Here is a 48482-nt window from a genome sequence, read left to right on the forward strand (position 1 = left end):
TTCAGAATTATACCAAAATACAACGCTAGTATAAGTCACAATAAAAATGAAAAATACGTTTTTGATTTTAATGAAATTGAATATGAATACACAGATTTTAATGAATTACAAAGTTTTGATAGTAAATACGTAACCACCACAGTTAAACCTGCTTTAAGATTAAGATATGACTATAATTATTTTCGTTTTGAAGTGGAAGGAGCGTTTACAAATACCTACCGAAAATATACGGATCAACTTGTAAGCGAGCGAGATTTTAATGCAGATTTTGAATATATTACTTATGCAGCTAGACTGCGGTATCGAGATAAAAACGGCTATAAAAACCTAACGCTAAACTATAATCAGAGTGTAGATTTACCCACAGTAGCACAATTACAGCCTGTGGAAGATTTTGGTAATCAAACTAATATAAAAATAGGGAATCCGTTTTTAAAACCAGAAGTAAATCATAATATAAATTTCGAATATCAAAATAATTTAGCATTTTACAACATCAATATTACAGGAAATGCTAGAGCCCAATTTGTTAATGATAAAATTGTTAACTCAACAATAACCGATTCAGATTTAATTAGATTTACCACCTATGATAACATTAATGGCGACTATTCGTTAAGCGGAAATACTGCTATTTCAAAATCATATTTCAACAAAAAAACAAATTTTAATATTAATTTAAGGTTTTTTGCTTCTTACAATAATAACATCTCTTTACAGAACGCTGTTAAGTTTGTTTCAAGAAACACCACGTTAAGGCCATCTACATCCTTTAGGTATTCTTATGATAATAAATTAGATTTAAGTGCCACATATAGTTACTCTATAAATAACAACGTTTTTGATACTGACGTGTTTGTTGACAACAGTTTCTTTATTCAAAATTTAAATTTTGACGCCTCTATTTTCTTTTTAAAGAACGCTTTTTTTTCTAACAAATTAGCATACCGATACAACAGTAGAGTTGGTGATGACTTTGATGCTGATGCTGTTTTTTGGAATGCAGGATTAGGTATTCAATTATGGAAAAATAAGGGCACCTTAACGCTTGTAGGTTATGATATTTTAGGACAGAATAATGGCTTTAGAAGAATGGTTACAAATACTTATATTCAAGATTTGGACAATAATATTTTAGAGCAATATTTCATGGTCACTTTTGTTTTTAAATTTGGAAGAGTAGCAGGGCAAAATATGAACGAAATACCCAAGGGATTAGGAAGAGGTCTAAGGGGTGGCTATCGAAGACGATAATGTCATATAATTTTTTTAGTGAATATTATTAATTAAGGAAACGAAAAAAATGCTTAGATTTGCACGCAATTATAACAGTAATTGCAACATGACTGCACATCAAGATAAAATTTTAGGAGAAGGGTTAACTTACGATGACGTTCTTTTAGTTCCAGCCTTTTCTGAGGTTCTTCCACGAGAAGTAAATATTCAATCAAAATTCACAAGAAACATCACTATCAATGTTCCTATTATTTCGGCAGCTATGGATACCGTTACCGAAAGTAAAATGGCTATTGCTATGGCGCAAGAAGGCGGTATTGGGGTTTTACACAAAAACATGACTATTGAGGCCCAAGCTTTAAAAGTTCGTAGAGTTAAACGTGCAGAAAGTGGAATGATTATAGACCCTGTAACATTGCCTTTAACTGCCACAGTTTTAGATGCTAAACAAAACATGGCTGAACATGGTATTGGGGGTATTCCTATTATTGATGATTCTGGAACTTTAAAAGGTATTGTTACCAATAGAGATTTAAGGTTTGAGAGAGATAATAAACGCCTAATAACTGAAGTGATGACAAGCGAAAATTTGGTTACTGCTGCTGTAGGAACTTCATTAAAACAAGCTGAAATAATCTTACAACAACATAAAATTGAAAAGTTATTGATTGTTGATGATTATTATAAACTTTCTGGATTAATTACTTTTAGGGATATTACTAAATTAAATCAAAAGCCAATGGCTAACAAAGATGAGTATGGCCGTTTGAGAGTTGCTGCTGCTATTGGAGTTACAGCAGATGCTGTTGAAAGGGCTGAAGCTCTTGTTAATGCTGGTGTTGATGCGGTTGTTATTGACACTGCTCATGGGCACACAAAAGGTGTAGTTGGTGTATTAAAAGATATAAAATCAAAGTTTCCACAATTAGATGTTATTGTTGGTAATATTGCAACAGGTGCAGCTGCAAAATATTTAGTTGAAGCAGGAGCTGATGCTGTAAAAGTTGGTATTGGACCAGGATCAATTTGTACTACTCGAGTTGTTGCTGGTGTTGGGTTTCCTCAATTTTCTGCTGTTTTAGAAGTAGCGGCAGCAATAAAAGGAAGTGGTGTACCTGTAATTGCAGATGGTGGTATTCGTTATACTGGTGATATTCCAAAAGCTATCGCAGCTGGTGCAGATACAGTGATGTTAGGGTCTTTATTAGCAGGAACAAAAGAGTCTCCTGGAGAAACCATAATTTACGAAGGACGTAAGTTTAAATCATATAGAGGTATGGGTTCTGTTGAAGCTATGAAGGAAGGTAGTAAAGATCGTTATTTCCAAGATGTTGAAGATGATATTAAAAAACTTGTACCAGAAGGTATAGTAGGGAGAGTGCCATATAAAGGAGATTTATATGAAAGTATTCATCAGTTTATTGGAGGTTTACGTGCTGGTATGGGATACTGTGGTGCAAAAGATATTAAAACTTTAAAAGAAACTGGGAAGTTTGTGAAAATTACAGCTAGTGGCATTAATGAAAGTCATCCGCATGATGTAACTATTACTAAAGAATCTCCTAATTACTCGAGATAATTTTTTCACTTAAAATAGATATAATCAAAAGGCCAAAGTATTTTGCTTTGGCCTTTTGATTATATCTATTTATGTTTGTTATCTATTAAATAAAAACTAAAACTAAAGTTAATGCTATCCCAGCGATGGCAAAGAACATACCTTTTTTAAAAACGGGCATTTTTGGCGTGTACATCCAAAAAGCAGAAAGTACAAAAAACAATAAAGAGGCACCAAAAAAAATGTTTAAATAATATAAAGGACTATTAGTTGTTGCTTTATGTAAGCGCTCCATTTTTTCAAGTAAAAATGGAAGTTCCATTTTTTTTACGGTCGACATTCCGGTTTTTTGATTATAATTTCCATCTTTAAAATAAAGTATATAGCCCTCTGTTTTTTCAACTTTAACAGCCATCCGTAATTTAGGACTTAATTCTCCAACTGTTAGATTAGTTTCTAATTGAGTTTGTGATACAACTTCTTTTTTTAAAAAGTCAGTTTCTCTAAAAATCATTATAATACCACTTAGAGCATAAACAGCCATTATTCCTGCTAAAAAATATCCTAAATATCTGTGTATGATTCTAATTTGAAATGAAAAAGGTGTTTTTCGCTTAGCCATAATTTATTTTTTTATCTCTATTCAAATTACTTGTAGTTTAATCCAAATCCAAATTTAAAAAGTGGATTTTCACTATCATAAGGAACATCTGTTTTTTGATTTGCTACTGCTTTCATTGATGATGGTAATTCAAAAGGTAGTTTTCCTATCGGTTTTGTATTTCCAAAAAGGACTTCACAAACAGAGATGTCACTAGCTCCATAATCTGCAATTAATGCTACTGCATTAGCAGTTATTTCTGGTATAACGGCAGGTCTGTCTAAATAAAGGTCTACTATAGTTGGAACTGTTTTTAATAGTTTCAAAATATTATCTTTTTCTTCGCCTTTGAAGTCTAAATCACCATGATGAAAACTAAGCGCTAACGGTACTTTAGATTCTGCTGGATACCAAGGTGTATTTAATCTAACAATTGCAAAATCTGCATCCTCAGGCTTCGATACTACTCTCGCATAGTTTGATACTGTAGTAGAATCTATATTTTGAACGTATACTTTGTATTTGCGTTTGGTTAATGGTAATGTAGTATTATCATTTTTTAAAAGTGTCATAGAAATTTGTTGTGTTTTTTCACCAAATTTTCTTGATGATTCATTACCAACTATAGTATTTACTTTTGATTCATCAACAAATGGATTGTCGAATAATCCTAATTGGAATTTCTGGCGAAGTAATCTTTTTACTGAAATATCAATTCTCTTTTCTGTTAATTTTCCTTCTTTAACCAATTCTATTATAAACTCAGGAATCATTTCCCCACCAAATTGATCACAACCTGCATCTATAATTTTTTGAACACGATCTTTAGTATTTAAATCTTCAACACCCCAAGCCCTAGCTTTCCAAACTATTTCTGATCCCATAGGGGCATCAGAAATTAAACCCCAATCGGTACAAACCACACCATCATATTTGTATTTTTCTCTTAATAATGTTGTGATTATCATTTTGTTATAAGACATTCCTACATTTTCATCTGTTTGATCAGTAGGCACACCGTAGTAAGGCATGATTGCTGCTGTGTTAGCTTTAAAAGCAGCCTCAAAAGGTATCAAGTGATAATCAAAATTTTTACCTGGATAAATTTGTCCTTTTTGAAAAGCAAAATGTGGATCTAAACCTTCTTTTTGTGGTCCACCACCAGGAAAATGTTTTGTCATACAAGCAACACCATCAGTTAAGTTTTTATTTTGTAAGCCTTCAATATATGGCTTTACTAATCTAGCAGTTAATTCAGCATCTTCACTAAAGTTACCACTAATTCTAGCCCAACGTGGTTCTGTAGCTAAGTCGATTTGTGGGTGAAGTGCTTCTCTGATTCCAATAGCGAGGTACTCTTCCCTTACAATTTCAGCAAATTCTTTAACAATTGCTTCATCTCCAATTGCAGCAAAACCTGGCATCTCACAAAATTGACTAAAACCTGTAGATGTCATTGCTATCACATTTTTACCAAGATGATGCCTCGGATCAGAAGCTATAGTAACAGGAATACCTAATCGCTTTTTTTCTGCAATTTTTTGAGTATTATTATACCATTTGGCAAAAATATTTGGATCTTCAGGAATTGACCAAATATTAAAATGAGTCATTTTACGGATATTCATATTTTCCACAACATTAGGTAAACGTCCCGCAAAACCAGATAAACCTTCTTTGCCATCTGGAATTCCATCTTCACTTATGGGAGCTCCATGAATAAACATCATACCTGCTTTTTCTTCTAAAGTCATTTGACTTAATAAATCCGATATTCGTCTTTCTACAGGCTGAGTAATATCTTCATAGACATCAAGTTCATTATTATGATTTAAGTCTCTAAATTGAGTACTTTCCTTGGTTAATACGCTACTAGATTGATTAATTACTAGTTTTGGTAGTTTTACTTCTTTATTTGTTTCACAACAAATAAATAAAATAATAACAAATATTAGTTTAATTGTTAATTTCATGATTTATTATTTTATTATGTCTTTTTAACACAATAAAGATATGGATTAATTTTATTACTTTAACACAATAAAAAAATAATTGTAAATGGAAAGTAAAAATCTTACAGAAGATTTTATAAAACATATAAAAACCTATGTCCCTGGTGTTTCTCTTGACTGTGTTATTTTTGGTTATAGAAATGGTGTGTTGCATGTTTTACTGTTAAAGTATTTTGATATTAATGTATGGGCTTTACCAGGAGGATTTTTACCTAATGATATGGAGATGAAAGAAGCTGCTAATGATGTTTTATTTAATCGTACAGGTCTTCAAGAAATTTTTCTAACTCAATTTCAAACTTTTAGTAGTCTGAATAGAGGATGGGATAAAAATATTCAAAGTAGAGTAGCGAAGGAAAAATTGCAATTAATGTGGCCTAAAAAGCATCAAGAAGAATTTAAGTCTTGGTTTAATCAACGATTTATTTCAACTGCTTATTTAGCTTTAATACAAGTTGATAAAGCCTCTCTTACTGCGGATGATTTGAGTGAATGCTGCGAATGGAAACCAATCTCAGAATTGCCAGATTTAGTATTAGATCATAAGTTAATCATAGAAATGGCATTAAATTATCTAAAGGTTCAAATAAATTATCTCCCTATTGGAAAATCATTATTGCCATACAAATTTACTATGTTAGAATTACAAAAACTCTATGAATCTATATTACAAAAACGTTTAGATAGAGGAAATTTCCAAAGAAAAATGTTGAAATTAGGAATATTTGATAAACACGAAAAATTAATGACAGGAGCTTCAAATAAGGCTCCTTTTCTTTATAGTATTGATGAAGAATCTTATAATAATTTACTACTTGAAGGCATTGGTTTTCGTTAAATAATCATCAATATGATTCAAACAGGAATCATATTGATGATTTAATTAAATCTTATGAGACTTATTGTAATGTAACTGGGAAAGTTGCTTCAATATCCGTTTCACCCCCTGCGTTTGTAATGTCTCCTTCAAAAACACCAGAAGCAGCTTTATTTGGTTTATGGCGTAGTGTAACAGTTATGTTACCTGAACCAGCAGAAGAAGCAGTAATTAATGCAAATTCTAAACCAATTGGATTACTATTCCTATCGCTATCAGCATAAGTAAATGTTGCTATATTATTTGAAGATTGAAAGAAAAATTGATGTTCGTCATCTTCTTCTTCAATTTCTGAATTTATAAGTTCAGCTGGAGATTCTGTCTCATTTAACAAGGTTAAACTTCCGTTATAAGTTGTATTAATAACTAACGGACCTGAAACTGTTAAATCGGGTTCGTTTGGACCATCACCATCTAAATCTCTTATTTGAAGAGTAACTGTTGTGCCACCACTAATAGGAGTTAAAACAGCTGTTAATGTAGTTATAACTTCTTCTTCATTTACAGGAGTTGGATTGTCATCATCATTAGAGCAAGCTAAAAATCCAAGAGTTGATAAAAATAAAATTGATAATTTTTTGAATGTTTTCATTTTTGTTTTTTTTAAATATGTTAATAATTTAATTTTAATTGTAACATAAAATTTCTTCCTAGGTCATCGGCAAAATAACGTAGTCTGTTAAGATATTCTCTGTAAGAAACATTAAAAATATTAGTAATATTAAAACCTATATTTAGATTTGTTTTGTTTGATAAATTAAGTGTAATATCACTTTGGAAATGTAGAATATGATAGGCAGGTGGAGGAGAACTTACATCTACTAATACCATTTCTTGTGTTCTTGGTATAAACACTTCAAAGTTGTTATTTGGGAAATCGTTTTGTCTTAATACCAATTCACTTTGTAATTCCGAATTGAAATCTAACCATTTTTTATTTGAATATCCCAAGACATTAACTGTTTTGAATGATGGAATATCGATTAACGCTTGCTCTCTACTTATATCTCTACCTTTTATAAATGAAGATTTATTATTAAATGACCATTGCTCATTAATTTTATAATTAGCCGTAATATCAATTCCAAACAAAACGGCGTTAGTTTGATTATTACTCCAAACTGGAAAAGCGCCACGAATGGTTTGTTCTGTTCCTATAGGTTCAATAAAAAGATAGTCGCTAATATGATTATAAAAGGCTTCAAGATTTATTGAAAAAGATTTTTTATTATACTGATATGTCCCAGAAACTCTATTAGAAGTTTCTTTTTTAATGCGTAAATCTCCTAATTCAATTCTTGCTGCTGAGTGGTGTAATCCATCACTAAATAATTCAGAAGGATTTGGAGCTCTATTAGATAATCCATAATTAAAAATAAAAGTATTATATGCATCTGCTTTATATGACATTCCAGTAGAAGCAGATATATTATGATAGTTAAAAATAGGATTAGTAAGTAATTGTGAACCTAAATCTTCTATAACAATATTCCCAAAATCTTGGTCATATCCACGTTCTATCCAACGACTGGTTTGATAGAATTTTTTAGCATCAATACGATTAAAATCATAACGAAAGCCATAATCCAAACTAATTTTATCATTTAATCTCATCCCTGAAATAACAAAAACACCTAAATCATATTTATAATAATCTGGTATTATTCGTCTTACACCAGTATCAGGATTTGCAAAATTATTTTGATACGCAGCGCTAACTCCAAATTCATTGGTAGTATTACTTTTAGAATCTAATTTCAAACGTGTTCTAATAGAATGTGTTTTTAAAGTTAGGTCTATGGCTGCTTTGTCTCTGTCATTACCAACACGGATATCGTATTCAAAACGTTGATTATTTTGAAAATCATATTGTAATTCGACGCGTCCAAATTTTTTAAAACGTTTGTAAAAATCAGCCTTTATGATTTGATGGGTTACATCTTGGCGAGGTGAGTTGATATCGTAACTAAAACCTTCAACCACTAAAGGTTGTTGACTATTAATAGCGTTAACTAAATCTTCAATATTTCCAATATGAGAAGCTCTTAAAATGGCAATTTTATTATTTAAGTAACTATAAAATACATTAAAACCTTGTTCAAATTTTTTAAATCCTGTATTGATTGAAAAGCCTGAAGATTTTAAACCAGTATTGGTTAAATTATAATTTGGCGTTTCAAAATCACCAAAACGTTTTATAGATGCTTGTCCATTAATATACCAACCTTTTTGATAGGTTTTTGTTAATGAAGAATTTAAACTATAACCATTACTATTGCTTTGACCATTAATAATTGTATTTCCGTAAAGTGAATCAATTAAACTAATATTAGATGGTTTTAATACAATAACACCTCCAATAGCATCGCCTCCAAAAGCCAATGCATTAGCCCCTTTTATTACATTAATGCTTCCTGCAGTATTTAAGTCAATATTTGGAGCATGCTCAATGCCCCATTCTTGGTCTTGTAAACGAACCCCGTTGGTCATTACTATAATTCTACTACTATGCAAGCCATTAATTACAGGTTTAACAATAGAGTTTCCTGTATTTATAGAAGATACACCGCTAATTTGTTTTAAAGCGTCTCCAAGACTAAAAGCACTATAACGTTCAATATCTTCACTTTTAAGAAGTATTTCTTGAGATGTATTAGTTAATTTATTGTTTGAAGTTCCTTCAACTTTAACTTCACTCAGTTCCTCAAAATGATGTTCTAAATTAATTTCAAAAAACGTATCACCACTAATTAGAATGTTCAAACGTTTAGTTTCACATCCTAAATGTGAGACAACAATAGTTAATTTACCATCACATAGGTTATCAATTGAAAATTTCCCATTGATATCAGAGGTAGTATATTTATCAAGATTTTCAATATAAATAGCAGCAGCTACAATAGGTGTTCCATCGTGAAAATCATGAACTTCTCCAAAAAATTTTGAAGTGCAATTTTGACTGTTAGCTAGATTTAATATTGTACAAGCTAAAATCAATACATAGTATTTCATTTTATAGATTTTTAGTTTAAATAATAAATTATTTTAAACTAAAAATGGAGGTCCGCGAAGAGAAAACGATAATTGCCGATGATTATAAAAAAAATTATATGTTAAAAATGAAATTTTGTTATGTGAAATTTGCGGGTTATACTTTTTAAGATTGGTGGAAAAAAAATAGTGGTTATTAATTTGAAATTTATGAAAATCACAATCTAAATCAACTTTATGAATATGTGTTGTTGTACTACCTTTACATATTTCATGTTTCTGATGAGCATAAATATGATTGAGTTTAACAACACTTGGAACAATCAATATTGATACTAACAAAACTGTTAGTATTTTAAAACAAATATGTTCCTTCAATCGATTCATTAATCTAAAAAGCGTTTTAATCCCAACCTTATAAGCATCTTTTTTTCAAAATTCCAGAAAAATTTATATTGTCCAAACATCCAACCAAAAAAAACTAGCATAAACTGATACATAAAAAAAAGTAAAATTATGCGTATAATCCAATAACTTATTGTTCCAAAGTTTTCGGAGGTAATATTTAGGAAACTTAAAATAGGTTTACCTATTAAAGATGCAAAAGAACCAGTTAAAGAAAACACTAATAATATGACAATAATTTGCCAGTTATTTTCAATGCCCCAACGTTCTTTTAATTTTTCCAAAATTGCAATTTTATGCAAAAATAATGAAAAAGTATTTAAATTCTAGGCAACAGTTGAGTTAACCTTTCATTATATGTTAATTGAAAATAAATAAAGTAATTGTAAAGTTTGTAATTAACATCGTATCCATAATCGATACCCGTTTGATAATCAATTTGTAATTCATATAAAGTAGGGTCAAATTTTAGTGGTTGTAAAACCCTTTGATTCCATGCAACAACATATTGATAATTTCGCATTTCTAAAAATTGTTGAGAATAATATCCTTCTGGTCGTGCTGTACTCATTAACCAATAATTAAAGCCTGGTTCAATTATAATTATTTCGTATTCTAAATCATCATTTGCAATGGTAACCGTATCATTTTGTTTTATGTTTGCCAGCTTTTCATCTTCTTTGTTTGATGTGGTTTTTGATGTTTTGCAATTAAAAACTAGTACAGAAATTAGTAAGGTGTAAAAAATATTTTTCATAGTGTTTAAGTTTATTTATACTTCAAAAGTAGGACACATTCTGAGCTTAGAATAATTATAATGAGTGTATGCTACTTTTAAGTGAGTAAACTTTACTTATTAAAGTTACGAAAATCATTACTTAAAATTTTGGTTTTTAATTGATTTAACAAAAAAGAGCTAAGCTGTGGGCTTAACTCTTTGATATATTGAGAAAGTAAATAATTATTTTCCAAATAAACCGCCTAATAAACCACCAAGGCCACCTTTCTTTTTATTGCCTCCTAACACCATTCCTGCTACGTCATCAATTACACTTCCGTCTCCATCAGCATCTAAAATTGATTCTAAAAAGCTTTGCTCATTTTTGGCTGAACTGCCACCTAGAAGACCTCCAAGTAAACTTTCAATACCACCTGAGTTACTTACGTTTTGTTGTTTAGCTTGGTTACCTAAAATCCCCATTAAAATAGGAGCTGCTACTTTTAGTATTTGAGCAACAGAACCTGCATCCATTCCGGATTTTACACCTAGAGTATTTGCTACATTTTGTTGTTTGTTTCCTAAAACATGACCTAATATTTTTTCACCATCATTTAAAACATTTGAATCTACACCGCCACCAAATAAACCTCCTAAATTGTCAAGTATACTTCCATCATGTTTGCTGCTTAAAGCTCCTAACAATCCTTCTGCACCTTGAGGCGTAGATGCGTTACGTTTCATAGCTTGCATTAAAACGGGTAGAGCCATTGTTAAAACATCCTGTGTTTTATTTTGTGGTTGATTGGTTTGACCTGCAACGCCACTAATAATAGTTTTTCCAAGGTCACTGTTTAATAAATCTAAAATTCCAGACATGATTTTGTATTTTAATTTTTAAAATGATTAATAATTAGGATTTCAATGTACAAAAAAAGTCCTAACGTTTATAGTTAGGACTCAAATATTACATTTAGGTCACATTTATTATTAGGTTATCCTAAAATACTAATTATTTGTGATGCTAATTCAGTCCCAATTCTATCTTGAGCTTCATTAGTTGCAGCACCAGTATGTGGAGTTAATGAAAGGGCTGGATTCATTAATAAAGGCATTTCTGGTTTTGGTTCATTTTCAAAAACATCTAGTGCAGCTCCTGCTACTTTGCCTTTTTCAATAGCTTTTACTAGTGCCACTTCGTTAACTACTCCGCCACGAGCGGCATTAGCTATAATAACGCCATCTTTCATGATGTTAAATTCTGCTTCATCAATAACATATTCTTTTTGAGCGGGTACATGAAGTGTTATAAAGTCTGACTGTTTTAAAACGTCTTCTTTCGAAATCGTTTTAATTTCAAAATTAACTTTTTGTCCATCAAAAAAGTCTAACTCTAAATTAACTTTTTCTAAAAACGGATCGAATGCTATTACTTTCATCCCGGCTCCTAAAGCTACTTTAGCTGTAGCTTGACCTATTCGACCAAAACCTAAAACTCCTAAAGTTTTACCTTTCAATTCAATACCTTTTGAGTACGCTTTCTTTAATTTACCAAAATTAGTATCTCCTTCTAAAGGCATATCTCTGTTAGAATTATGTAAAAAACGAGCTAGTCCATAAAAATGACCAAAAACTAATTCTGCAACTGAATGTGATGAAGAAGCTGGCGTGTTTATTACATGTAAACCTTTTTCACGAGCATATTCCACATCAATATTATCCATGCCAACACCACCACGGCCTATGATTTTCAGGCCTGGGCAAGCATCAATTAAATCCTTACGCACCGTGGTTGCACTTCTTACTAATAAAACTACTATGTTTTTTTCGTTTATATAATTGATTAATTGTTCTTGAGCTACCGTTGTAGTTATTACTTCATATCCGCCTTTTTCAAGTGCTTCAATACCGCTTTTTGAAATTCCGTCGTTTGCTAATACTTTCATTTTTTTATTTAAAAGTTAAAAGTTAAAAGTTAAAAGTTAAAAGTTATTTGAATACTTAAAAGTTCAACTTGTAATTAATTTTTTTATTTTTAAAAATTTTAGTAAGTATTTTAAAATGAAACTACTTACTAAAAACTATTTTATGCTTTACTTTCTAATTCACTCATAACTTCAACTAATACTTTTACACTATCAATTGGTAAAGCATTATACATTGAGGCTCTATATCCACCAACACTTCTATGACCATTCACGCCGCTAATACCAGCCTCTTTTAACATAGTCTCAAAAGTATCTTTTAAATTATCATTTACTAAGTTAAAAGTAGCATTCATGTGAGAACGATCTTCTTTCATAGCGAAACCTTTAAATAATGGGTTTAAATCAATTTCAGAATACATTAATCTCGCTTTTTTTTCGTTTTCTTTTTCAATTCCAGCTATCCCTCCAACGCTTTTTAACCATTCTAATGTTAACATAGACGTATAAACTGCAAAAACAGGAGGTGTATTGTACATGCTTCCTTGTTTAATGTGTGACTTATAATCCATTATAGAAGGTATTTTTCTAGATACTTTACCTAAAATATCTTCTTTAACAACTACTAAGGTAGTTCCTGCAGGTCCCATATTTTTTTGTGCTCCAGCATATATTAAATCAAATTTTGAGAAGTCTAAAACTCTAGAAAAAATATCACTACTCATATCACAAACCATAGGAATAGGTGAGTTTGGAAAAGATTTAATTTGAGTTCCAAAAATTGTATTGTTAGAAGTACAGTGAAAATAATCGTAATTTTCTGGTATATCAAAACCTTTTGGAATGTAATTAAAATTAGCTTCTTCTGAAGATGCTACTTCATAAATGTCATCTAAAAGTTTAGCTTCACTAATAGCTTTTTGACTCCATGCTCCTGTATTTAAATAGCCTGCTCTTTTTTCGAGAAGATTCATTGCAACCATTAAAAACTGTGCGCTAGCTCCGCCTTGTAAAAACAAAGCTTTATAGCCTTTGCCTTCTAAACCTAAAAGTTCTAAGGCTAGTGCTCGAGCTTTTTCCATAACATCAACAAAAGGTTTGCTTCTGTGTGAAATTTCAATTAATGATAACCCACTGTTATCAAAATCTATAATAGCTTCTGAAGCTTTAAGTAAAACTTCTTGTGGTAAAATACTTGGTCCTGCACTAAAGTTGTGTTTCTTCATTTTATGATGTGAAATTTAAAGATGTAAAGTTCCTAATTAATTGGTTATTTCATATTGAAAATTCAATAATTTTTTCATCAAATTGCTAACAAAAATTCAACAGAATCGACACTATCCGCATAATCCCAAAGTTTCGGTTTTTGGGTAGAGCCAAATGTAATTTCGTTTTCTAAGAATCCTTTAGAGACAATACACTGAATTTGTTCTTTTTCAGTTTTTAATTTTTCTTTTAACTGGTTTTTATCTTCATAATATTCATAAAACAAAGTGGCTATGGGAGAGGCATAGCTTTTATCTTCTTTAATCATAAAAAAACCATTTTCAAGCATATCAAATTCGCTCATTAAGTAAACAGCTTTGTTGTAATCGTAATTATTGGCATATTTAGCTTTATTAATTATTGGATGCCAGTGGTACATAGCCTCAAAAAAAGTATCAAATTTGTAATCTTTGGGAACAAATATTTTTGAAACGTTTCTGCAACCTAGTCCGTAATATCTAAAAATATCTTCTGAGAGTGTTTTTAATTCTTCGTGAGTTTCGTCGCCATTTAAAACAGCTACAGAGTTTCTGTTATTTCTAATAATGGAAGGTTTATCTTTAAAATAATACTCAAAATAACGAGCGGTATTGTTGCTGCCAGTTGCAATAATAGCATCAAAATTTTCTAATTTATTTTCTGTAAAAGTTATAATTCTTTTAAAAGTAGGCTCAACAAATTCTAAATATTTAGCTAAATAAGGAAGTAAATGTTTATCATTTGAAGATTGCTTTACAATAACGTGGTGACCAGTAATCAACACAGTTAAAAAATCATGAAAGCCAACTAAAGGAATGTTCCCAGCCATTATAATAGCTACTTTTTTAGGGCTTATTGCATTAATATTATAAGATTGAAGCCATGAGATTAAATTTTCTTTTTTTAAAGAATCACTCCATCCTTTTAAAGCAAAGGTTATGTTTTCTTTAGTAAACCAACCATTATGTTCTTCAGCAAGTTTTATTTGGTGTTTAAAGCCGTCATAGAAAGTGTCGTTGTGTTCAATATTATTATTTTTCTGATAGACTTCGTTAGAAAATTGCTCTAAAAACTCTCCTAATTTTATAAAAGCGTTAATTCTTTGTTCTAATTGCATTCTAATTTGGTTATGAATGGTTTTGGCTTTATTTTTGCAATTGCAAAGTTAGAAAGAAAAAAATGCTATGGCAATTATAATAACAGACGAATGTATAAATTGTGGTGCTTGTGAACCTGAGTGCCCAAATACAGCAATATACGAAGGTGCCGATGATTGGCGCTATAAAGATGGTACTAGTTTAAATGGTACTGTAGTTTTAACAAATGGTACTGAAGTTGATGCAGATGAGGCACAAACACCAATAAGTGATGAGGTTTATTACATTGTGCCAGATAAATGTACGGAGTGTAAAGGTTTTCATGACGAGCCACAATGTGCTGCAGTTTGTCCTGTAGATTGTTGTGTGCCAGATGATAGTCATGTTGAAACCGAAGAGGAACTATTAGCTAAACAGCGTTTTATGCACCCTGATTGATAGTCGATAATCGACAGTAAAATATATGTAAACCCTGAGCGTAAGCTTGGGTTTTTTTTGGATAAGATTTTAATTCAATTCACTATCTGCAAAATAATCAACAGTTTTAAAAGCATATATTATTATGAAACTTAAACCGTATTTCGCCTTTTATTCATTATTATGTTTTGGTTTTATTTTTTTACAATCAAACCTATCTGCCAAAAATCCTAAGCCTCTATTGAAGATAAACTTTGATGATAATACTAATTCAAAAGAATTTAATGCTATTATTAATCTTAAAAACATTGAAATTGCTGAAGGAAAAGGTATTAATGGGTCAACTGGTATTAAAGCGAGCTATGTTGGTTTTGATAAAGGAAGTGAGCGCATGGTAAATAATATCCGGCTACCAGAATCATATAATGAGGCAACACTTAATTATGCTGTTGCTTTTGACGAAGATTTTCAATTTCCAAGAGGCGGAAAATTACATGGTCTCGCACCAGAAAAAAGAATTACAGGAGGAAAACCAATGCAAAAAGATGGATGGAGCGCACGTATTTGTTTCAAAAAAAATGGTGTTGTTACTTCCTATGTTTACCACCAAGATTTAAAAGGAAAATATGGGGAGGGTAAGCCATCTCCAAACTTTTATTTTAAAAAAGGACAGTATTATCAAATGGCTATTTACGTTAAAATTAATACGCCGGCTTTTGCTTCTAATGGTGAAGTCATTATTTACGCCAATGGAAAGGAAATATCCTCTTACAAAGGGTTGCAATTAAGAGCTGTCGAAGGGAAGGATACTGAAATTAACAATTTTCTTTTTTCAACCTTTCATGGAGGTAATTCCCCAGATTTTGCACCAAAAGACAATAATGGTAATTATACTACTGTTTACGCTTGGTTTGATAATTTTGAAGTTTATGAAGGCTTGTATGTTGTTTCGCGTGAAACTTAATTTTTAACAAAGTTTTCCAAATCTTTTTGATTTGGCTTTGTAAAAAAAAAGATAAAACAAAAAAGTTTTGCTAAGTACATAATCGGAATTCATTGCAATTCATTAACCTTCAGCTACTACCATACACAAAATCAATAAGCGTAACGCCAAAATCAATCATCACTTTTAAACGTTTTTATTTCCTGTAAAGGCTCTAAAGTTTCTTCGTTTTCCCAAATGGTATTTTGGTATTGACTTAATATGTTAATAGTAACTTTTTCCGCTTTCTGTAAATAAATAGAAAATGTGTGTTATTTTATCTTTTATTTTTACGAGTTCAAGAGAGTTAAAATCACCTTTATAGGTTTCGCTTTTTTAAATTTATTTCTTGATCTGTAGGTGTTAATTCTAAATCAAATTTTCTCAAAAACATATCATTTCCTTGACCAAATTTGCCTTCAGAGTATAATAGGTAATAACCATTTTCATCCTTCCCAACTATATCCAAAGGAATTTCTCTTTTTTCATTTTTAAAAACAGATCCAAAATCTACTTTAATATCATTTTGAGAAAAGCTAAAATTAAAAGATATGGTTATAAGAATAACAATAAAAAACTTGCTCATACAGATTGAAAATTTAAGATAAATCAAGAGATAAATATAAGATATCTATCAATTCAATAATTATATTTTAAGAATTTTTAATTCTCAATTTTAAGAGTCTTAGCTTTTTACTTGGCTTTAAAGTGTTTTTTTTTAATTTGATGGTTTCATGAGGTGTAATTAAGTTAAAAGCTAATTTAGTTAAGTATTAAATGATTAATTTTTTCATTAATTAATCTCATTATAAAACTTTAGGAGAGGTTATAAATTAAGATGGATACATAGTTAAGACAATTAAAATATGTTTCTTTATTGATGGTTTGAGTAAACTAAACTATTAAAGCTTTGAAATGTTACAAAAAATAATAAAGGAATTAATTACATTTGCACTCGCAAAAATAAAAGTAAATCATGAAAGCAGGCATCGTAGGATTACCAAACGTAGGAAAATCAACTTTATTTAATTGTTTGTCAAACGCTAAGGCGCAAAGCGCCAACTTTCCGTTTTGTACCATAGAGCCAAATATTGGTGTTGTAAACGTTCCAGATCCACGTTTAGAAAAGTTAGAATCGTTAGTTAATCCAGAGCGCGTTGTACCTGCAACGGTTGAAATAGTTGATATAGCTGGACTAGTAAAAGGAGCTAGTAAGGGTGAAGGTTTAGGTAACCAGTTTTTAGCAAATATTAGAGAAACTGATGCTATTTTACATGTATTGCGTTGTTTTGATAACGATAATATTGTGCATGTTGATGGTAATGTTAATCCTATTAGAGATAAAGAAACTATCGATATGGAATTACAACTTAAAGATCTTGAAACGGTTGATAAAAAACTTGATAAAGTAAAACGTGCAGCTAAAACAGGAAATAAAGAGGCTCAAAAAGAAGAGGCTATTTTGTTAAAAATTAAGTCGAGTTTAGAAGCAGGAATATCAATAAGAGCTCTTGATTTTACTGAAGAGGATTATATTGATTTTGTAAAACCCTCTCAATTTATAACAGAAAAACCTGTTATGTATGTTTGTAATGTTGATGAGGGATCAGCAGTTTCTGGTAATGCTTATGTAGAGCAAGTAAAAGATGCCGTTAAAGATGAAAATGCTGAGGTTTTAGTTTTAGCTGTAGGTACAGAGGCTGATATTAATGAGTTAGATGATTACGAAGAGCGTCAAATGTTTTTACAAGATATAGGATTAGATGAAGCTGGATCTGCAAAGTTAATTCGTGGCGCCTACAAATTATTAAATCAACAAACCTATTTCACAGCTGGTATTAAGGAAGTTAGAGCTTGGACAATTGATATTGGCGCTACTGCGCCACAAGCAGCTGGTGTAATTCATACGGATTTTGAAAAAGGTTTTATACGTGGTGAAGTTATCGCTTATGAAGATTATGTTACATACGGTAGCGAAGCTAAAGTTAAAGAAGCTGGTAAAATGCGAGTAGAAGGTAAAAATTATATTGTTAAAGATGGTGATGTGATGCACTTCTTGTTCAATGTATAATTACAGAAACCTATTTTAAACTTTTATTAACTTAGATCTAAAAACTTGTTTTGATTAAGCAATAAATATAGATTTTATCAAAATTCTTTAAAACATTCCAATGAAAAGTTTGTAGAAGCCAAAATTTCGGTTTAATCGAGTTAAATGAATAGTTGATTGTTAGGGTATTCACTTTGGTAATAAAGAGCAATTAACTTCAAAAATTACAGGATTTAAAAATCCAAATTATTTTGCATATGAAATAGTTTCCGGAGCTTTCAAATGTTTTAGTCATTAACATCATTTTCGTGAAAGCGAAAAGAAAACAATATTGAAAGATGTTTTTTACTTCTAATCTCCTTTTGGGGTTATAGGTAAATTAACTAATTGGTTATTCATAAAAACTTATATGATTAAGCTTTTGAAAACTAGAAACTCATTTTTGAAAAACCAAGCAGAGTCTTTAGTTTTAAAGAAAAAGGTATGAGGTTTAATTTCAAACCCATGTTCTCAACAAAATTGGATTTTATTGTTAATTACTTTACCATATTAAGGTTTTATTTTTTATAACGAAATGTTATATTAGCATCCATCTTAATTTCTCACAATTTTTATGTCTGAAGAAACCAAATATACTGAAGATAATATTCGTTCATTGGACTGGAAAGAGCATATCCGTATGCGACCAGGAATGTATATTGGTAAATTAGGAGATGGGTCTTCACCAGATGATGGTATTTATATACTTTTAAAAGAGGTTTTAGATAACTCAATAGATGAATTTGTTATGGGTGCTGGAAAAACCATTGAGATTTCCATTCAAGGCACTAAAGTAACGGTTAGAGATTATGGTCGTGGGATCCCTTTAGGTAAGGTTGTTGATGTAGTATCTAAAATGAATACTGGAGGGAAGTACGATTCTAAAGCTTTTAAAAAATCAGTTGGATTAAATGGTGTCGGTACCAAAGCGGTTAATGCTTTATCATCTTTTTTTAGAGTAGAATCTACTCGTGATAATAAAAGTGCTTCAGCAGAATTTGAACAAGGAAATTTAATTAATCAAGATTTACTTGATGATACTTCAAGAAGAAAAGGGACTAAGGTTTCTTTTATCCCCGATGAATTAATTTTTAAAAACTATAAATTTAGAAATGAGTATATAGTTAAAATGTTAAAAAACTATGTCTATTTAAACCCCGGTTTAACCATAGTTTTTAATGGAGAAAAATATTTCAGCGAAAATGGATTAAAGGATTTGTTAAGTGAAAACATTAATGAATCTGATAGGTTATACCCCATTATTCATTTGAGAGGAGATGATATCGAAATTGCATTAACGCATAGTAAATCTCAGTATAGTGAAGAGTACCATTCTTTTGTAAATGGACAAAATACAACACAGGGAGGTACGCATTTAAATGCATTTAGAGAGTCTTTTGTTAAAACAATACGAGAGTTTTATGGTAAGAATTACGATGCTTCCGATATTAGAAAATCTGTTGTAAGTGCTATAGCTATCAAAGTTATGGAGCCTGTATTTGAGAGTCAGACAAAAACCAAGCTAGGGTCAACTGATATGGGTGGTGATTATCCTACAGTTAGAACTTATATAAACGATTTTATTAAAACTTATCTAGATAATTATTTACATAAAAATCCAGAAACTGCAGAGAAAATTCAGAGAAAAATTATGCAAGCAGAACGCGAGCGTAAAGAATTATCAGGCATCAGAAAACTAGCAAAAGATAGGGCTAAAAAAGCGAGTTTACACAATAAAAAACTCCGGGATTGTCGAGTGCATTTTGGTGATACTAAAAATGAAAGAAATTTAGAGTCTACTTTGTTTATTACAGAGGGTGATTCTGCTTCAGGAAGTATCACAAAATCTCGCGATGTAAATACCCAAGCTGTTTTTAGTTTAAAAGGAAAGCCCTTAAATTGCTATGGATTAAGTAAAAAAATTGTTTACGAAAACGAAGAATTTAACCTTTTGCAAGCAGCCTTAAATATTGAAGAATCCATGGAGGATTTGCGTTATAACAATGTTGTTATAGCAACCGACGCCGATGTGGATGGGATGCATATTCGTTTATTATTAATAACCTTTTTTCTTCAATTTTTTCCAGAAGTTATAAAAGAAGGTCATTTATATATTTTACAAACACCACTTTTTAGAGTAAGAAATAAAAAAGAAACTATTTATTGTTATTCTGATGAAGAAAGACGAAATGCCATTGAAAAATTAAAACCAAAACCAGAAATAACAAGATTTAAAGGTCTTGGAGAGATTTCGCCCAATGAATTCAAACATTTTATTGGAGATAACATTCGATTAGATCCAGTTATGTTAGATGATGGTATGTCTATAGAAGATTTATTATCATTCTACATGGGTAAAAATACACCAACGCGTCAAGAATTTATTATTGATAATTTAAAAGTAGAATTAGATTTAATAAATGATAACTAAACTAAATCATATTAAACTAGAATGTTGTACAATAAAACAAATAAAGACCAAAAAAGGTCGTACGATCATTTGCATAGAAAAGCATTGAAAAAAAAAGTAAATAAACTTAAAAAAGAAAAAACATACCTTAACGGTAAGCCTAAAAATTAGAAGTTTTTAATGATAGAAGAAGAAAACGACGAATTAGCAAACGAACAAGATAATCCACAAGAAACTATTACTCGTGTAACGGGTATGTATAAAGATTGGTTTTTAGATTATGCGTCCTATGTGATTTTAGAGCGTGCCGTTCCAGCTATTGAAGATGGTTTTAAACCTGTTCAACGTCGTATTATGCATTCTATGAAAGATTTAGATGATGGTCGATACAATAAAGTGGCTAACATCGTAGGGCATACTATGCAATATCATCCCCATGGTGATGCGAGTATTGCAGATGCTATGGTTCAAATCGGGCAAAAAGATTTATTAATTGATACCCAAGGTAACTGGGGAAATATACTTACCGGGGATAGTGCAGCAGCATCACGTTATATCGAAGCACGTTTATCAAAATTTGCTTTGGATGTTGTTTACAATCCTAAAATTACAGAGTGGCAATCCAGTTATGATGGTCGCCGTAAAGAGCCTGTAAACCTTCCTGTGATGTTCCCTTTACTTTTAGCACAAGGAGGTGAAGGAATTGCAGTGGGGCTTTCTACAAAAATATTACCACATAATTTTATTGAACTTATTGATGCTTCAATCAAGCATTTACAAGGAAAGAGATTTACTATTTTACCAGATTTTCCTACTGGAGGAGAAGCAGATTTTTCAAACTATAATGACGGCTTACGCGGCGGAAGAGTTAGAGTTCGTGCTAAAATCTCGCAACTAGATAAAAACACACTTGTAATTACAGAGCTTCCTTTTGGAACCACAACATCATCTATTATAGATTCGATTTTGAAGGTTAACGAAAAGGGGAAAATTAAAATCAAGAAAATTGAAGATAATACAGCTGCTGAGGTAGAAATATTGATTCATTTACCATCTGGTTTATCACCTGATAAAACCATTGATGCCCTTTATGCTTTTACTAGTTGTGAGTCTTCCATATCTCCTTTAGGTTGTGTTATTGAGGATAATAAACCGCTTTTTGTTGGGGTGACCGAAATGTTACGTCGTTCAACTGATAATACGGTTCAACTTTTAAAACAAGAATTAGAAATAAGACTTGGTGAGTTTGAAGAACAATGGCATTTTGCTTCTTTAGAGCGTATTTTTATTGAAAACAGAATTTACCGCGATATTGAAGAAGAAGAAACTTGGGAAGGTGTAATTAGTGCTATTGATAAAGGTTTACAGCCTCATATCAAACATTTAAAACGCGCTATTACTGAAGAGGATATTGTTCGTTTAACAGAAATTAGAATCAAGCGTATTTCTAAATTTGATATTGATAAAGCACAACAAAAAATTGATGCTTTAGAAGATCAAATTGCAGAAGTAAAACATCATTTGGAGCATTTAATTGATTATGCAATAGCTTATTTTACAAGATTAAAAAAAGAATATGGTGTTGGTAGAGAGCGTAAAACTGAAATCAAAACCTTTGATGATGTAGATGCTACCAAAGTAGTAATTAGAAATACTAAGTTATACGTAAATAGAGAAGAGGGTTTTGTTGGAACTTCTCTTAAACGTGATGAATATGTTTGTGATTGTAGTGATATTGATGATATTATTGTATTTACAGCAGATGGAAAAATGATTATTACAAAAGTAGATGCTAAAACCTTTATTGGGAAAGATATTATTAATGTTGAAGTTTTTGATAAAAAAGATAATCGTACTATTTATAACATGATTTACCGTGATGGTAAAAGTGGCCCTTCATACATTAAGCGTTTTGCTGTTACAAGTATAACTCGTGATAAAGAATACGATTTAACTAACGGTAATAAAAATTCATCGATTTTGTATTTTTCAGCTAATCCAAATGGAGAAGCAGAAGTTGTTTCTGTTTTATTACGACAAGTTGGTAGTATAAAAAAACTAAAATGGGATATTGATTTTGCAGATATTCTTATAAAAGGGCGTGTATCAAAAGGTAACTTAGTTACTAAATATTCTATTAAACGTATAGAACTTAAAGAGAAGGGGGTTTCTACATTGAAACCCAGAAAAATCTGGTTTGATGATACTGTACAGCGTTTAAATGTTGATGGTAGAGGTGAATTAGTAGGTGAATTTAGAGGTGAAGATAAGTTGTTAATAATAAATCAGTCAGGAATTATTAAAACGGTAACACCTGAAGTTACTATGCATTTTGATGATGATATGATTGTTTTAGAAAAGTGGATTCCTAAAAAACCAATTTCTGCTATTTATTATCATGGTGAAAAAGATCTTTATTATGTAAAACGATTTTTAATAGAGCAAGAAGGAAAGGAAGAATCTTTTATTTCTGAACACCCAAGTTCGCAGTTAGAAATTGTTTCTACCGATTGGAAACCTATGGCAGAAATTGTTTTTGCAAAAGAGAGAGGTAAAGAGAGAAAAGATAATTTTGAAATTAACTTAGAAGAATTTATAACTATAAAAGGTATTTCTGCATTAGGAAATCAACTCACTAAAGAGAAGGTGAATCAAATTAATTTGTTAGATCCATTGCCGTATGAAGCACCTGAAGAAGTACATGCAGACGAGTTAGAAGTTACTGATGAAGAAGATTTATCAAAAATAGTAACTAATGATATTGATTTAAATACTACTGATGACAATGAATCAGATCCTGGTATAGATGGTGAAGGACAAATTAAATTGTTTTAAAGGTTATATTACTTTATTCTAAGTAACCAAACCCTTTCAAATCCTTTTTCTTTTTGTTTTGCTTTGGTTCGTTTTGAAGCAATGTCTTTATCATCATACCTGTCTACATAAACATAATTAAAGGCATCGTTTATATCTTTTTTGCCATATCTAGCATAAGAACCATTTTCTCTTAATCGCTTTATTTCTTGTTCAGCATTTTTGATTTGTTTGTAGCTTCCAAGAATAATATAATAACCAGGTTTTAAACGATTGTTAACAATATCAGTTGGTGCATCTTCTGTCATTACTGGAAATTTAATCAGCTCTTCTTGTACAGTATCTACTACTGCATTTGATATTTCATTATTTTCTGTATTAATGTCTTCAATAATAATCTCTGGTTCTTCTATAGCAATTATAGGCTCTTGTTTAATTTTTCTAATGCTATTAATTTTCTCGCTATTTCTTTTTACATTGGCTAACCATTCAGGTATTTCATTTTCTTTTGGTGATAAATCGACAGAAACTCCAACGGAATGGATATTATTAAAATTCTGAATTCCAATAGCATTTTCAAATGAATAACTTACTCTTATAAACTTTAAAAACCTGCCACTTAAAGCAGCGTTTATTGAATAATCATTTTTATATGAAAGCGCTAATTCATAATTTCCTTTATAATTTAAGCTCGTAACTCCCTCAAAAAAAGTTAAATCTGAATAGGCGTTATATCTAGCAATGGGGGTTAATCTGAAATTATCAGAAATTCTGAGTTTGTATGAAAGGTATGCCGTATAGCCTTGAGATGTTGTTAAAGGCGCTAAAGAAGCATTTAAAAGGTTGTTTTGTAAAGGATAATTATTTATAAAACCTCCAATTGTTAGATTAAAATTAGTGTAATGGAATCCTAATTTAAAAACACTATTTATGTCATTTTCTCTGGATGATCTATCTTCATTTAATCTATCAATACCTATGGAAGTACCTACGTTTAAATAATGAAATTCGTTTCCAAAATTAAATTTAACTCGGCTGCTAAAAAACATTTGAGAATAGCGAAATACTTGATAACTATGTCTGGAATAATCTACACCAAATGCAACATTATCAAAAGGTGATAATTGAGCTAATATATATTGTGAGGTGTTAGAAATATCAGTATCTGAAGCTTGAATGATACCAGTCATATTATATTCTCCATTTAATGAAAGGTATGAGGGGTCTTCCAAAAATCGATTGATTTGGTTTTGGCCATAGTAAACTAATCGCTGACTTAATATTGTTAATGTGTAAAATAAAAATATTACAACTAAAATAGTTTTTTTCATTGAATATGATTTTTTTATGAGTATCTCAATTATAATTTATATAATTTTTTTGATAAAAAAACTATTCTGAAATTTCAAGTTAATTTAAAATAGCTAACAAATCCAAGAAAAAACAATATTAATTATAATTAAAACACAAAAACCTAATTCAAATAGAAATTAAATTAGGTTTTATTAAGTTGTTTTTGAATTTTTTTAATAGCAGTTTCAATTGATTTTTCTGGTTCGATAATGTTATAAGCTCCCCAGAAAGTTGGGTCTGAAAAACCAGATGCTTTATCAGTCAATATAGTGTTAGGTCGTAATAATTCATTTTTAACATGAATTATCCTGCTGTCATTAATTTCCCAATCTGTGATAGCCATTTCACTATTCAGCGTGTAAGTGTTGTTAAATAGTTTCCCTTTCCAGTTAACCTTTAAACTTAGTGCAATATTGCTATATGCATAATGCCATTGTCCATTTTTAATTCTGTAATTAACTCGATATGTAGCTTCGGTTGGATAAACATCAACCTTTCTTGGTTTTTTTTTAACAAACATCTTACTAGTTAATTCTTTATTTGATACATTCAAGCTGTAAGTAGCATTTGTTAAAGCTAAAGTTTCTGAATCTATGTATAGTTTACCAAAATATAATGGTGTTATAACATTTTCTTTTTGTTCAAAATTTATAACATAAATTAACTTGTCATTAATTCGTGTAGATTTATCAAAACTAAATTTATATGCAGATATGTCTTCATTATTAAAAATATATTCTGGGTACTTAATTATGTCTGTGTATAAATTACTAAATGGACCACCCTGTAGTTTTAATGCTAGGGTATCTAATTTAGAATAATCTGTATTTTTTCTTGCTTTTATTAGTTCAATATTATCTTTTTTAAGACTATTATAAGATTGTTTATGAATTTTAACTATAGCCTCAGAGAGAGATGCATTTTTTTTTCTTTTTTTTATAGATTCTCTATAAAAAGCAGTCATTAAAGTGTTATTCTTGTTGTAAATTTCAGCTTTTTTTCTAAGCATTTCAACTATAAGCGCTTCTGCATCTTTATTTATGGTAGTAATACTAATTACATCTAATTCAGTTATTGCAGGTTCCAATTTTAAGATTTCATTATTTTTAAATTCTGAGATTTTTATCTCTTTTTTATGATAACCTAAATGCGATATCATGATGATACTTTCAAAAAAAAATTCCGGAATTTTTAATAGAAATTCACCTTCAGTATTTGTTACGGTACTAATATTAGAGCCCTTAATAACAATATCAGCAAATATTAAAGGGTTGTTAGTGTTAGAATCTATAACCTTACCTTCAAGTTCTTTAAATAAACCTTCAGTTTGAGATTCTACCTTAAATGATAGTAATAGTATATAGGAAAAAATTAATAATGTTTGTGTTATTTTTTTCATAACTTTTTTCTAGTTAAAATACTAAAAACTAGTCAAATAATCAAGCATATTTTAATTATAAAAGTTTTTTAACTTCTTTATAACATTTAGGTTTTAATGAAAATTAATATTAATTCTTTTTTTGAATTCTTAAATTTAAAAATTCAACAAATAACTTAATGCAATTAAATTTAGATCTTAATATTAATTTAAAAGAATTGAATATATCCAATAATGTTATAACAGCTATAGATATTGCTTCATTAAATAATTTAGAAATACTAGATTGCTCATCAAATCAATTGACTGATTTTGATGCTACATTAAATCCTAATTTACTGGAATTATATTGTCAATCCAATCTTTTTGTAAGCGATCAATTGAACATTCAAAATGGCAATAATCAAAATCTTAAAATATTCAATGCTTCCAATAATCCGATGTTGAGTTGTATTTTGGTGGATGATCCATTTACCGTAATTACAAATAATGGTGGGGTTTATGACGGTTGGTTTAAAGATGTTGCTGCAAATTATCAAACGATCTGTGAAGATGCGGATAATGATGGCGTTGCAAATGCAGATGATCAATGCCCAGGAACACCTTTTGGTGATAAAGTAGATTTGTTTGGGTGTACTATTTTGAATCTTCCTAATAATAACTTTACGGTATTAATTACCAGTGAAACATGTTTAAATAATAACGATGGGAAAATAAATATTAAAACGCTGGAGTATTATAACTATACTGCAACTATAACTAAAGAAGGTTTTAGTAAGGAATACCGTTTTACTAATGAAATTGATATTTTGAATTTGTTAGCAGGTACCTACAAAATGTGCATTACTATTGAAGAATGGCCAGATTATATCAATTGTTACGATGTAGTAATTAACCAACCAGAACCATTGGGTGTTTTAACCAATAAAAATCAAAGCGGTAAAGTTGTTTCTTTAAACATGACTGGCGGCTCGAATTATAATATTGAATTCAACGGACTTAAGTTTAACACATCAAAAAGTGAAATCACTTTAACCTTACAAGAAGGGAAAAATAGTTTAAAAGTTACTACCGATATAGAATGTCAAGGTACTTATGAAAAAGCCATTTTGATGTCTGATAAAATGTTTGTTTATCCAAACCCATTTCAAGAGAAAGTAAACTTGTATTTAGGTGATACAAGTTCAGAAAGCATTACAATAAATATGTATTCTTATTTGGGTCAACTTGTTTTTTCAAATACTTTAATAAATCAAAAAAATTATGAAGTGGAAATTGAGACAAGTTCATTAACTGAAGGAATTTATACCGTATCAGTTCAAACAGCTAATTCTTTTTCAACATTTAAAATCATAAAAAAATGAAACAGTTTTTAAATAGTCTTTGTTTGGCTTTTTTAGTTTTTGGATGCAGTAATTCTCCTGTAGATGTAATTCCTGGTGCAGAAAACCCTGATAATATAGAAATTGAAGGAACAGAAGGTGGTGTTAATTTATTTTTTCCCCAAGAAAATGCTCTATGTAATTTGGGTACAGATGTTACTCCAACTGAAAGTAATGTTTACTTTGAGTGGGAATCAAATGGCTCAAATACTTATAAAATTACAATTGAAAATTTATTTACTGGAAATATTATTCAACAAGAAACAGCAAATGATATTATTCCAGTTAGAATAGATAGAGCTACACCGTTTAAATGGTATGTAGAGTCAGTTAAAGGCTCAAAAAGCGATAGAAGTCCGACTTGGCAATTTTATAATGCGGGTCCTGGTGTTCAAAGTTATGCGCCTTTTCCAGCTGTAATTGTAGCTCCAAATATGGCTGAAACTTTATCAACAAGAAATTCAGTGACTTTACAATGGACAGGTAGTGATGTTGATAATGATATTGTTGGTTATGATGTTTATTTTGGTACACAACCAATACCAAATATTTTTGCTTCGGGTATTATCAATAACCAAGCTTCTGTTTCAGTAGCTTCAGGAAATATTTATTATTGGAGAATAATCACAAAAGATGTCTTAGGAAATACTTCAGAATCCGGTACTTTTCAATTTAAAGTGCAATAAAAAAACTCTTAACTTAATTTTTAGATTTCAAAAAATAGAATAGCTGTATATTTACATGATTTTTAATTAGAACATGCAGCAAAACTATATACCTTTCAATAAAACTGGTTATTTCTCATCTTTAATTGATGATTATTTATCTCAAAAATCGGAATTAAAACCATTTTATAACCGTTTTCCAAGTATTGAAAATTTTAAATTACAAATTGAAGAAAAAAGTGTTTCACATAGCGCGCAATCAAGAATAATTTTAACTAAGGTTCTAAAAAATCAATACAACACTATTGCAACGTCAGAATTAACTCTTCAAAATATTGAAAGTCTATCTTCTAGTAATACATTTACAATTACCACAGGGCATCAGCTAAATTTATTTACTGGTCCGTTATACTTTCTTTATAAAATAGTTTCAACAATAAATCTCTCAAAAGAATTAAAGACTGTTTATCCAGAATACAATTTCGTACCTGTTTATTGGATGGCGACAGAAGATCATGATTTTGATGAAATTAATTATTTCAATTTTAAAGGAAAAAAAGTGCATTGGAATAAAGTTTCCAATGGTGCAGTTGGAGAATTGTCTACAGAAGGTTTAGAGGCTGTTTTTAATTTGTTTTCTCAAGATTTAGGAGTTACTAAACATGCTGATTATTTAAAAAATCTTTTTAAAAATGCTTATTTACAACATCATAAATTAGCCGATGCAACTCGTTATTTAGCTAACGAATTATTTAAGGATTTTGGATTGGTAATAATTGATGCTAATAACACTGAACTAAAAAAACTATTTATTCCGTTTATAGAAAATGAATTAATAAATCAAACCTCTTTTGGGACCGTTTCAAAAACTAATAATCATCTAAATAATTTATCAACTACTTATAAAATTCAAGTTAATCCAAGAGAAATTAATTTATTCTATTTAAATCAAAATTTAAGGGAACGTATTGTTTATGAAGATGATGTTTATAAAGTTGTAAACACAAATATTACTTGGAAAAAGGAGGAAATCTTAAGTGAAGTTTCAAACTTTCCAAAACGGTTTTCACCAAACGTTATTATGCGGCCATTGTATCAAGAAGTTATTTTGCCCAATCTATGTTATATAGGTGGTGGCGGAGAATTGGCTTATTGGTTTCAATTAAAAGATTTTTTTGATAAAGTAGCAATACCTTTTCCAGTTTTATTATTGCGTAGTTCCGTATTAATTAAAACAGAAAGTCAGCATAAAAAACTTCAAAATTTAAAGATATCAACTGAAGATATTTTTTTAAAAAGAGATGCTCTTATTAATAAAAAAGTTAGAGAGATATCTAATATTGATATTGATTTTTATGAACAAAAAGAAACTTTAAAAAACCAGTTTGAATACTTGTATAAACTTGCAGAACAAACTGATAAATCCTTTCTTGGCGCTGTTAAAGCACAAGAAATTAAACAGATTAAGGGACTTGAAAATCTTGAAAAACGTTTACTAAAAGCACAAAAAAGTAAACTAGCAGACGAGGTTTTAATGATGACAGATATTCAAAATGAATTATTCCCTAACAATAGCTTACAAGAAAGAAATACCAATTTTTCTGAATTTTATTTAGAATATGGAGAACAATTGATTCCTAAGCTTATTGAAAATTTAAATCCTTTAGAAGGAGAATTTTCAATATTAACTTTATAAAATTTATGCACAAAATAGATATTGATTTAGTTGAGATGACTATGGATGTGATGAAATATGCCATCAATAGAATTTCTGAAACTAATCCTAAAATTGGTAAGCCTCTTAAAGAAGAAGACTTAAAAGCTTTAGTAGGCGAAACTATTACTACAGAAGGAATTGGAGGAGAAGTAGCTTTCAATTTATGGAAAGATCACTTGATGAAAGCTAATGTGTCTATAGACCATCCCAGACATTTAGCATTTGTTCCAGCATCACCAACAAGAGCAGCTATTATGTTTGATTTGGTAACATCAGCATCAAGTATTCATGGCGCTTATTGGATGGAAGGTGCTGGAGGTATTTTTTGCGAAAATGAAGCTATGCGTTGGATAGTTTCTTTAACAGGATTACCAGATGGGGCATTTGGGGTTTTTACAAGTGGTGGAACAGCTGCAAATCTTTCAGCTATTGTTACTGCTAGAGAATATTGGAGAAGTTTAAACAACCAAAATAAATTTGAAAAAGGTATAATAATAACTTCTGTTGGGTCACATTCATCTATAAAAGCGATGGCAAAAGTAGCCGATATAGATGTTTTATTAGTTGATATAGAAGATAGACTAGAAGCAACAATCTTAAAAGAATCTATTGATTTATTACCAGAAACCCAAAGAAAAAGGGTTTTTGCTGTTGTAGCAACTGCAGGTACAACTAATGCTGGAATAGTTGATGATTTAAAAGGTATATCTGAAATTTGTAAAAAAGAGCATTTGTGATTTCATGTTGATGCTGCTTATGGAGGTGGAGCTTTAGTAGCCGATTCTGTTCGCCATTTATTTAATGGCATTGAAAAAGCTGATAGTATCACTATAGATCCACATAAATGGATGTTTTCTCCATATGATTGTGGTGCTATTATTTATAAGAACCCAGAACTAGCTAAAAACGCACATTCTCAAGAAGGATCTTATTTAGATATTTTTAAAGATGAAGGCGCTCATGGTTTTAATCCTTCAGATTATCAAATTCAATTAACACGTCGAGTTAGAGGCTTACCTTTATGGTTTTCATTGGCTACACATGGAACAAATCGCTACAAAATAGCAGTAGAACGTGGTATAGAGTTGGCCAAGCTTGCAGGTGAAATGATAAATGAAATGCCTCATGTCGAATTAGTAAGAGAACCAAGTTTATCTTGTGTTTTATACAGGAGGATAGGATGGAAACCCAAAGATTATACCCATTGGACTTATGAGAATCATACCAAAGGTGTTGCTTTAGTAACACCTACAAAGTGGAAAACTGGTGATAATTTCGAAACTGTATCTCGTTTTTGTTTTATAAATCCAGACACTACAGAAGATGATATAAGATTGATTTTAAATTCTATGAATTAAAAATTTAAAAAAAACAGGACTCCTAATTCCTCATTATAAAATCAATTCCTATTTTTGCGCATGCAACACGACAAGGTATTAATTTTAGACTTCGGATCGCAATACACACAACTTATTGCGCGCAGAGTAAGAGAACTCAATATATACTCCGAAATACATCCATTTAATAAAATTCCCAATAATATTGAAGACTACAAAGCTGTAATCCTTTCAGGAAGTCCAAATTCAGTTAGAGGTGAAGATGCATTGCATCCTGATTTATCTCAAATCAGATATAAAAAACCCATGTTAGCAGTTTGTTATGGCGCACAATATTTAGCGCATTTCTCTGGTGGAGAGGTTGCTCCATCTAGTACACGAGAATATGGGCGTGCTAATTTATCATTTATAAAATCTAACGAAACGTTCTTTTTTAATATGAATAAAGGAAGTCAGGTTTGGATGAGTCATAGTGATACAATTAAACATTTACCAAAAAACGGTGTTTTATTAGCTAGTACTCATGATGTTGAAAATGCTGCTTTTAAGATTGAAGGCGAACAAACTTATGCTATTCAATTCCATCCAGAAGTATATCACTCAACCGATGGGAAACAACTTCTAAAAAACTTTTTAGTTGATATTGCTAGTTTAAATCAAGATTGGACACCGGATTCTTTTGTTGAAGAAACTGTTGATGCGATTAAAGCTAAAGTAGGTGATGATAAGGTCGTACTAGGTTTATCTGGTGGTGTTGATTCTACTGTTGCAGCGGTACTTTTAAACAAAGCAATCGGTAAAAATTTATATTGCATTTTTGTAAACAATGGTTTACTTCGTAAAAATGAATTTCAGAATGTATTAAGTCAATATGAAGGTATGGGGCTTAATGTAAAAGGGGTTGATGCATCAAGACGTTTTTTGGATGCTTTGGCAGGTATTGAAGATCCTGAGAAAAAACGAAAAGCCATAGGTAATGCATTTATTGAGGTTTTTGATGATGAAGCACATCAATTAACTGATGTTAAATGGTTAGCTCAAGGCACCATATATCCAGATGTTATTGAGAGTGTTTCTGCTACTGGCGGACCATCAGCAACTATTAAAAGTCATCATAATGTAGGTGGATTACCAGATTTTATGAAACTTAAAATTGTAGAACCGCTTCGTGCTATTTTTAAAGATGAAGTGAGACGTGTTGGTGCTACTTTAGGTATTGATCCTGAATTATTAGGACGTCATCCTTTTCCAGGTCCTGGTTTGGGTATTCGTATTTTAGGCGATATCACTGCTGAAAAAGTACGTATTCTTCAAGAAGTTGATGCTATTTTTATAAACGGTTTAAAGGAATGGGGTCTTTATGATAAAGTATGGCAAGCAGGTGCGATGCTACTTCCAGTAAACAGTGTTGGTGTTATGGGAGATGAGCGTACTTATGAAAAATGTGTTGCTTTAAGAGCTGTTGAAAGTACTGATGGTATGACAGCAGATTGGGTAAATTTACCTTATGAGTTTCTTCAAAAAACATCAAACGATATAATAAATAGAGTAAAAGGCGTTAATAGAGTAGTTTATGATATTAGTTCTAAACCACCTGCAACTATTGAATGGGAATAGTTGTGTCTTTTTAGAAAAGTAGGTGTCTAATATTTGATTGATATTTTTGGCATATTATATGCATTAAATAGAATATGGCGATTTTATTGTTATAAATTTAACAATGTATCATCTGCATAGTAATTATATGTCGTATATAAACTAATTAATATTGGTTTAGTTCAAAAAAAAGTAACGCATGAATAGATTTTTATTAGCATTAATTTTTGTATTAGCTATTGGTTTTTTTTCAGTACAAGCACAAAATTTCAGTACACATCAAGTTAAAAAAGGTGAAACAATTGAAGAAATTTCTAAACGTTATTATGTAACACTAGCAGATATTTATTCTTTAAATCCAGATGCGAAAAATGAGTTAAAACCAAATACTATTTTAATAATTCCTATTTCAAAATCTAAAAAACCAACAGTTACCATAAATAAAGAGTTAGTAGGTTTTGCAGAGCACGAAACAAAACGAAAAGAGACCTTATATAGCATTGCTAAAGCATATGGTGTTTCTGAGGATGATATAAAAAAACACAACACATTCTTATACGCAAATATTTTAAAAAAAGGAGATAATCTTAAAATACCAAAATTTAAAATTACTGAAGTTGTTGAAGAAAATAAATTAACAAAAGACTATACAGTTTTGCCAAAAGAAGGAAAATGGCGAGTTGCCTACAAATTTGGTATTACTGTAACTGAGTTAGATGCTCTAAACCCAGAAATAGAATCTGTTTTAAAAGAAGGACAAATTATTAAAGTACCTAATTTAGAAGCAGGATTAGAAAGAGAGGTTGATGAAAAGTATAGCTATTATAAAGTATTACCAAAAGAAGGATTTTATCGTTTAAAACTTAAACTAGGACTAGAGCAATCTGAGTTAGAAGCTTTGAATCCTGAATTAAAAGTAGACGGATTAAAAGACGATATGATTTTGAAAATCCCTTATGTTAATTTTGCAAACGATGTTTTTGTGCCAGAAACGGATAAAATTAATTTAATTGATAGTATCGCTAATTTTAGTAAAAAACATATAGCGGTTATGTTGCCTTTTAGGTTGAATAGAGTTGATTTTGATTCGATAACTGATACAAAAAATAGTATAAAAAAAGACCCCTATTTAAATGCATCTTTGGATTTTTATTCTGGCATTTTAATTGCAGTTGATTCACTAAAAAATCTGGGGATATCTTTAAAAGTTGATGTTTACGATACAAAATATCAAGTGAGCGAGGTGTCAAAAATAATAGATGACAATAATTTTGAAAAATTAGATGCTGTCATTGGACCATTAACTTCAGATGCTTTTGATAAGGTTTCATCAGATTTACGAGCTTTTAATGTGCCTGTGATTTCTCCGATTGGCACTAATTTAAAATTATATGACAATGTTTTTCAATCAAGACCATCTGATGATTTATTGAAAGATAAGATTATAGAATTTGTTAAAAAAGATAGTCTGAAAAGTAATATTGTAATTATTGCTGACAGTAAGACTATAGATGTAAGTAATGAACTTAAACTCCAGTTTAATTATGCTAAGCAAATTCATTCAAGAAAAAATAAAGAAGGGAAAGATGAATTTTTTCTAACCAAAGAAGATATTCAAGAGGTTTTAAAACCAGGAAAAAATATTGTTTTTTTAGAAACAAAGAATGAAGGTTTTGCTTCTAACGTAACAAGTGTTTTAGCTTCTTTATTACAAAAAGAAAATATCCAATTGGAGAAAGAATCTATAGAAATCACATTGGTGACAACCAATATAAATGCTGCTTTTGAAGGCGACCAAATAAATAACACGCATTTATCAAAACTTAATTTCCATTTTGCTTCAACAACAAAAGATTATAGCGAAAATGAAAGTAATTCATTTGTAGAAAAATATAAACAAACTTATAATATTACTCCAAATAAAAGAGCTGTAAAAGGTTTTGATTTAACTATGGATGTGTTATTACGTATAGTATCGTCCGAGAATTTATACACTTCAGTAAAAAATGCACCTTTAACAGAGTATGTTGAAAACAAATTTGAGTATCAAAAAAAACTTTTTGGAGGTTATTATAATAACGCTGTTTATTTAGTTAAGTACGATAATTTAACAATTGTTGAAGTAAAACAGTAAGCTTTGAATCAGTAGCGTAATGTTTCATTAGTTTATTTGTGATTATTATTTCATATTTTTAAGTATTTTATAAAACTAAACGAAATGTAAGACTTTAGTTGAAATCGAATTGAAAAATTATCTCAATATAAATTGGTATACTAAAACTCATGCTTCCAGATAAAAGATTTCTAATAGATTTAGCACATACTAAAATGCCTTTTGGGAAATATAAAGATAGATATTTAATTGATTTACCTGAGTATTATGTGGTTTGGTATCATAATAAAGGTTTTCCTAAAGGAAAATTAGGTGATATGCTTAAACAGATTTATGAACTAAAATTAAATGGGCTGGAGGATTTAATTAGAAATATTAGAAAGCAATATCCCAATAATAGTTTTTAATTTTTTAGAATTTATTTCGATAAATTTTCTCACAAAGTTTAAGATTTAAATCAAAATGATAAAATTAGATGTACCTTTACGCATTAATTAGAAGGAGATTGAAAACATAAAGGTTTATAATCTCAAAAAGCCCCTAAGGGTCTTCATAAATACTTTATATGTCATTTCAATCTTTAGGCTTATCTGAAGCCTTGCTAAAAGCGATTAGCAAAAAAGGATACACAAACCCATCTCCAATTCAACAAAAAGCCATAACACCCATTTTACAAGGTAAAGATGTGCTGGCTTCTGCACAAACAGGCACTGGGAAAACAGCTGGTTTTACTTTGCCACTTTTACATATTTTATCTGAAAATCCAAAAGAAAAATACCGACCAATTCGTGCTTTAATTTTAACGCCTACTAGAGAACTTGCAGCACAAGTATATGCGAATGTTAAAGAGTATAGCGAATTTTTAAATTTACGTTCGGCTGTTATTTTTGGAGGTGTTAATCAAAAACCACAAGCTGCTACTATAAAACAAGGTATTGATGTTTTGGTTGCTACACCAGGTAGATTATTAGATTTGCAAAATCAAGGTTTGTTGTCCCTTAAACGCGTAGAGATTTTTGTTTTAGATGAGGCTGATAGAATGCTTGATATGGGTTTTTTGAGAGATATTGAACGGATTATAAAATCGATGCCTGAAAAGCGCCAAAATTTAATGTTTTCGGCAACTTTTTCAAAAGACATAAAAAAACTCGCTCATGGTATTTTAAATCAACCCGTACAAGTTGAGGCAACACCAGAAAACACAACAGTTGACGCTATCAGTCAAAAAGTTTATAGAGTTGCAAAAGGTTTAAAAACAGATTTAATTATCAAATTGATTTCTGATGGTAATTGGAAACAAGTATTAGTTTTTACTCGAACCAAGCATGGGGCGAATAAGCTTTGTGAAAAAATGAGTAAATCTGGGATTTCCTCAGCAGCTATACATGGTAATAAAAGTCAAGGTGCTAGAACAAAAGCTTTAGATGGCTTTAAAAACGGACGTGTACGTGTTTTAGTAGCCACCGATATAGCCGCGAGAGGTTTAGATATTCCATTATTACCTCATGTTATTAATTTTGAATTACCCAATATACCCGAAGATTATGTTCATAGAATTGGGAGAACTGGGAGAGCTGGTGCTGTTGGTGAAGCATTATCTTTAGTAAGTGCAGACGAAACAACATTTTTAAAAGATATTGAAAAGTTGATAGAAATGAAACTTCCTGTTGATATTATAGAAGGTTTTGAACCCGATCCAAATGCATCTACAGACCCAGTAAAACCAGGTCAGGGACGACAAAATAGAACTCCACGAAAAGCATCTAATAATTCTGGAAATTCAACACGAAATAACAAATCAAGAAGACCAAAACGCAATTAATAAATTTGTTAATGTATTCTCAACCAAACAACCTGTTACATGGTGTTAAGCTTGAACAAATCATAACTGATTTGGAAGTATATTACGGTTGGGGATATATGGGAACCATTGTAAAAATTAAATGTTTTACTGATAATCCATCTTTAAAATCTAGTTTGAAGTTTTTGCGTCGGACGCCTTGGGCTAGGACTAAAGTAGAAAACATGTATTTAAACATGCTTAAAAATAGAAAATAGTATTTTTGAAGTGTTCTTTTAATATTATTAAATAGGTTTTTTGCGTGTTTTAAGAGTTTAATTTCAAATACAAGCCAAATAGAAATATGCAAGGATTTTTGTAAGTAAGCTTGCAATAACAATTAATTTTAAGTGGTATTTTGAATAATTTTCTTTTCAGAATGTCATTGATAGATTTAATCCAAATTCTCTTCCATTATAAAAAGGCATTACAATTCCATTTGTATTTTCTTTATTTTTAAATATCGTTCTTTTTATCAAAGGATGAATCTTATATGCAATTTTTGTACTTAAAATTCCAATTCCAGCACCTGCTGCAACATCAGTTAGCCAATGTCTATTATTATACATTCGGAACATTCCTGTGCCTGTTGCCATCAAGTAACCTGCAACTCCGAACCAAATTGAAACATCTTTATATTCTTGATATAAAAATTCAGCTCCCATAAACGCTGTTGCAGTATGTCCAGATGGAAAAGAGTTTTTACTGGTAGCATCAGGTCTTTCAACATTTCCAGTTCCTTTTAAAATATTCACAGTTCCACCCATTATTATATAAGCAGTTCCTAAAATTATTGTTATATCCTTGAAATTGTTTTGTCCTTTAATTCCGATTGCATTTAATCCATATACGGAGAGAAAAGGAACATATTGAGAGAAATCATCTATTGTAAGTTTAGAATCGATATGCTCTGCTAATTCATTTTGAGTACTTTTATTTAATAATTTGATTGTATGATTTTCAAGACCAAAAACCCCATATCCGATTAAAACTGTTGGAATTATTAATGATTTGTATCTCAATCGAATATTGTTCTTGTTTATTAACGAGTCACTTGAAGTGTTTTGACCGTTAATTTTAAAAATATATAAAAATAAAAAAAGTAAGATTATTATTTTTCTCATTCGGTTTATTAATAATAACGCTTAACTACTTTATTAGAAATCGTCATAATTTTTTATGTTAAATGTTAAACGAATTTATATTTTTTTTCCGAAAAATTCAAGTTTTGAAATTTGTTAAAAAATAAAAACCACTTTGTTTTTACAAAGTGGTTTTTAAGTAAATAAATACTTTATTTAGTTTTAAGACTTAGCAGCCTTAACAATTATTTTTAATTCAATATCATCATTTATAAATTTATCTCCTAAATTATCAAAAAATGATTTAGAACCATATTTTACATTCCACTTAGAGCGATTAATTGTAAAAGTTTCACTTGTTAAAGTCACACTATCTCCTTCATTTGAAATAGATACTGGAAATGTAATATTATTTGTTGCATCTTTTAAGGTTAAGTTTCCAGATAACATCATGTTGCCATCAACCTCTTCAATACCAGTAATTTCAAAATTAGCAGTAGGATAAGCTTCTACGTCAAAAAAATCAGGACTCATTAAATGTCCAGCTAAATTGGCATTTCCTTCATCTTCAACAGGAATATCTATTACTTTTAAAGAAGCCATGTCTATAGCGAAGGTACCCCCAGAAATCATACCATCTGTAGTATTTAAAATTCCACTTTTAATATTAATTACGCCGTTGTGAGAACCAGTAGGTTTAAAACCTTTCCATTCAATAGTAGATACCTCTAAATCAGCATTAAAAGTAGCTTCTGAAATTGATGTTGTTACTTCTTCTGCTTCTGTAGTTGCTGCCTCTTGGGCTTTATCTTTGCAAGATAATACTGTTAGAGATAAGACTGAAATAAATAAAATACTTAAAAAATTACGTTTTATTATTAAAGATGTTTTTAGTTTTTTGTGTAAAAATAATTATTTTGTTTAATAAAAAGAAAAAAAATATAAACAAATTAATTATTCAAATATTTTAAATGACATTATGGCATTTTAATAATATTGGCAGTACTTTTGCCAATTGATTTTAGTATTGCAAAAATTTGATTTAGCGATGAGTAAAAAGGAAAAAAAAGAAGATATAGAAAACGAAGAAGTTGTGACTTCGCAAACTGAAACTACCGAGGTAGAAGAACAAACTGTTGAAGAAAAATTACAAAGCCAATTACAACAAGAAAAGGATAAGTTTTTAAGACTTTTTGCTGAGTTTGAAAATTATAAAAAACGTACTTCCAGAGAGCGTATTGAATTATTTTCGACTGCTAGTGAGGATGTAATGAAAACCTTATTACCTGTACTTGATGATTTTGAGCGAGCACTTAGTCATATAGACGAAGATAAAGAGGCAGAAGAATTAAGAAAAGGAGTTTTATTAATTTACCAAAAAATGGTAAATACTCTAGAGCTAAAAGGATTAAAATCAATCAAAACAGAAAAAGGTGATGTCTTTAATGCTGATGATCATGAGGCCATAACGCAAATACCAGCGCCAACTGAAGACATGAAAGGAAAAATTATTGATATTATCGAAAAGGGTTATAAATTAGGTGATAAAGTTATCCGATTCCCTAAAGTTGTTATCGGACAATAAATTCAAAGCATGGCAAAAAGAGATTATTACGAAATTTTAGGAATAAATAAGGGTGCGTCGGCTGCCGAAATAAAAAAAGCATATCGAAAAAAAGCAATAGAATTTCATCCTGATAAAAATCCTGACGATAAAACCGCTGAAGGTAAATTTAAAGAAGCTGCCGAGGCTTATGAGGTTTTGAGTGACGACAATAAAAAAGCACGTTACGATCAATTTGGTCATCAAGCTTTTGAGAATGGCGGCGGCGGATTTAATGGCGGTGGCATGAATATGGATGACATATTTAGTCAGTTTGGTGATATTTTTGGAGGTGGGGGCTTTGGTGGTGGTTTTTCAGGTTTTGGTGGTGGCGGTGGTCAGCGTCGTGTTAAGGGAAGCAACCTGCGTATTCGTGTAAAACTTACTTTAGAAGAAATTGCCAATGGTGTTGATAAAAAAGTAAAAGTAAAACGAAAAGTACAGGCAGCAGGTACAACCTACAAGACATGTTCTACCTGTAATGGTAGTGGACAAGTTACCCGAATTGCAAATACTATTTTAGGCCGTATGCAAACTTCATCACCATGTAATGTGTGTGGTGGTGCTGGACAAACGATTGATAAAAAATCTAATGACGCTGATGCGCAAGGTTTAATAATCTCAGAAGAAACGGTATCTATAAAAATACCTGCAGGTGTTGTTGATGGTATGCAGTTAAAAGTTTCTAGTAAAGGAAATGAAGCACCAGGTAATGGGATTTCAGGTGATTTAATAGTGGTGATTGAAGAAGAACAACACGAAAAATTACAACGCGAAGGAGATAACTTACATTATGATTTGTATGTAAGTTTTCCTGATGCTGTTTTAGGAACCTCTCAAGAAATTGATACTGTTACGGGTAAAGTTCGCATAAAAGTAGAAGCAGGTGTTCAATCTGGTAAAATATTACGCTTACGCGGTAAAGGAATTCCAAGTATCAATGGCTACGGAAAAGGTGATTTATTAGTACATGTGAATGTTTGGACTCCAAAAACCTTAAATAAAGAACAAAAAGAGTTTTTTGAAAACATGAAAGATGATGAGCATTTTTCTCCAAAACCTGAAAGTACAGACAAATCTTTCTTCGAAAAAGTCAAGGATATGTTTTCTTAATTAAAAATAATTTAAACATTTTTAGAAATTCCGTTAGATTACGGAATTTTTTTATTTATGGGGTAACTTATTTAATAGTTTTACTTTTATTATTAAAAAAAAAACTATATTTGACTATCACTATTTATTTAGTGATAATTTTTCTTTTTCATAGCAATTTTTTTCCCATCCTTAATTTATTAAGGGTGGGTTTTGTTTTTAAGACACTTCCTAATTAAAACCCCACAATAAACATAGTTAGTTTAACTATAATTTATAACAAATCTATTAAGCATCTCGCTTAACATTTAATATATTTACAAATAATAAGCTAATAAAAACACGAATGAGTAACTTACTTGAAGTTAATAGAGTTTCAAAAAATTTTGGCGATTTTAAAGCCCTAAATAATGTTTCTATTTCGGTTCCAAAAGGAAGTATATTTGGATTATTAGGTCCAAATGGCGCAGGAAAAACAACCCTAATTAGGGTTATTAATCAAATTACTATGCCAGATAGTGGAAGTGTTTTTTTGGACGGGGTTATATTAAACTCTAATCATATAAAAGATATTGGGTATTTGCCAGAAGAACGTGGTTTATATAAGTCTATGAAGGTTGGTGAACAAGCATTATATTTAGCGCAATTAAAAGGGTTGAGTAAAGCTGAAGCTAAAACGCGTTTAAAATATTGGTTTGAACGTTTAGAAATTGGTGATTGGTGGAATAAGAAAATACAGGAGCTTTCTAAAGGAATGGCTCAAAAAATACAGTTTGTTGTAACGGTTTTACATCAACCTAAATTATTAATTTTTGATGAGCCTTTTTCGGGCTTTGATCCAATTAATGCGAACCTTATTAAAGACGAAATTTTACGCTTGCGCGAAGATGGAGCAACCGTTATTTTTTCAACACATCGAATGGAGTCTGTTGAAGAATTATGTGATGACATCGCATTAATCCACAAATCAAATAAAATACTAGATGGCCGATTAATAGATGTGAAACGTCAATATAAAATTAACACATTTGAGGTTGGTATTCGTGCTAATGATAAACTGGCACTTCAAAAGGAATTGTCAGATAAATTTGAAGTTTCAGTTGCTAATTTTAAAACTTTGGAGGACGAGTTAAAGCTTAATATTAAGCTAAACAATAATAATCCAAACGATTTATTAAATTATTTAACCAATAAAGGTATGGTATCTCATTTTGTAGAATTGATACCAAGTGTTAACGATATATTTATTCAAACTGTAAAGAATAATTAATTTATGAATCATTTACCTCTTATTATAAAACGCGAATATTTAACGAAGGTTAAAAATAAATCATTCATAGTCATGACTATTTTAAGTCCTATGATTATGATTGTTTTAATATCCGTAGTGGCATATTTATCTCAATTAAATAATGATAAAGTTAGGACTATTACAGTTTTAGACGAATCTGAACTTGTAGAAAATACTTTTAAAAACTCAGAAAACACGAAGTATACTATCTTGCGAGATATATCTTTAGAAGATGCTAAAAAAATTGTAAAAGAAACGGCATCTTATGGCTTATTACACATTAATAAATCTAAAGATATTGAGGCCATTTCAAATGATATAAAATTTTTTTCGGAAGAATCGCCTTCTATTACACTGATATCAGATTTAGAAAGTCAGTTAGAAAAAAAACTTACCAATATTAAATTACAACAACAAGGTGTTGATGTAGCTATGATTAATGCTTCTAAAATAAGTATTGATATAGCTCAAGAAAGTTTTGATGGTGAAAAAACATCAAAAATTGATAGTGTTGTTAAACTCATTTTTGGTGGGATTGCAGGTTATTTGTTATTTATGTTTATCATTATTTATGGTAACATGATTATGAGAAGCGTGATTGAAGAAAAAACTAGTAGAATCATAGAGGTTATCATTTCATCCGTAAAGCCCATGCAACTGATGCTTGGTAAAATTATTGGTACCTCATTGGCGGGTATTACACAATTTGTAATTTGGATTATTTTAGGTGGTGTTTTAATGACGATTATTTCTTTAGTTTTTGGAATTGATGTGGCAGAAATGCAAACCCCACAACAAGAAGTTATGCAGCAAGCCATGGCAAATCCTGATGTAAATACAAAGGTTGAAAATTTAATTACAGCATTTTACAATTTGCCAATTACTAATTTAATTATAGCCTTTCTTTTATTCTTTATTAGTGGTTATTTATTGTATAGTTCGCTTTATGCAGCTATTGGTGCTGCGGTTGATAATGAGACCGATACTCAGCAATTTTTATTACCAATCATGTTACCTTTAATTTTAGCAGTTTATATTGGGTTATTTACAGTAATTGAGGATCCACATGGAACAGTTTCAACGGTTTTCTCATTTATTCCATTTACCTCACCTGTTGTTATGTTAATGCGAATTCCCTTTGGCGTTCCAATTTGGCAACAATTGGTATCATTATTATTATTAATAGGCACTTTTATATTTACAGTTTGGATAGCTGCCAAAATATATAGAGTCGGTATTTTAATGTATGGAAAAAAACCAACTTACAAAGAGCTAATTAAATGGATTAAATATTAAAATGAATCAAAAATTAGAAAAAATAGAAGAAGCTGTTTCAAAAAGTAACTTTTTGGAAAAAATTAAACATTTTCTTAATCTTCATATCGATTTTACAAATAAAATAAGTATTTCTTTACTTGATCTTATAGTTATTGCTACAGTAATTTTTGTTACAACAATTGTTTTGAGATTAATTTTAAGAATTATTACCAGAAATCTTCCAATAGATGATAAAAACAAGTTTAATGTAGTTTATGGGTATTTTAGATGGCTTATTTATTTAATTATACTGTTAATTACTTTGCACTCTGTAGGTGTTAATGTTACAGCAGTTTTTGCAGCATCCGCAGCCCTATTAATTGGTATTGGTTTAGCACTACAAACCTTGTTTCAAGATATATTTTCGGGGGTTTTTATTTTGATTGATCAATCAGTACATGTTGGTGATATTATCGAAATTGATGGTAAAGTTGGTAGAGTCGAGGAAATTAAATTAAGAACTACTAGAGCTGTTACTATTGATAATAAAGTTTTGGTAATTCCCAATCATTTATATTTAGAAAACAGTTTATATAACTGGACTCAAAACGGGACAACCACCAGAGAGTCTGTTGAAGTTGGAGTTGCTTATGGTAGTGATGTACAATTAGTTAAAAAATTATTATTACAAGCCGCTAGTTCGCATCCTGACGTATTTAGCGAGCCAGAACCATCAGTAATTTTTACAGAGTTTGGTGATAGTTCTTTAAATTTTAAACTTGTTTTTACTATTGATGACAGTTTTAAAGCGCAATTTCCTAAAAGTGATATTCGTTTTGAAATTGATAAATTGTTTAGAGAGAACAATGTTACAATTCCTTTCCCTCAAAGAGATATTCATATCATTCAAAAATAAAATATAAAGATGTCAAAAATATTAGTCATAGAAGACGAAGCAGCCATCAGGAGAGTACTAGTTAAAATTCTGTCAGAAGAAAATGAAGCGTATCAAGTTGAAGAAGCTGAAGATGGATTGGTGGGAATCGAAAAAATAAAAAATGACGACTATGATCTTATACTTTGTGATATTAAAATGCCAAAAATGGATGGTGTTGAGGTATTGGAAGCCGTTAAAAAGATAAAACCAGAAATCCCTATTGTTATGATTTCTGGCCATGGAGATTTAGATACAGCAGTAAATACCATGCGTTTAGGAGCTTTTGATTATATATCCAAACCACCAGATTTAAATCGATTATTAAACACGGTACGTAATGCTTTGGATAGAAAAGAATTGGTTGTTGAGAACAAAATTCTGAAGAAAAAAGTCAGCAAGAAGTACGAAATGATTGGGCATAGTCCTGCTATTTCCCAAATAAAAGATATTATTGATAAAGTTGCTCCAACTGATGCTAGAGTATTAATTACGGGACCTAACGGGACAGGCAAAGAGTTGGTTGCCCATTGGTTACATGAAAAAAGTGAACGAGCTAAAGGTCCAATGGTAGAGGTTAACTGTGCAGCAATTCCCTCAGAGTTAATAGAAAGCGAATTATTTGGTCATGTTAAAGGTGCTTTTACTAGTGCCGCTAAAGATAGAGCTGGTAAATTTGAAGCAGCCAACAGCGGTACTATTTTCCTTGATGAAATTGGCGATATGAGTTTGCCTGCACAAGCAAAAGTACTTAGAGCTTTGCAAGAAAGTAGAATACAACGCGTTGGTAGTGATAAGGATATAAAAGTAGATGTTAGAATTGTAGCAGCAACAAATAAAAATCTTCAAAAGGAAATTGAAGATGGTAAGTTTCGAGAAGATTTATATCACAGGCTTGCAGTAATTTTAATAAAAGTGCCTTCTTTAAATGAAAGAAGAGATGATATTCCTCTTTTAATAAATCATTTTTCTGAAAAAATTTCAGAAGAACAGGGTACTACAAAAAAAACTTTTTCAGATAAGGCTGTAAAATTGCTTCAAGAATATGATTGGACTGGAAATATTCGAGAACTCCGAAATGTTATTGAACGTTTAATTATTTTAGGAGGCAATGAAGTAAGTGAGCAAGATGTTAAATTGTTTGCTTCAAAATAAATTTTTAAAACCTATTTATAATGACAGAAGATAAATACAAAGTAACTTCAAAGATCTCCTTAAAAAATTCTGAAACCAAAATTGTTATAGAAAACGCAGAAAAAGAGTTAAAAAAAATAAGTAAAAAACTAGGCGATATTCAAAATACCATGTACGCCCATAATAAATATGCGGTATTGGTTTGTTTACAAGGTATGGATACTTCTGGTAAAGATAGTTTGGTGCGTGAAGTTTTTAAAGAGTTTAATGCGCGTGGTGTAGATGTTCATAGTTTTAAAGTGCCAACCGAACTCGAGTTAAGCCACGATTATTTATGGCGCCATTACATTGCGCTACCAGAACGTGGTAAGTTTGGAGTTTTTAATAGAACACATTATGAAAATGTTTTAGTTACAAGAGTGCATCCTGGTTATATATTAGGAGAAAACATTCCAACACTAAATTGCATTGATGATATTGATGATGCTTTCTGGGATAAGCGTTTTGAGCAAATAAATAATTTTGAAAAGCATATTGCAGAAAATGGCACAATCATTTTCAAATTCTTTTTAAATCTATCAAAAGAAGAACAAAAAAATCGTTTGCTGCGTCGTTTAGAAAAGCAAGAAAAAAATTGGAAATTCTCACCCGGAGATTTGAAAGAACGTAAACTTTGGGATGCTTATCAAGATTGTTATGAAGATGCCATCAATAGAACCTCTCTCGTGCACGCACCATGGTATACCATTCCTGCTGATGATAAGCCAACAGCCAGATATTTGGTAGCAAAAATCATGTTTGATACTTTAAGTAAATACAGCGATATTAAAGAACCAGAACTAGATGATGACATTAAAGCTAATCTTGAGTTATATAAAAATCAACTAAATAGTGAATAGGTTTTGGGCGTTTTAAGACGCTTTCCGTTTTATCTTTTTATCGTACCTCAAAAAAGGATATCACTGCAATCGTTAACGCTATGGCGTCAAGTTTACTAACATCATTTTATTGTATAAATTCATTTAATATCACAACATAAAACATGAAAAAAATATTTTTAATTGCTTTAAGTTTTTCCTCACTATTAATATTTTCTCAAACTGATGAAGACGTTATAAAAACCATCTATAAACAATCACTAACAAATGGTAAAAGTTACGATTGGTTAAATTATTTATCCAATCAAATTGGAAGTAGGTTATCTGGCTCTTTAGGTGCAGAAAAAGCAGTTACCTACACCAAAGAAGAACTTGAAAAATTAGGGTTAGATAAAGTTTGGTTACAACCTGTGATGGTACCAAAATGGGTAAGAGGTGCTAAAGAGTTTGCCTATATTGAGAGCGCACCTGGTAAAACAACTACAGTAAATATTTGTGCTTTAGGAGGCTCTGTAGCTACACCAGCTTTAGGTATTAAAGCGCAAGTAGTTGAGGTTAAAAATTTTGAAGAACTTGAGGTTTTAGGTAAAGAAAATATAGAAGGTAAAATCGTGTTTTTTAATAGGCCCATGCAAGCCGATTTAATTCACACTTTTGAAGCCTATGGTGGTTGCGTAAATCAACGCGCTCAAGGTGCTGTTCAAGCTGCTAAATATGGAGCTATCGCGGTTATTGTGCGATCAATGAATTTAAGACTAGATGATTTTCCTCATACAGGTAATATGAATTATGGAGACTTGCCAGTTGAAAAACGTATTCCTTCAGCAGCCATCAGTACTAATGATGCCGAATTATTAAGTGCCATGTTAACTTTAAACAATAACATTAAATTTTATTTCAAACAAAATTGTAAACAACTTAAAGATGTAGAATCTCATAATGTGATTGGAGAAATAACAGGAAGCGAGTTCCCAAACGAATATATGGTAGTTGGAGGACATCTAGATTCTTGGGATTTAGGAGATGGATCTCATGATGATGGTGCAGGTGTTGTGCAATCTATGGATGTTTTAAGACTGTTAAAAGAGTCAGGAATTAAACCAAAGCGTAGCATAAGAGTGGTGCTTTTTATGAATGAAGAAAATGGTTTAAGAGGTGGTAGAAAATATGCTGAGGTAGCAAAACAAAAAGGAGAAAATCATGTGTTTGCTTTAGAAAGTGATTCGGGTGGCTTTACACCACGGGGATTTAGTTTTGATTGTACGGATGCTGTTTTTGAGCAAGTGTTAAGTTGGCAGTCGTTATTTAAACCATATCTTATTCATTATTTTGAAAAGGGAGGAAGTGGTGCTGATGTTGGACCATTAAAAACAGAGTCTAATGTTTTAGCGGGTTTGCGTCCAGATAGTCAACGCTATTTTGATCACCATCACGCTAGTAATGATACTTTTGATGCCATAAACAAAAGAGAATTAGAATTAGGTGCTGCTACCATGACAGCTTTGGTTTATTTATTTGATAAATATGGTGTCAATCCAATAACAAATTCTAAGAAAATTAAAAACTAGTTTTATGAAAAGTCTCTTCATTATAAGTCTCACATTTTTATCAATAACTATGAGTTCTCAAGATTTAAAAGATAATCAATTACCTTATTACGAAATACCAGAACAACCAGAGCGCTATACAGCAGGTACCGTAGCTTCAAGAATGATGGATGGTTTAGGTTTTCGATATTATTGGGCTACTGAAGGTTTAAAATCAAACGATTTAGAATTTAAAGCCAGCGAATCAGGACGTACAAGTGCAGAAACTATTGATCACATATTAGGCTTATCTAGTTTTATACTTAACAGTGTATCATCAGATAAAAGCAGAACTAATGAAGCACTTTTGTCTTTTGAAGAGAAACGTAAACAAACGCTTCTAAATATAAAGGAAGCTTCTGATATTTTACGAAATATGGATGATGTGTCTCAGTTTGATAATGATAAATTTCCTTTTTGGAATATTATCAATGGTCCTATTTCTGATGCACTTTGGCACTGTGGACAGGTTGTTATGTTAAGACGCGCTTCCGGTAATTCTTTTAACTCAAAAGTTAGCGTTTTTACAGGAACGGTGAGAGAATAGATTTAATTTTTTGTTTTGTATTTCTCTTTCTTCATTTTTATATAACCAGTAACTAACTTTACACCAAGTCTTGCAAACAAGATGATGGCTATTACCATTATAATATTAAAACTATTCATAGTAACAAGATAATGTTTATTTATTAATTTAATCTGGTAGATTTTTTTTAGTATATAAATTAACATACTCGTTTCCTGTGTCAACTATCTTAATAGTGTTGTGGAATCTTTTTTATTAAATATCGACAATAACAATTTATCTGATAATATATTTAATGTGTTTACCTGTTTTGTTTTTCAAGACGAGTTTTAGACGAATTT

At 30.5% G+C, this 48482-nt stretch carries 40 protein-coding genes and 1 pseudogene (1 of these 41 only partly in view); 26 read left to right on the plus strand and 15 right to left on the minus strand.

Annotated elements, in window-relative coordinates; genetic code table 11:
* Together AC1XJX_RS08630 and guaB are read left to right on the plus strand one after the other, a co-directional pair.
* On the plus strand, positions 1-1254 hold the end of the coding sequence (locus AC1XJX_RS08630) for a TonB-dependent receptor (protein ID WP_482003571.1). The gene continues 1500 nt to the left of window position 1, outside the view; the window shows 1254 of its 2754 coding nt (coding positions 1501-2754); the start codon falls outside the window, past its left edge; its stop codon occupies positions 1252-1254.
* An 88-nt stretch (positions 1255-1342) separates the two neighbouring features.
* Entirely contained in the window at positions 1343-2815 is a 1473-nt protein-coding gene (gene guaB, locus AC1XJX_RS08635) for an IMP dehydrogenase (RefSeq protein ID WP_482003610.1), read from the plus strand.
* An 85-nt stretch (positions 2816-2900) separates the two neighbouring features.
* Here guaB and AC1XJX_RS08640 read toward each other — a convergent pair whose 3' ends face one another.
* Entirely contained in the window at positions 2901-3416 is a 516-nt protein-coding gene (locus AC1XJX_RS08640; RefSeq protein WP_482003572.1) for a hypothetical protein, read from the minus strand.
* 26 nt (positions 3417-3442) lie between these two features.
* Entirely contained in the window at positions 3443-5368 is a 1926-nt protein-coding gene (locus AC1XJX_RS08645; protein ID WP_482003573.1) for a glycoside hydrolase family 3 protein, read from the minus strand.
* An 85-nt stretch (positions 5369-5453) separates the two neighbouring features.
* On the opposite strand from AC1XJX_RS08645, the gene AC1XJX_RS08650 reads away from it, so the two are divergent.
* Complete coding sequence (locus AC1XJX_RS08650) at positions 5454-6245, plus strand: NUDIX hydrolase (RefSeq protein WP_482003574.1); 792 nt, start codon at positions 5454-5456, stop codon at positions 6243-6245.
* A gap of 61 nt (positions 6246-6306) precedes the next feature.
* On the opposite strand, the gene AC1XJX_RS08655 is transcribed toward AC1XJX_RS08650, so the two are convergent.
* The 8 genes from AC1XJX_RS08655 to AC1XJX_RS08690 all read right to left on the minus strand — a co-directional run bounded on the left by AC1XJX_RS08655 (position 6307) and on the right by AC1XJX_RS08690 (position 14685).
* The gene (locus AC1XJX_RS08655) at positions 6307-6876 is read right to left on the minus strand and encodes a type 1 periplasmic binding fold superfamily protein (protein ID WP_482003575.1); all 570 of its coding nucleotides are present in this window, start codon (positions 6874-6876) and stop codon (positions 6307-6309) included.
* 20 nt (positions 6877-6896) lie between these two features.
* Positions 6897-9296 (minus strand): TonB-dependent receptor, encoded by a 2400-nt coding sequence (locus tag AC1XJX_RS08660; RefSeq protein WP_482003576.1) that lies wholly within the window; start codon positions 9294-9296, stop codon positions 6897-6899.
* Positions 9297-9661: 365 nt separating this feature from the next.
* Positions 9662-9964 carry a DUF6787 family protein gene (locus AC1XJX_RS08665; protein WP_482003577.1) on the minus strand — a complete coding sequence of 101 codons (303 nt, stop codon included), beginning with the start codon at positions 9962-9964 and terminating at the stop codon, positions 9662-9664.
* 35 nt (positions 9965-9999) lie between these two features.
* A complete protein-coding gene (locus AC1XJX_RS08670; RefSeq protein WP_482003578.1) occupies positions 10000-10437 on the minus strand; it encodes a DUF6146 family protein in 438 nt (145 codons plus the stop codon).
* A 204-nt stretch (positions 10438-10641) separates the two neighbouring features.
* Positions 10642-11277: a DUF937 domain-containing protein gene (locus AC1XJX_RS08675; RefSeq protein ID WP_482003579.1), complete on the minus strand. Its 636-nt coding sequence runs from the start codon at positions 11275-11277 to the stop codon at positions 10642-10644.
* A gap of 116 nt (positions 11278-11393) precedes the next feature.
* Entirely contained in the window at positions 11394-12344 is a 951-nt protein-coding gene (locus AC1XJX_RS08680; protein ID WP_482003580.1) for a D-2-hydroxyacid dehydrogenase, read from the minus strand.
* 140 nt (positions 12345-12484) lie between these two features.
* Positions 12485-13549: a 3-phosphoserine/phosphohydroxythreonine transaminase gene (gene serC, locus AC1XJX_RS08685; RefSeq protein WP_482003581.1), complete on the minus strand. Its 1065-nt coding sequence runs from the start codon at positions 13547-13549 to the stop codon at positions 12485-12487.
* Between the two features lie 77 nt (positions 13550-13626).
* Complete coding sequence (locus AC1XJX_RS08690) at positions 13627-14685, minus strand: acyl-CoA reductase (protein ID WP_482003582.1); 1059 nt, start codon at positions 14683-14685, stop codon at positions 13627-13629.
* A 67-nt stretch (positions 14686-14752) separates the two neighbouring features.
* Between AC1XJX_RS08690 and AC1XJX_RS08695 the strand changes: the two genes are divergently transcribed.
* Complete coding sequence (locus AC1XJX_RS08695) at positions 14753-15103, plus strand: 4Fe-4S dicluster domain-containing protein (protein WP_482003583.1); 351 nt, start codon at positions 14753-14755, stop codon at positions 15101-15103.
* 220 nt (positions 15104-15323) lie between these two features.
* Positions 15324-16046, plus strand: coding sequence for a polysaccharide lyase (locus AC1XJX_RS08700; RefSeq protein ID WP_482003584.1), 723 nt, complete (start codon positions 15324-15326; stop codon positions 16044-16046).
* Positions 16047-16383: 337 nt separating this feature from the next.
* On the opposite strand, the gene AC1XJX_RS08705 is transcribed toward AC1XJX_RS08700, so the two are convergent.
* A complete protein-coding gene (locus AC1XJX_RS08705; RefSeq protein ID WP_482003585.1) occupies positions 16384-16650 on the minus strand; it encodes a hypothetical protein in 267 nt (88 codons plus the stop codon).
* Positions 16651-17040: 390 nt separating this feature from the next.
* On the opposite strand from AC1XJX_RS08705, the gene ychF reads away from it, so the two are divergent.
* The 3 genes from ychF (at position 17041) to AC1XJX_RS08720 (ending at position 23398) form a co-directional block, all read left to right on the plus strand.
* A complete protein-coding gene (gene ychF / locus AC1XJX_RS08710) occupies positions 17041-18135 on the plus strand; it encodes a redox-regulated ATPase YchF (protein WP_482003586.1) in 1095 nt (364 codons plus the stop codon).
* A 592-nt stretch (positions 18136-18727) separates the two neighbouring features.
* On the plus strand, positions 18728-20584 hold the full coding sequence (locus tag AC1XJX_RS08715; RefSeq protein WP_482003587.1) for a DNA topoisomerase IV subunit B: 1857 nt from the start codon (positions 18728-18730) through the stop codon (positions 20582-20584).
* 159 nt (positions 20585-20743) lie between these two features.
* On the plus strand, positions 20744-23398 hold the full coding sequence (locus AC1XJX_RS08720) for a DNA gyrase/topoisomerase IV subunit A (protein WP_482003588.1): 2655 nt from the start codon (positions 20744-20746) through the stop codon (positions 23396-23398).
* An 8-nt stretch (positions 23399-23406) separates the two neighbouring features.
* Here AC1XJX_RS08720 and AC1XJX_RS08725 read toward each other — a convergent pair whose 3' ends face one another.
* Positions 23407-24708: an SPOR domain-containing protein gene (locus AC1XJX_RS08725; protein WP_482003589.1), complete on the minus strand. Its 1302-nt coding sequence runs from the start codon at positions 24706-24708 to the stop codon at positions 23407-23409.
* Positions 24709-24872: 164 nt separating this feature from the next.
* Positions 24873-26129: a carboxypeptidase-like regulatory domain-containing protein gene (locus tag AC1XJX_RS08730; protein WP_482003590.1), complete on the minus strand. Its 1257-nt coding sequence runs from the start codon at positions 26127-26129 to the stop codon at positions 24873-24875.
* Between the two features lie 158 nt (positions 26130-26287).
* On the opposite strand from AC1XJX_RS08730, the gene AC1XJX_RS08735 reads away from it, so the two are divergent.
* The 9 genes and pseudogenes from AC1XJX_RS08735 to AC1XJX_RS08775 all read left to right on the plus strand — a co-directional run bounded on the left by AC1XJX_RS08735 (position 26288) and on the right by AC1XJX_RS08775 (position 36976).
* Entirely contained in the window at positions 26288-27472 is a 1185-nt protein-coding gene (locus AC1XJX_RS08735) for a T9SS type A sorting domain-containing protein (RefSeq protein WP_482003591.1), read from the plus strand.
* Positions 27469-28176 carry a hypothetical protein gene (locus AC1XJX_RS08740; RefSeq protein WP_482003592.1) on the plus strand — a complete coding sequence of 236 codons (708 nt, stop codon included), beginning with the start codon at positions 27469-27471 and terminating at the stop codon, positions 28174-28176. The genes AC1XJX_RS08735 and AC1XJX_RS08740 overlap by 4 nt, the downstream gene beginning before the upstream one ends.
* 73 nt (positions 28177-28249) lie before the next feature.
* The gene (bshC, locus tag AC1XJX_RS08745; RefSeq protein ID WP_482003593.1) at positions 28250-29851 is read left to right on the plus strand and encodes a bacillithiol biosynthesis cysteine-adding enzyme BshC; all 1602 of its coding nucleotides are present in this window, start codon (positions 28250-28252) and stop codon (positions 29849-29851) included.
* A 5-nt stretch (positions 29852-29856) separates the two neighbouring features.
* A pseudogene (locus AC1XJX_RS08750) lies at positions 29857-31230 on the plus strand (pyridoxal phosphate-dependent decarboxylase family protein).
* 60 nt (positions 31231-31290) lie between these two features.
* Positions 31291-32826, plus strand: a complete 1536-nt coding sequence (gene guaA, locus AC1XJX_RS08755; RefSeq protein WP_482003594.1) for a glutamine-hydrolyzing GMP synthase — start codon at positions 31291-31293, stop codon at positions 32824-32826.
* Between the two features lie 178 nt (positions 32827-33004).
* The gene (locus AC1XJX_RS08760) at positions 33005-34939 is read left to right on the plus strand and encodes a PBP1 and LysM peptidoglycan-binding domain-containing protein (RefSeq protein ID WP_482003595.1); all 1935 of its coding nucleotides are present in this window, start codon (positions 33005-33007) and stop codon (positions 34937-34939) included.
* Positions 34940-35088: 149 nt separating this feature from the next.
* Positions 35089-35325 (plus strand): DUF3820 family protein, encoded by a 237-nt coding sequence (locus AC1XJX_RS08765; protein WP_482003596.1) that lies wholly within the window; start codon positions 35089-35091, stop codon positions 35323-35325.
* 158 nt (positions 35326-35483) lie between these two features.
* Positions 35484-36740, plus strand: coding sequence for a DEAD/DEAH box helicase (locus AC1XJX_RS08770; RefSeq protein WP_482003597.1), 1257 nt, complete (start codon positions 35484-35486; stop codon positions 36738-36740).
* 11 nt (positions 36741-36751) lie between these two features.
* Complete coding sequence (locus AC1XJX_RS08775; RefSeq protein ID WP_482003598.1) at positions 36752-36976, plus strand: VF530 family protein; 225 nt, start codon at positions 36752-36754, stop codon at positions 36974-36976.
* A gap of 156 nt (positions 36977-37132) precedes the next feature.
* Here AC1XJX_RS08775 and AC1XJX_RS08780 read toward each other — a convergent pair whose 3' ends face one another.
* Together AC1XJX_RS08780 and AC1XJX_RS08785 are read right to left on the minus strand one after the other, a co-directional pair.
* A complete protein-coding gene (locus AC1XJX_RS08780) occupies positions 37133-37882 on the minus strand; it encodes a phosphatase PAP2 family protein (RefSeq protein WP_482003599.1) in 750 nt (249 codons plus the stop codon).
* Positions 37883-38062: 180 nt separating this feature from the next.
* Positions 38063-38719 carry a YceI family protein gene (locus tag AC1XJX_RS08785; protein ID WP_482003611.1) on the minus strand — a complete coding sequence of 219 codons (657 nt, stop codon included), beginning with the start codon at positions 38717-38719 and terminating at the stop codon, positions 38063-38065.
* A gap of 169 nt (positions 38720-38888) precedes the next feature.
* Between AC1XJX_RS08785 and AC1XJX_RS08790 the strand changes: the two genes are divergently transcribed.
* The 9 genes from AC1XJX_RS08790 (at position 38889) to AC1XJX_RS08830 (ending at position 48162) form a co-directional block, all read left to right on the plus strand.
* Complete coding sequence (locus tag AC1XJX_RS08790) at positions 38889-39425, plus strand: nucleotide exchange factor GrpE (protein WP_482003600.1); 537 nt, start codon at positions 38889-38891, stop codon at positions 39423-39425.
* 9 nt (positions 39426-39434) lie between these two features.
* The gene (dnaJ, locus tag AC1XJX_RS08795) at positions 39435-40556 is read left to right on the plus strand and encodes a molecular chaperone DnaJ (RefSeq protein ID WP_482003601.1); all 1122 of its coding nucleotides are present in this window, start codon (positions 39435-39437) and stop codon (positions 40554-40556) included.
* A gap of 325 nt (positions 40557-40881) precedes the next feature.
* On the plus strand, positions 40882-41805 hold the full coding sequence (locus tag AC1XJX_RS08800; RefSeq protein WP_482003602.1) for an ABC transporter ATP-binding protein: 924 nt from the start codon (positions 40882-40884) through the stop codon (positions 41803-41805).
* Positions 41806-41808: 3 nt separating this feature from the next.
* Positions 41809-43122: an ABC transporter permease gene (locus AC1XJX_RS08805; protein ID WP_482003603.1), complete on the plus strand. Its 1314-nt coding sequence runs from the start codon at positions 41809-41811 to the stop codon at positions 43120-43122.
* 1 nt (position 43123) lies between these two features.
* Positions 43124-43999, plus strand: a complete 876-nt coding sequence (locus tag AC1XJX_RS08810; RefSeq protein ID WP_482003604.1) for a mechanosensitive ion channel family protein — start codon at positions 43124-43126, stop codon at positions 43997-43999.
* A 9-nt stretch (positions 44000-44008) separates the two neighbouring features.
* Positions 44009-45172, plus strand: a complete 1164-nt coding sequence (locus AC1XJX_RS08815) for a sigma-54-dependent transcriptional regulator (RefSeq protein ID WP_482003605.1) — start codon at positions 44009-44011, stop codon at positions 45170-45172.
* Between the two features lie 20 nt (positions 45173-45192).
* Positions 45193-46050 carry a PPK2 family polyphosphate kinase gene (locus AC1XJX_RS08820; RefSeq protein ID WP_482003606.1) on the plus strand — a complete coding sequence of 286 codons (858 nt, stop codon included), beginning with the start codon at positions 45193-45195 and terminating at the stop codon, positions 46048-46050.
* A gap of 143 nt (positions 46051-46193) precedes the next feature.
* Positions 46194-47597 carry a M20/M25/M40 family metallo-hydrolase gene (locus AC1XJX_RS08825; RefSeq protein ID WP_482003607.1) on the plus strand — a complete coding sequence of 468 codons (1404 nt, stop codon included), beginning with the start codon at positions 46194-46196 and terminating at the stop codon, positions 47595-47597.
* A gap of 4 nt (positions 47598-47601) precedes the next feature.
* Positions 47602-48162 (plus strand): hypothetical protein, encoded by a 561-nt coding sequence (locus AC1XJX_RS08830; protein ID WP_482003608.1) that lies wholly within the window; start codon positions 47602-47604, stop codon positions 48160-48162.
* Positions 48163-48482: the final 320 nt, after the last annotated feature.

This window comes from Flaviramulus sp., from assembly GCF_982512915.1.

Coding starts and splice junctions, on each gene's coding strand:
- guaB (WP_482003610.1), top strand. CDS start 1,343: ATGACTGCACATCAAGATAAAATTTTAGGAGAAGGGTTAACTTACGAT.
- AC1XJX_RS08640 (WP_482003572.1), bottom strand. CDS start 3,416: ATGGCTAAGCGAAAAACACCTTTTTCATTTCAAATTAGAATCATACAC.
- AC1XJX_RS08645 (WP_482003573.1), bottom strand. CDS start 5,368: ATGAAATTAACAATTAAACTAATATTTGTTATTATTTTATTTATTTGT.
- AC1XJX_RS08650 (WP_482003574.1), top strand. CDS start 5,454: ATGGAAAGTAAAAATCTTACAGAAGATTTTATAAAACATATAAAAACC.
- AC1XJX_RS08655 (WP_482003575.1), bottom strand. CDS start 6,876: ATGAAAACATTCAAAAAATTATCAATTTTATTTTTATCAACTCTTGGA.
- AC1XJX_RS08660 (WP_482003576.1), bottom strand. CDS start 9,296: ATGAAATACTATGTATTGATTTTAGCTTGTACAATATTAAATCTAGCT.
- AC1XJX_RS08670 (WP_482003578.1), bottom strand. CDS start 10,437: ATGAAAAATATTTTTTACACCTTACTAATTTCTGTACTAGTTTTTAAT.
- AC1XJX_RS08675 (WP_482003579.1), bottom strand. CDS start 11,277: ATGTCTGGAATTTTAGATTTATTAAACAGTGACCTTGGAAAAACTATT.
- AC1XJX_RS08680 (WP_482003580.1), bottom strand. CDS start 12,344: ATGAAAGTATTAGCAAACGACGGAATTTCAAAAAGCGGTATTGAAGCA.
- serC (WP_482003581.1), bottom strand. CDS start 13,549: ATGAAGAAACACAACTTTAGTGCAGGACCAAGTATTTTACCACAAGAA.
- AC1XJX_RS08690 (WP_482003582.1), bottom strand. CDS start 14,685: ATGCAATTAGAACAAAGAATTAACGCTTTTATAAAATTAGGAGAGTTT.
- AC1XJX_RS08695 (WP_482003583.1), top strand. CDS start 14,753: ATGGCAATTATAATAACAGACGAATGTATAAATTGTGGTGCTTGTGAA.
- AC1XJX_RS08705 (WP_482003585.1), bottom strand. CDS start 16,650: ATGAGCAAGTTTTTTATTGTTATTCTTATAACCATATCTTTTAATTTT.
- ychF (WP_482003586.1), top strand. CDS start 17,041: ATGAAAGCAGGCATCGTAGGATTACCAAACGTAGGAAAATCAACTTTA.
- AC1XJX_RS08715 (WP_482003587.1), top strand. CDS start 18,728: ATGTCTGAAGAAACCAAATATACTGAAGATAATATTCGTTCATTGGAC.
- AC1XJX_RS08720 (WP_482003588.1), top strand. CDS start 20,744: ATGATAGAAGAAGAAAACGACGAATTAGCAAACGAACAAGATAATCCA.
- AC1XJX_RS08725 (WP_482003589.1), bottom strand. CDS start 24,708: ATGAAAAAAACTATTTTAGTTGTAATATTTTTATTTTACACATTAACA.
- AC1XJX_RS08730 (WP_482003590.1), bottom strand. CDS start 26,129: ATGAAAAAAATAACACAAACATTATTAATTTTTTCCTATATACTATTA.
- AC1XJX_RS08735 (WP_482003591.1), top strand. CDS start 26,288: ATGCAATTAAATTTAGATCTTAATATTAATTTAAAAGAATTGAATATA.
- AC1XJX_RS08740 (WP_482003592.1), top strand. CDS start 27,469: ATGAAACAGTTTTTAAATAGTCTTTGTTTGGCTTTTTTAGTTTTTGGA.
- bshC (WP_482003593.1), top strand. CDS start 28,250: ATGCAGCAAAACTATATACCTTTCAATAAAACTGGTTATTTCTCATCT.
- guaA (WP_482003594.1), top strand. CDS start 31,291: ATGCAACACGACAAGGTATTAATTTTAGACTTCGGATCGCAATACACA.
- AC1XJX_RS08760 (WP_482003595.1), top strand. CDS start 33,005: ATGAATAGATTTTTATTAGCATTAATTTTTGTATTAGCTATTGGTTTT.
- AC1XJX_RS08765 (WP_482003596.1), top strand. CDS start 35,089: ATGCTTCCAGATAAAAGATTTCTAATAGATTTAGCACATACTAAAATG.
- AC1XJX_RS08770 (WP_482003597.1), top strand. CDS start 35,484: ATGTCATTTCAATCTTTAGGCTTATCTGAAGCCTTGCTAAAAGCGATT.
- AC1XJX_RS08775 (WP_482003598.1), top strand. CDS start 36,752: ATGTATTCTCAACCAAACAACCTGTTACATGGTGTTAAGCTTGAACAA.
- AC1XJX_RS08780 (WP_482003599.1), bottom strand. CDS start 37,882: ATGAGAAAAATAATAATCTTACTTTTTTTATTTTTATATATTTTTAAA.
- AC1XJX_RS08790 (WP_482003600.1), top strand. CDS start 38,889: ATGAGTAAAAAGGAAAAAAAAGAAGATATAGAAAACGAAGAAGTTGTG.
- dnaJ (WP_482003601.1), top strand. CDS start 39,435: ATGGCAAAAAGAGATTATTACGAAATTTTAGGAATAAATAAGGGTGCG.
- AC1XJX_RS08800 (WP_482003602.1), top strand. CDS start 40,882: ATGAGTAACTTACTTGAAGTTAATAGAGTTTCAAAAAATTTTGGCGAT.
- AC1XJX_RS08805 (WP_482003603.1), top strand. CDS start 41,809: ATGAATCATTTACCTCTTATTATAAAACGCGAATATTTAACGAAGGTT.
- AC1XJX_RS08810 (WP_482003604.1), top strand. CDS start 43,124: ATGAATCAAAAATTAGAAAAAATAGAAGAAGCTGTTTCAAAAAGTAAC.
- AC1XJX_RS08815 (WP_482003605.1), top strand. CDS start 44,009: ATGTCAAAAATATTAGTCATAGAAGACGAAGCAGCCATCAGGAGAGTA.
- AC1XJX_RS08820 (WP_482003606.1), top strand. CDS start 45,193: ATGACAGAAGATAAATACAAAGTAACTTCAAAGATCTCCTTAAAAAAT.
- AC1XJX_RS08825 (WP_482003607.1), top strand. CDS start 46,194: ATGAAAAAAATATTTTTAATTGCTTTAAGTTTTTCCTCACTATTAATA.
- AC1XJX_RS08830 (WP_482003608.1), top strand. CDS start 47,602: ATGAAAAGTCTCTTCATTATAAGTCTCACATTTTTATCAATAACTATG.